This is a genomic window from Sinorhizobium sp. NG07B (assembly GCF_002532005.1).
In the GTDB taxonomy this organism is placed as follows: domain Bacteria; phylum Pseudomonadota; class Alphaproteobacteria; order Rhizobiales; family Rhizobiaceae; genus Sinorhizobium; species Sinorhizobium fredii_C.
The window spans coordinates 223278-280948 of record NZ_NWTD01000005.1; the positions used below are offsets into that span (position 1 = coordinate 223278).

Consider the following 57671-nt stretch of genomic DNA (forward strand, 5'->3'; position numbering starts at 1 on the left):
GCGCGGCCGATGGTCGATCGAGGCGGTGCAGATCCGCGATTTCGCCGAGAACAAGCACCGCACCGTCGACGACACGCCGGCCGGGGGCGGCGCCGGCATGGTGTTGAAGCCGGATGTTCTTGCCCGCGCCATCGACCACGTCGCGGCGGATGACGACCGGCCGCGCCTGCTGATGAGCCCGCGCGGCCGACCGTTGACGCAGGCGCGCGTTCGCGAGCTTGCCGCCGGTCCCGGCGCCGTCATCGTCTGCGGCCGCTTCGAGGGCGTCGACCAGCGGGTCATCGACACGCGCCATCTCGAAGAAGTGTCGATCGGCGACTATATCCTGTCCGGCGGCGAGCCGGCGGCGCTGGTGCTGCTCGATGCGGTCGTGCGCGTCCTGCCCGGGGTGATGGGCAATGAACTCTCCGGCGTGCACGAAAGCTTCGAGGGCGGGCTGCTCGAGCACCCGCAATATACCCGGCCGCAGGTCTTCGAAGGCCACGAGATTCCGGCGGTGCTGACATCAGGAAATCACGGCGCCGTCGCCAAATGGCGCGCGGCCGAGGCGCGGCGGCTGACGGCGGAACGCCGCCCCGATCTGCTGGCGCGTGCCTTCGAGAGTGATCCGCCTCAGCCCGTGAAGAAATAATAAGCGGCGAGCAGCAGGCCGACGGCGACGACGATGGCGCGGATGACCGCCTGCGGAACGCGCCGGGCGGCCCAGACGCCGGAATAGCCGCCGAGGGCGGCACCCGGCACCATGATCACCGCATGGAGCCAGGAAACAACGCCGCCTGCGGCGAACACCAGGATGGCGATCAGCGCAATGACGATCGAGATGAAATTCTTCAGCGCATTCAGCCGGTGATAGCTGCCGCCGGTCGCAAGCCCGAGCACCGCAAGCATCATGATGCCCATGCCGGCCCCGAAGAAGCCGCCATAGACGGATGTCGCCATCTGGCTCGCCACACCGAACGGCCCGATCCGGTGCTCGTCGCTGCGGGCCTTCGGCTTCAGGAGAGGGCCCGCCGCAAAGATCGCCGTCGCGGCGATCAGCAGCCAGGGCACCATCGCGCGGAACGACGGGTTGGAGAGCGACAGCAGGAGAAGCGCGCCCGCGAGCCCCCCGACCGCCGATATCACCCCGAGGAGGACGGCATTCCTGCGGTCGGCGCGGATCTCCTTGGCATAGGCGAGCGCCGAGGTGACGTAGCCCGGAAACTGCACGATCGAGGAGGTGGCATTGGCGACGATCGGCGGCAGGCCGCTAAGCGTCATCGCGCCGAAGGTCAGAAACGTGCCGCCGCCGGCAATCGCATTGACGGCACCGGACAGGAAGCCCGCAACAAAAAGCAACAGCGCCTGGAATATCGTCATGGCCGTCCTCGTAAAGCCCGCGACCCGGGATAGCGGCTGGAACAATCGGCCGCAAGTCCGCTCACGGATCGCGGTCTGACCTCAGCCCTCCAGTTCCTCACGCAGCATTTCGAGCTGCAGCCATTCCTCCTCCATGCGCGCCAGCTTCTCCTTCAGCTTTTCGAGCTCGGCGGCGAGCTTGGCGAAGCCGTCCGGATCGCGGGAAAAGAGCGCCGGATCGTGCATCTTCTCTTCGCGCCGGGCGATCTCGGCCTCGGTGCCGGCGATCTCCTTCGGCAGGTTCTCCAGCGCGAATTTCTGCTTGTAGGAGAGCTTGCCCTTGGCCTTCTGCGGTTCGACCGCTTCGGCTGCCGTTTCGCTCGGCTTGGTCTTCTCGGCCTTTTCGGCCCGGCGCCGCTCCTCGATCGCGCCACGGCGCTGCGCCATCATGTCGGAATAGCCGCCGGCATATTCGATCCAGCGGCCGTCCGGCGCCTCCGGATTGGCCGGCGCGATGGTCGAGGTCACGGTGCGGTCGAGGAAATCGCGGTCGTGGCTGACGAGGATCACCGTTCCGGCGAAGCCGGCGACGATTTCCTGCAGCAGGTCGAGCGTCTCGATGTCGAGATCGTTGGTCGGCTCGTCGAGGATCAGCAGGTTGGTGGCCCGCGCCAGGATGCGGGCGAGGATCAGCCGCGCCCGCTCGCCGCCGGAAAGTTCGCTGATCGGCGTGCGCGCCTGTTCCGGCTGGAAGAGGAATTCCTTCATGTAGCCGGTGACGTGGCGCTGCTCGCCGTTGACGAGCAGCGTCTCGCCGCGTCCGTCGGTCAGGTAATGCGCCAGCGTCTCGTCGAGGTTCAGATCCTCGCGCTTCTGGTCGAGCGTCGCCATCTCCAGATTGGTGCCGAGCTTTACGGTGCCGGAATCCGGCTCGATCTGTCCGGTCAGGAGCTTCAGCAGCGTCGTCTTGCCGGCGCCGTTCGGGCCGACCAGGCCGATCCGGTCGCCGCGATGGACGCGGATCGAAAAGGGCGCGACGATCGTGCGCTCGCCATAGGCCTTGGTGATCTTGTCCGCCTCGATGACCAGCTTGCCGGATTCCCTGGCATCGGCGACGGTCGCCTGGATCGTCCCCTGCGGCCCCTTGTGGCCGCGGTGGCGCGCCCGCATGTCCTGCAGCTCGCCGAGGCGGCGCATGTTGCGCTTGCGCCGCGCCGTGACGCCGTAGCGCAGCCAGTGCTCCTCGCGCTCGATCGCCTTGCCGAGCTTGTGCTGTTCGAGCTCCTCCGCCTCCAGTACCTCGTCGCGCCAGGCTTCGAAATGGGCGAAGCCGCGGTTGAGCCGGCGCGACTGGCCGCGATCGAGCCAGACGGTGGCGGTCGAGACTTTTTCGAGAAAGCGCCGGTCGTGCGAGATCAAGACGAGTGCCGAGCGGCTGCGGCTGAGCTCGTCTTCGAGCCACTCGATCGTCGGCAGGTCGAGATGGTTGGTCGGCTCGTCGAGAAGCAGGATATCGGGCTCCGGCGCGAGCACACGGGCAAGCGCGGCGCGCCGCGCCTCGCCGCCGGAGAGGCGCTTCGGGTCTTCCTCGCCGGTCAGCCCCAGATGCTGCAACAGGTAAGTGACGCGGTAGTGATCGTCGCCGGGTCCCAGCCCCGCCTCCGCATAGGCCTGCACCGTATCGAAGCCGTCGAAATCCGGCGCCTGGTGCAGATAGCGGATTGTCACCGACGGGTGCCGGAAAACCTCTCCGGACTGCGCCTCGGCGAGGCCCGCGGCGATTTTCATCAGCGTCGACTTGCCGGATCCGTTTCGGCCGACGAGGCAGATGCGGTCGCCGGGCTCGACCTGCAGATTGGCGCCGGCGAGAAGCGGCGTGCCGCCGAAGGTCAGGAAGATGTCGTCAAGCTTGAGGATGGGGGGCGCCAAGGCGTCAGGCTCCGGAAAGATCGTAGGGGCGGGCGAGGACCACGGCCCGGCCGGATTTCAGGAAGAAGCGGACCGGACCTTCCGCGACGTTGGAAATGGTCCGGGACGATCCGAAGGAAAGCGCGAAGCCGTCGAGCGGATAGCGGACGTTTTCGATCGACAGTCCGGAAAGCTCGGTGAATCCGAGGACCGAAAACAGGCTGCCCTTCGGCAGGTCGATCTCACGGGTGCCCGGCATCAGCGGATAGGCCTCCTCCTCGCCCGAGGTCATGAACGCATCGTGGCCCTCTTCCGCAAGCGCCGCGAGTTGCAAGAGATGCAGGAAGGCATGGTCGCTGCGTGTGCCGCCGAGCGCGCCGGCGAAGATCAGCGTGGTCGCACCGCGCGCAAGCGCGGCCTCGACCGCGATCTCGCCATCGGTGGCGTTCTTGGCGGCGGGATAGTTTTCCCGCGGGACTTGGGCGAATGCCGCCAGCAGCGTTTCGTCGGTCGAATCGAAATCGCCGACCCAGAGATCCGGGACGATGCCGAGGGTCTTCGCGTGGCGCATGCCGCCGTCCGCCGCGATGAACCGGCTGCCGGAAAGCTGCGCCGTCAGCCGCTCCGTCAAGCTGAGCGCGCCGCCGAGAAGAATGGTGAAGGTCGATCGGGTCATGGCAGAAGCCCATAGCGCAAAGCGGCAGCGAAGGAAAAGGGTAGAACGCCTCTTCAGGCCGTTTGGCCAAACAGGACTGCTTGGATCAACTTCCGCTTTCCTCTGGCAACAGCATGTCGGCATAGAGGCCGGGCGTCGAATCGGGAATCTCCACCGCGCCGACGGCGCGCGCGTAAAATTCGGCCGGGCCGACGCCGCCGATGATCGCATAGGCATAGCCGGCGGCGCGCATGGCGGAGAGGCTCTCGAAGAGCAAAGCCTCGCCGATGCCGCGGCCGCGCAATGTTTTGTCGACGCCCGTCGGACCGAAGAAGCCGAGCGCCGTCACGTCATGGCAGGCAAAGCCGGCAAGCTCGCCCTTGCAGAGCGCGAGATGGATCCGCGTCGGCGTCGAGGAGAAGGCCGCTTCCGCCTCGCCCGCCCAAAGGGTGCCGAAGCGCTCCTCGATCCAGGAGACGACGATCCTGCGCTCGGGCGCCAGGGCGCGCCGAATGGCAACGTCGGGGCCGAGCCGGGACGCGCGATCCTCGGGCAAAGCATAGAGGCGAACGAGCATATCCGGCATGAAATGGCCTCGCTTGGCGAACAAAACGCCGCCGCCGTTGTTTGAATTTCAAAGCCTTGCAGGCTTCAGGCCTCTTAATAGCGCAGGCAGCGCCAAGGGCCAATGCTCCGGCCGAAACTCCGCTTGCCTTGGCTGCCGCCCGAAGCTAAATCTTGGTTGCTCTAACGGGGTGCCTGGAACCGCTCGCGGATTCAATGGCTGAGAGGCTTCGAGCCAACCCGCGGAACCTGATCCGGCTCGTACCGGCGGAGGGATTAGAAGCGATCGGACCGATACGCGCTTTTCCCGTGCAACATCAACAACAGGGAGAAGTGCCCAGATGTCCAGTTCACTCCATCGCAAGATCCTTGGCCGGCTGGCTATCGCCACCGTGGCCATCGCAGCATTTTCCGCGAGCGCCGCAGCTGCCGAAAAGACGCTGACGATCTACACCTATGAGAGCTTCATCACCGAATGGGGTCCTGGCGCCAAGGTCGCCGAAACCTTCGGCAAGACCTGCGACTGCAAGGTGAATTATGTCGGCGTTGCCGACGGCGTCGAGCTCCTGACGCGGTTGAAGCTGGAAGGCGAGGGTTCGAAGGCCGACATCGTTCTCGGCCTCGATACCAACCTCGTCGCCGAGGCCAAGGCCACCGGCTATTTCGCCCCGCACGGCCTCGACACAAAAGGCCTCAAGGTTCCCGGCGATTTTTCCGACGATACCTTCGTGCCCTATGACTTCGGCCACTTCGCCGTGGTCTACGACACCGCGACCCTGAAGAGCCCGCCGAAGAGCCTCAAGGAGCTGGTCGAGGGCGATCCTGCGCAAAAGATCGTCATCGAAGACCCGCGCACCTCGACGCCCGGCCTCGGCCTGCTGCTCTGGGTGAAATCGGTCTATGGCGACAAGGCCGGCGAGGCCTGGGCCAAGCTCAAGGATCGCGTGCTGACGGTGACCCCCGGCTGGTCGGAAGCCTATGGCCTGTTCACCAAGGGCGAGGCACCGATGGTGCTTTCCTACACCACCTCCCCCGCCTATCACATGGTGGCGGAAAACACGGATCGCTATCAGGCAGCAGCCTTCGCCGAGGGTCACTACATCCAGATCGAAGTGGCCGGCGCGACGAAGAACGCCAAGGAACCGGAACTCGCCCGCCAGTTCCTGGCCTTCATGACCGGTCCGGAATTCCAGTCGATCATTCCGACCACCAACTGGATGATGCCGGTCGGCACCACCAAGGAGCCGCTGCCGGAAGCCTTTGGCAAACTCGTCAATCCCGAAAAGACCTTGCTGCTGCCCTCGGAGGAGGTCGCGGCCAACCGCAAGGCCTGGATCGACGAATGGCTGGCGGCGATGAGCGAGAACTGAGGCCGGCTTGTTCGACAGCACCGAGAGCAGGATGACGATCGCCGCCGCGGCTTTCTGCCTCGGCGGCATCCTGCTTTTTGTCGGCATGGCGGGAATGGCCCTCATCACGCAGACGGGCGAGAGCAACGCCGACGGCCTGTTCAACGCCTATATCTGGCGCGTCACGCGCTTCACGCTGCTGCAGGCGGGCCTCTCGACGGCCCTGTCGATCCTCTTCGCCATTCCCGTGGCACGCGCATTGGCACGGCAGGCGTCCTTCCCCTGCCGGATCTGGATGCTGCGGCTGATGGCCCTGCCGCTCGGCCTGCCGGCGCTCGTCGCGGCGCTCGGCCTGATCGAGGTCTGGGGCCGGCAGGGCATTCTGAACCACGTTCTCTCGGCAATGGGCCAGCAGCCGATCAGCGTCTATGGCCTGTTCGGCATCCTGCTTGCCCATGTCTTCTTCAACATGCCGCTTGCCGCCCGGCTGATGCTTGCCGGACTCGAGCGCATTCCCGGCGAATATTGGCGCAGCTCCGCCAATCTCGGCATGGGGTCGTTAGCGATCTTCCGCTTCATCGAATGGCCGGCGATCCGGGGATTGCTGCCGGGCATTGCCGGCCTCGTCTTCATGCTCTGCGCCACCAGCTTCACGCTGGTGCTGACGCTCGGCGGCGGCCCGGCCCAGAGCACGATCGAGGTGGCGATCTACCAGGCGCTGCGCTTCGATTTCGACCCGCCCCGGGCGATCGCCCTTTCCGGCCTTCAGGTCGCGCTGACGGGCGCGCTGCTGATCGCCCTAAGATTTCTCGCTCCGCCCCCCGAAGAAGGCCAGACGAGCGGGCGGGCAGCACGGCGGTTCGACGGCCTGAGTGGCCTTTCGCGCCTTGCCGACGGCATCTGGCTGGCGCTCGCCCTCGTCTTCGTCGGCTTGCCCTTCATCGCCATCGCAGCGTCGGGATTGCAGGCCGATCTCGCCCGCCTCGTCAGCGAGCCGGCATTCCGTCGGGCGCTAATCACCAGCGCCGCCATCGCCCTTCCCTCCGCCGCCATTTCGGTCGCGATGGCCGGTCTGATGATCCGGGCGCAACGGCTGCTCCTCGGAAGGCGCCGCCGCGGTATGCCCGCCCGTCTGTTTGCCGGCACGATCGGTGCCACCACTTCCTTCATCCTGCTCGCGCCGCCCGTCGTGCTCGGCGCCGGCTGGTTCCTCCTCCTGCGCCCCTTCGGCGATGTTGCGCGTTTCGCTCCCTTCGTCGTGATCGCGATCAATGCGCTGATGGCGCTTCCCTTCGTCCACCGGGTCCTGGCCCCGGCCATGGCGACCCATGCCGCGCGAACGGAGCGCCTTGCCGCCAGCCTCGGCATCCGCGGCTTCCATCGCCTGCGATGGATCGATTGGCCGGCGCTACGCAAGCCGCTCCTGATGGCGCTCTCCTTCGGGCTCGCGCTGTCGCTCGGCGATCTCGGCGCCGTTGCCCTCTTCGGTTCGCAGGATCTCGCGACCCTACCTTGGCTGCTCTATAGCCGGATGGGCAGCTACCGTACCGCCGACGCCGCCGGCATTGCCTTGATGCTGGGGCTCATCTGCCTCGCTCTGACCGTGCTCGGCACGGCGGGAGAGAAGGCGGCGGAAGGACGAGCCGCATGAGTTCGCTTGCCTTGTCCCTCAATGACGTGAGGGTCCGCTTTGAAACGGCAGCCCTGGCCTTCGACTGCGCGGTTCCGGCCGGGCAGTTCGCCGCCGTCGTCGGCCCCTCCGGCTCCGGAAAATCGACGCTTTTCAGTGTCATCGCCGGCTTCGAAACACCGGAATCTGGCAATGTACGGATCCTCGGCGACGACATGGCCGACCGCATTCCGGCAGAACGGCCCGTGTCCGTCATCTTCCAGGATAACAATCTCTTCGCCCATCTCGACGTCGCGACCAATGTCGGCCTTGGAATCAGCCCCTCGCTGAGGCTCGGCCCGCCCGATCACGACAGGATCGAGGATGCGCTGGCGCGGGTCGGGCTCGCCGGCTTCGGCAGAAGGCTGCCGCCGACGCTTTCCGGCGGCGAGCGGCAGCGGGTGGCGCTCGCCCGCGCGCTGGTGCGGCATCGGCCGCTGCTGCTGCTCGACGAACCCTTCGCCGCGCTCGACCCGGGAATGCGCGCCGAGATGCGCGAACTTCTAAGCGACCTTCACCGCGAGGAAGCCAACACCATCCTGATGATCACGCATCATCCCGATGACGTGAAGAGCCTCGCCGACAGCGTGCTTTTCCTCGACGACGGGCGTATCGTCGCTCACGACCCCCTCAATCGGTTTCTTGCAAGGCGGGACCTGGCAGCGATCAACCGCTTTCTTGGCAATGACGAGATCCGGTGAAGGAATGAGCCATTGGTCGGGGCACTACGGCAGTATCTTTGGACAATGCGCGTTTCGCCACAATTTGACCGCCCCGCTATGCGACGCGCGGAACGTCCGGTCGGATGCGCAGGTTACTCGCGCATCCGTTGCTGTGATACCACGGGGCAACTATTTCTACTGGGATCAGCTAGGCAGGCGCCGGTTAAATCGATACAGCAGAGTTATGGCTGAGAAACCCGGCGCCGGCGGCGTTATGCGGCTGAAAAAGTAGGATTTTTCGTCGAGGGCGAGAGGCGCCATCGGCGGATGGAACGGGCTGAGGAATGGCAAGGCAGACAGTCACAAGAGACTGGTTTCCGACGCGGCATGCCGGCATGGTTTTGCGCGCCTTGGTTGCGCTGTCTTCATTCAGCCTTCTTTCCGCCTGCCAGTCGATCATCGAGCAGACTTACGAGCCCGCCGTCTCACCCTCCTCCAATCCGCAGATTGTCGAGGAGGTGCAGAAGAACGATCCGCGCGCCCAGCTCGGCGCGCGCGAGCATCCGCGCATCGTCGCGAGCTACGGCGGCGAGTACAAGGACGCCAAGACCGAACGGCTCGTCGCCCGCATCACCGGCGCGCTGACGGCGGTTTCGGAAAACCCGCAGCAGTCCTACCGCATCACCATCCTCAATTCCCCGGCAATCAACGCCTTTGCGCTGCCGGGCGGCTATCTCTACGTCACGCGCGGCTTGCTGGCGCTTGCCGACGACGCCTCGGAAGTCGCCGCCGTGCTTTCGCACGAAATGGCGCACGTCACCGCCAATCACGGCATCCAGCGCCAGCAGCGCGAAGAGGCGGAGGTGATCGCCAGCCGCGTCGTCTCCGAAGTGCTGTCCTCCAATCTTGCCGGCAAGCAGGCGCTCGCCCGCGGCAAGCTGCGGCTTGCGGCTTTCTCGCGCAACCAGGAACTGCAGGCCGACGTGATCGGTGTTAGGATGCTCGGCGAAGCCGGCTACGATCCCTACGCCGCCGCGCGCTTCCTCGATTCGATGGCTGCCTATAGCCGCTTCACCGCGGTCGATCCCGAAGCGGACCAGAGCCTCGACTTCCTGTCGAGCCACCCGAACGCGCCGCAGCGCGTCGAACTGGCGCGCCGGCATGCGCGCGCCTTCGGCCCAGAAGGAACGAGCGGCGACCGCGGCCGGGATTACTATCTCGCCGGCATTGACGGGCTGCTCTATGGCGACAGCCCGGAGGAAGGCTATGTCCGCGGCCAGACCTTCCTGCACGGCCAGCTCGGCATACGCTTCGACGTGCCCCAGGGTTTCCAGATCGACAACAAGGCCGAAGCCGTGCTGGCGACGGGTCCGGGCGAGGTCGCCATCCGCTTCGACGGCATTTCCGACAACGCCCGCCGCAACTTGACCGACTACATTGCCAGCGGCTGGGTGACCGGCCTGCAGCCCGACACCATTCGTCCCGTTTCCGTCAGCGGCCTTGAGGCTGCGACGGCGCGTGCCTCCGCCGATCGCTGGGATTTCGACGTCACCGTCATCCGGCTCGGCGACCGCATCTATCGCTTCCTGACCGCGGTTCCGAAGGGATCGACCGCGCTTGAAGCGACCGCGAGCCAGTTGCGCAGCTCCTTCCGCCGCATGTCTACGGCCGAAGTCCAATCCCTGAAGCCGCTGCGCATCAGGGTGGTGACGGTGCGGCCGGGCGACACGAGCGCCACATTGGCGGCGCGGATGATGGGAACGGACAGGAAGCTCGACCTTTTCCGGCTCATCAACGCCATGCAGGTCACATCCACCGTAAAGCCGGGCGACAAGGTGAAGATCATCGCCGAATAGGTGATGGCCGCCGCTCTCTCCTCATTCTTCGGCAACGCACCCTCAAAGTGTAACAACTTTGAATTGCCGCCTTCTTCCTTAATTCGGCTACGATTCAAGGAATCATGCAGTAAGTAAGCCACTGACGGTCTTGGACGGGGATGAATCAGCATGAAAAACAGGCACTTTCAGACGCTTGCAGTCGTTGCGGCCGTTTCTCTTTTCAGCGGCGCATGCACCCAGGCAATTGCCGGCGATGACCGGGAAAACATCGGGCGCGTCGTTGACGAGGCGGTCGGCCCGGTGATGAAGGAATACGACATTCCCGGAATGGCTGTCGCAGTGACGGTCGAGGGGAGACGATACGTCTTCAACTACGGCGTCGCTTCGAAGGAAACCGGACGGAAGGTCGGCGATCGGACGCTTTTCGAGATCGGCTCGATCAGCAAGACCTTTACGGCAACGCTCGCCGCCTACGGCGAGGCGCGTGGAGACCTGTCTCTCTCCGGCAGCGCCAGCAAATACCTGCCGACACTCGCCGGAAGCCGCTTCGAGGAAATCAGTCTTCTCGATCTCGCCACCTATTCGGCGGGCGGCCTGCCTTTGCAGTTTCCGGCGTCGGTCACCGATGAGAACGAGATGGTCGCCTATTTCAAAGCCTGGCGGCCGGACTACGCCCCCGGCACCCACAGGCTCTATTCGAATCCCAGCATCGGCCTGTTCGGCTACCTTGCCGCCAGAGGCATGGGAAAGCCTTTCGACGATCTCATGGAAAAGACGCTCTTCCCGTCACTCGGTCTTACCGAGACCCATATCAGCGTGCCGGAAGATCGCATGGACGACTATGCGCATGGATATTCGAAAGCCGGCAAGCCGGTCCGGGTGAATCCCGGCGTGCTCGATTCGGAAGCCTATGGCGTCAAGACCACGGCCGGCGATCTGATCCGCTTTGTCGAGGCCAATATGGGCGGCGCAGCAGTCGACGAGACGCTCCGGGGGGCGATCGCCGCGACGCACACCGGTTACTTCAGTGTCGGTGACATGACGCAAGGGCTTGGGTGGGAGATGTATCCCTACCCGGTCGAGCTTGAGGCGCTGCTGGCAGGAAACTCGCCCGAGGTGAGCTTGAAACCCAACAAGGTCACAAGGCACGATCCGCCGCGGGCGCCACGGGAGGACGTGCTGATCAACAAGACGGGTTCGACGGGCGGATTCGGCGCCTATGCCGCCTTTGTGCCCACGCAGCGGATTGGCGTCGTCATTCTTGCCAACAGGGGCTATCCCATTCCGGCACGGGTGAAGGCCGCCTATCGAATTCTGAGGGCACTTGAGGACGCAGGAACGAGCGCCCAATAACGGCTTCAGCGCGCGATCAGTGCATGGCGGCAGTCAGTGCCGGGGCCTTTGCCGCCAACGCCGTCCGCAGCTTCTCCAGCGCCCGGGTTTCGATCTGCCGCACACGCTCCTTCGATATGCCCAGCGCCAGACCGAGCTCCTCGAGGGTTGCGCCGTCCTCGGAAAGACGGCGTGCCCGGATGATCTTCATCTCGCGCTCGGTCAGCTGCGTCAGCGCGAGCTGCAGCCAGCGGCGCGCCCGCTCGCCGTCGATCATGTCGCTCACCTGCTCGTCGGGGAGCGGCGCATCGCTCGGCAGGAAATCGAGCCGCGCACCGCCATCGGCGTCGCCGTGGCCGACCGGCGCCTGCAGGGAGGCGTCGTTTCCGGAGAGACGGGCGTCCATGGTCTGCACGTCGGCGAGGCTGACGCCGAGGGCGGCAGCGATTTCCTCGTGCATAGCCTGCGATGTAAGCTGGCGGTCGCCCTGGGCGAGGCGGGCCCTGAGCCGGCGCAAGTTGAAGAACAGCGCCTTTTGCGCCGAGCTGGTGCCGCCCCTGACGATCGACCAGTTGCGCAGCACGAAGTCCTGCATGGATGCGCGAATCCACCAGGTGGCGTAGGTCGAGAAACGCACCTCGCGGCTCGGCTCGAACCGCGCCGCCGCCTCCAAAAGGCCGATATGCCCCTCCTGGACGAGATCGCCCATCGGCAGGCCGAAGCTACGGAACTTGGCGGCCATGGCGATCACCAGCCGCATATGCGACATGGCGATCTTGTTTCGGGCTTCCTGGTCGTGGTCGTTCCGCCAGGCCTCCGCCAGCGCATGCTCCTCGTCCCGCTCGAGATAAGGGGCATCCATTGCAATCTTGATCAAACGCCTGTCTGCTGTAAGGGTCTTCATCGATTGCTCCCTGGCTGGCGCCGAACGCCAACACTGTTGATCCTAGAAGAGCCGAACGCCTGTCGCGGCGGTCGGTTGAAGGGCGGCCGGCCCTGCTTGACGAATTGAAGCAGTGCCCTACATCGAGGAATACGACCTGAAACGGTGAGCACTCACAGAACCACGATCGCGCGGGAACGCAGGCGCGCGCCTATCCCGTGAACGAGAAACGTGCGCTGGGTCGAAAAGTTCCCTGTCGCGGTAACGATTTTAGATTGCAGGTCGCGAGCCATGCACCTGCAGCGCCGCGCGTCTAATCGCGCAAAGGTCGCTGAGCACTTTGAACTGCTGCATGTCTTGGTCCTTAAATGGAGGTCGATATAAGGAGACATGCAGTAGCATTGTGCGGTGCGCGAAAGGCACTGAGGCAAGAAAAAAGGCCCGGCGCTGATGCCGGGCCTAGATCCAATTGCTGAATGCTGGCGAAGCGTTTCGCTGCCGGTCAGGCGGCTTCGTCCTGCTCGTCTTCCTCGATGGCCTTGCCGCGCTTCGGCCCCTTGTTCAGATTGGCTTCGACGAGGCGCACGGCTTCCGTTTCCGACATCTTGTTCACGGCAGCGATTTCGCGCGCCATGCGGTCGAGAGCGGCTTCGTAGAGCTGGCGCTCGGAATAGGACTGTTCCGGCTGGTTTTCCGCACGATAGAGATCGCGCACCACTTCCGCGATGGAAATGAGATCGCCGGAATTGATCTTGGCATCGTATTCCTGCGCGCGACGCGACCACATGGTCCGCTTCACGCGTGCCTTGCCCTGCACAACCTTCAATGCGCGGTCGACGAAATCGGTTTCGGACAGTTTGCGCATCCCGATGCTGACGGCCTTAGCCACCGGCACCTTGAGACGCATCTTGTCCTTTTCGAAATCGATGACAAAAAGCTCGAGCTTCATGCCGGCGACTTCCTGCTCCTCAATCGCCACGATCTGACCAACGCCATGAGCCGGATAAACGATCGATTCACCGGTCTTGAAGCCTTGGCGCGTTGAAGATTTTTTCTGCTGGGTCGTCATTCGTTTCAAACACTCCCTAGTGCGCACCGGCCTCGATCGGCCGGGCCGGGTCGTGAGGCCCGGATAGACGGGGATACCGCCGGGTGGGGTCAATCCTGGTCCGTCCAACGAAATGCAAACGGCTTCTTGCGTCGCAGTCACGAGCAACGGAACGTTGCCTATTTTGAAAGTGCCGCGCCGTGGAAATCGATTTGCTTTCGTGCTGGTTTTCGGGCGCGCAAAAGCACCCTCTGTGGATCAGTGTCTGGAACCTACCATAAAAAAGAGCGGAAATCAATAATTTGCTGCATGGCAACGATCAAGCCGCCATGCTCGCACCTGCGAGGCACCGATGGGATTTCCCCAGATTTCCGGCCTCGCGCGTTTAGCGCTCCGTCAGCCGCGGCGAACCGAGCGGCCGGGCCTCAGTCGCCCTGGCCGGGCTTCTCGGAGAAATACTGCTCGTACTTCCCTTCGACGCCGTCCATCTCCTTCGCTTCCGGCAGAGGGTCGCGCTTAACCGTGATGTTCGGCCACTGCGTCGCAAAATCGGCGTTCAATTTCAACCACATGTCGAGGCCTGGCTCGGTATCCGGCTTGATCGCATTTGCGGGACATTCCGGTTCGCACACGCCGCAATCGATGCACTCGTCCGGATGGATGACGAGAAAGTTCTCGCCCTCGTAGAAGCAGTCCACCGGGCAGACTTCCACGCAGTCCGTGTACTTGCAGCGAATGCAATTGTCGGTCACGACATACGTCATGAGGTACTCCAGCCAATGCTCTCATCAGATGGCAGTCGGCAATGCTCGATCGTCCGCGCATGCTAGGAATGTCCGGCGCGCATAGCTGCCCGAAGCAAACCGCAAGTGCCACCTCCTGCAGGGTTCCTTAAATCGGCACCGGTTCAAGGATAAGACCATGCAGCATTTCAAATTTCATACAGCGACCCTTGCGCGCCCGAACGGCGCGGGGTGCTGCAACATGGCTTGTGACGTAAAGGCTTTAAGCGGCCTTTGCAAGAATAATCCACTCGCCTTTTGCCGCGAAAAGGGCAGAGTTTTCCAGCATCGCCGGGCTATCGGATCGAAGCATCCAAAGTTGCTGGACGGCCCCTCAGAGGACAGCCGCGACGGCATCTCCCGTACCACGACCGCCGCCCAAACCACGATGGAGGACGCTAGTCGTCGTCGCCGAAATCGGGCCTCAGCCGGTCCGTCTCGCGCCGCTCCTGTTTCGTCGGCCGTCCTGCGCCGCGATCGCGGGTTGCCTGGTCGAAGGCTGTGCGACGCTCGGCGGGTGCGGGCGGCGTCAGGTCCTCGTAAAGCAGCCGCGCCTCCTCATAGGGACCTCGCCGGTTACCCGGCAGCAGGACCCGCACGACGAGGTCGCGCCGTTCGAGCGAAAGCTCCAGCCTGTCGCCGGCCTTGATCTGCGCCGACGGCTGCGTCGTCCGGACGCCGTTGACGGCCACATGGCCGGCCTCGATCGCCTTCTGGGCGAGCGAGCGCGATTTGATCAGCCGGGCGAAGAACAGCCACTTGTCGAGCCGCTGGCGCGCGGCAGGCGATGAGGCTGGCTGTTTCTCCATGGTCCGCCTACTTTTTCAGTTGCTCCTTGAGCGCGGCGAGCTTCGCGAAGGGCGAATCCGGATCGATCGGCTTCTCCTTGCGCGGCGGGCGGCTGTCGAACTTGCCAGACCGGTCCGACCGGTCGTGTCGCTCGTGACGGTCCTGGCGCTCCTTGCGATGGCCGCCCGGCTTGCCGTCCTGAGCCTTGCCGCGCGCCGGTGCACCGCCCTTGCGGCCGCCTTCCCTTGCCTCGCCCTGACCGTGACGCTCACCGTGGCGCTGGCCGCCGCGGCGCTGGTCTCCCTGATGGCGGCCGCTGCGCTGGTTGTCCTGACGCGTGCCCGGCCGCCACAGAAGCACCGGCTTCGGCTCGGCCGGCTCTTCCGGCTGCTCCGCCACGGGAGACTCGTCGCTGGTCGCCTCCGTCGAGGCGGCTTCTGCCTCGGCCGGAGCGGCTTCTGCCGAATCCACTTCCGCCGGTGCCGCATCCTCCTCGGCAGGTTCCGCCGCGGCGTCCGCATCGGCTTCGACATGCTCCCCGGCCGCCTCGTCGGTCGGCGCGGCCTCCGCCGGCGTGCCGTCCTGCTTTGCCAGAAAGGCCGCCGCTTCCTCGGCGGTCACGCTGTCGGCGCGATAGCCGAGACCCTTGAGGATCTCTTCCATGTCGTCGGGGGTCGCGCCGAGGATCGAGAGCATCGAGGTCGTCGTCGTGAAACGGCGGCCGTCATAGGCGCCGTCCGGCCGCGGCGTTGCGCCCGGCTTCCATTGCAGGAGCGGGCGGATGAGGTCGGCGAGACGCTCCAGGATATCGATCCGAACGGCGCGCTTGCCGAGATAGCGGAAGCCGGCAAGCTTGTAGAAGGTCCGCTCGAAGGACGCGTCGGTGACGACCGAGGTCCGGCCGGCGGCAAGCATGGGGATCAGTTCGCCGTAGCCCGGCTTGTCGAGGCCGTCGTTCTTCAGCGCCCAGAGAAGCGTGATCAGCTCCGCAGGCGCCGGCTTCAGGAGCGCCGGAAGGAAGATGTGGTAGGCGCCGAAGCGGACGCCGTATTTGCGGATCGACGCCCGGCTCTCCTGGTCGAGAGACTTCACCTCTTCGGCGACGTCGCGGCGGAAGAGGACGCCGAGATTCTCGACGAGCTGGAAGGCGAGACCCTTCGCCAGGCCTTCGAGATCCTCGGCGCGCGAGATGTCGTCGAGCGGCTTCAGGACCGTGCTGATGTGATGGTTCACGAAGCGCTCGATCCGCGCCACGACGTGGTCGCGGGCATTCGCCTGCAGCTGCTCGTCGGCGAGCAGGATGACGCGGGGCCGCATGACGTGGTCGCTTGCCGCAAGCCGCGCCACGGGATCGCCGAGCCAGCGCACGAGTCCGTCCGACGAGAGCGCCAGATCGTTGTTGCCGGCCGCATGCAGGCGGGCGGCGCGCGCCTCGAATTCCAGCGCCAGCGCCTTTTGGGCAGCACCCTGGACAGCCTTGGCATCCGTTCCTTCGCTGCCGGCCACGAGCGTGAACCGAAAACCGGTTAGCTGACCCACGTGGTGCCCTTCGACGAAGACATCACCATTCACACTGATTTCTGCTTCCAGCATCGCATTCTCTCTCAGGCGCTTCATGAGCACAGATGTCCTGCGGTCAACGAAGCGTTTCGTCAACCTTTCATGTAACGCGTCGGACAATCGATCTTCGATTTCCCGCGTCTTTTCTTGCCAGTGTGTCGGATCGGCAAGCCACCCGGGCCGGTTGGACACATAGGTCCAGGTCCTGATCTGCGCGATTCGCGCCGAAAGTGTGTCAATCTCGCCATCCGTATGGTCGGCGCGGCGGACCTGCTCGGCCATGAAGTCCTCATTGACAGCGCCATGGCGGACGAGATCGGCATAGATGCTCGCGATCAGGTCGGCGTGCTGCGCCGGCGTGATGCGGCGGTAATCGGGAAGCGCACAGGCTTCCCACAGCTTCTCAACCCGTTCCGCGGTCGTGGCGACGTCGACGACTTCCGGATAGCGCGCCAGGTGCTCGAGCGCCTGCTGGTCGACGGCCGGAAGGGCCCGCGTCAGACCGGATACGGCCGGTGCCGCCTCGAGGCTGTGCTTCAGCGCCTTCAGCGAGGAATAGTCGACGGCCTTGGAGCGCCATTGCAGCACCCGGACCGGATCGAATTCGTGCGATTCGATCCGGTGCACGAGCTCGTCCTCGAAGGGGTCGACGCGGCCCGTCACTCCGAAGGTGCCGTCGCGGATGTGTCGGCCGGCGCGGCCGGCAACCTGGGCGAGCTCGGCCGGATTGAGGTTGCGGTATTGGTAGCCGTCGAACTTGCGATCCTGGGCGAAGGCGACGTGGTCGACATCGAGATTGAGCCCCATGCCGATAGCGTCGGTCGCCACCAGATAGTCGACGTCGCCCTCCTGATAGAGCGCCACCTGGGCATTGCGGGTCCGCGGCGAGAGCGCGCCGAGCACCACCGCGGCGCCGCCGCGCTGCCGCCGGATGAGCTCGGCGATGGCATAGACCTCGTCGGCCGAAAAGGCGACGATCGCCGAGCGATGCGGCAGCCGGGTGATCTTCTTCGAGCCGGCATAGAGAAGCTGCGACATGCGTGGCCGTTCGACCACCGTGATGCCGGGCAGAAGATGCTCGAGGATCGGCCGCATGGTCGCGGCACCGAGGAGGAGCGTCTCTCCCCGTCCGCGCAGATGCAGGAGCCTGTCGGTGAAGATGTGACCGCGCTCGAGGTCGCCGGCGAGCTGCACCTCGTCGATCGCGACGAAGGAAGCCGTCGTTTCGCGCGGCATCGCCTCCACCGTGCAGACCGAATAGCGGGCGCGATGCGGCGCAATCTTTTCCTCGCCGGTGATCAGCGCGACATTGTGGTGCCCGACCTTCTCGACGAGGCGCGTATAGACCTCGCGAGCAAGCAATCGCAAAGGCAACCCGATGACGCCGCTGTCATGCGCGACCATGCGCTCGATGGCATAATGCGTCTTGCCGGTATTGGTGGGTCCGAGGACCGCGGCAACCCCGCGGCCGCTCAGGATCATGGATTGAAAGGACAAGGTCATCGATCCCGGGCAGTCTCTAGAGCGGGATTCGCTCACATGCGTTCGCGCTCCCGATCTATCTTTTTGTCTTTGCCGCATTTGTGCAACGTCAGGTGAGTCCACCTGACTGCAAAATGCTCCACAGCGCCGCACGTCTTCCACACGCACAAAGGTCGCTGCAGCACTTCTGATTGCTGCATGTTTTTATCCTTAAATCGGCTCCGATTTAAGGTACATGCAGTAGGAGCCGGAGCGCCAGCACCCCGGCGGGCAACAGATGCCCATGCACGAGCGCGAGCGCAAGGGGGCGCGAGCAATAAAACAATCCAGGCTGTTGCCGGCCATATCTTGGGGCTCAGTTTCCATGCGAATATCGCCACTTGGAACAGCGGTGGAACGAATCGGAGACGAATCGCTGACTCGCGCCGATTCTCTGTATGTTCACGGCTACATATAGACCACGTCGAGCCGAATCGCACCATATGCTGAATCTGTTGACGAGGCGCGCGCTTCACGCTTCTCAAGCGCCCGCTTTCCGGAGTCCGATGACGCAACCGGTTCAAAGGATTCCGAATCCAAGACTCTGGAACAGCTGAAAAATTTTGACCAAAATTGCATTTTTGCCGCCTCGATTCCCGGAATAGGAATCGCCATTTCGGACAGCCGGATGAATCGGTGCGACTCTCCCTTCCGGGCGGCAACGGCGCGACGTCTGCTTAGTGCGCTACCAGATATAGTGTGTCGGGGATCACCGGCCTCGAGTCCGGTCTCGCCCGACGCCGCGGCGCAGCTCGGGCAACGGACGGAAAAGGAAAGCGGCGCTCCGAAGAGCGCCGCATGATGCCGAGAGTCCGCGGGTGTCAGGCGAAATACTGCCCGCCATTCGCCGAGATCGTCGAGCCGGTGATGAAGCCCGACTCGTCGGATGCCAGGAACACGACGCAGCGGCCGATCTCGTCAGGCTCGCCGAGGCGGCCGACCGGGATCTGCGGGATGATCCTTTCGTTCAGCACCTTCTCCGGTACCGCGCGCACCATCTCCGTGCCGATATAGCCGGGGCATATCGCATTGACGGTCACGCCCTTAGCCGCGCCCTCCTGCGCAAGCGCCTTGGTAAAGCCGAGATCGCCGGCCTTGGCTGCGGAATAGTTCGCCTGGCCCATCTGCCCCTTCTGGCCGTTGATCGACGAGATGTTGATGACGCGGCCGAAGCCGCGGTCGCGCATGCCCGACCAAACGGGATGGGTCATGTTGAAGAGGCCGGTGAGGTTGGTGTTGATGACTTCGCCCCACTGTTCCGGCGTCATCTTGTGAAACATCGCGTCGCGGGTGATGCCGGCATTGTTGACGAGAACGTCGACCGGCCCGAGATCCGCCTCCACCTTGGCGATGCCGTCAACGCAGGCCTGATAGCTGGAGACGTCCCATTTATAGACCGGAATGCCGGTTTCCTGCTTGAAGGCCTGGGCCTTTTCGTCATTGCCGGCATAGTTGGCGGCCACCTTGTAGCCCGCCGCCTTCAGTGCCACCGAAATCGCAGCGCCGATACCGCGGGACCCACCCGTAACCAATGCTACCCTGCTCATCTTTGCCTCCCACTTGGGTTAACTGTCAAAAATTGTCCTTCGGCGGCCCGGAGCTCCAGGCCGCACGCTCGATCAAACAGGGCGGATGCCCATGCATGCCGCGAACTGCTACAGGCGCTCGACGCACATGGCGACGCCCATGCCGCCACCGATGCAGAGGGTCGCAAGGCCCTTGGAAACGCCGCGCCGCTTCATCTCGAAGAGCAGCGTGTTCAGAACCCGGGCGCCGGACGCGCCGATCGGATGGCCGATGGCGATCGCGCCGCCGTTGACGTTGACGATCGACGGATCCCAGCCGAGATCCTTGTTGACCGCGCAGGCCTGGGCCGCGAAGGCTTCGTTGGCCTCGACGAGTTCGACGTCGCCGATCGCCCAGCCGGCCTTCTCGAGCGCCTTGCGGGAGGCCGGGATCGGGCCGGTGCCCATGATCTGCGGATCGACGCCGGCGGTTGCCCAGGAGACGATGCGGGCGAGCGGCTGAATGCCGCGCCTCGAGGCTTCCGCCTCGGTCATCAGCAGCGTCGCGGCCGCGCCGTCATTGAGCCCGGAGGCATTGCCGGCGGTTACCGTGCCTTCCTTGTCGAAGGCGGGTCTGAGCTTGGCGACCGAATCCAGCGTGGCGCCATGGCGGATATATTCGTCCTGGTCGACGGTCACGTCGCCCTTACGGGTCTTGACGACGAAGGGAACGATTTCGTCGGCGAACCGGCCGGCCTTCTGTGCGGCTTCCGCCTTGTTCTGCGAACGAAGCGCGAATTCGTCCTGCTCCTCGCGGGTAAGCTGCCACTTGCGCGCGACGTTCTCGGCGGTGATGCCCATGTGGTAGCCGTAGAAGGCGTCGGTCAGGCCGTCCTTGATCATCGTGTCGATCATCTTGTAGTCGCCCATCTTGACGCCGCCGCGCAAATGCGCGCAATGCGGCGCCATCGACATCGACTCCATGCCGCCGGCAACGATGATGTTCGCATCGCCGGTGGCGATCTGCTGCATGCCGAGGGCGACGGCGCGCAAGCCCGAGCCGCAGAGCTGGTTCATGCCCCAGGCGGTCTTCTCCTGCGGCAGACCGGCCTTGATCGCCGCCTGACGCGCCGGGTTCTGCCCCTCGCCGGCCGGCAGCACCTGGCCGAGGATCACCTCGTCGACCTCGCCCGCCTCGACTCCGGCCCGTTCGAGGACCGCCTTGATGACCGTTGCACCCAGTTCATGAGCGGGAGTGTTGCCGAAGGCGCCGTTGAAGGACCCGACTGCGGTGCGAGCGGCGCTGGCGATCACGATGGAGGGATTGCTCATGGGACGTTTCCTCTTGTTTCCTTTGCCTGGACGAGCAGACTGGCAAAGCCAGGAGCGCAAGTCAAACGCCTTGATGCTCTGCAACAAAAGCTTCACGGCCGGCGCCGTTCATCACCTTTTGCACCTGCGTCGCCGCAACGCACAAAGAGATTGTCAGCGGCGCTCTTTTGCGGATACTCTTAAAAAACACAATAAAGACGGGATGATGGGTAGAGGAGACCCTGATGGCGAAGAACGAAGGCCAGATCGTTATCAAGAAATACGCCAACCGGCGGCTCTATAATACCGGCACGAGCACCTATGTAACCCTCGACGATCTGGCGGTGATGGTGAAGAGGGGCGAGGACTTCATCGTGCAGGACGCCAAGTCCGGCGAAGACATCACCCATTCCGTGCTGACGCAGATCATTTTCGAGCAGGAATCGAAGACCGGCAACACGCTTCTGCCGATTTCCTTCCTGCGCCAGCTTATTTCCTTCTACGGCGATCAGATGCAGATGGTCGTACCGAGCTACCTCGAACATTCGATGCAGGCCTTCACGGAACAGCAGGCCCAAATGCGCGAGCAGATCAACAAGGCTTTCGGCGACACGCCGCTCGGCAAGAACCTGCAGGTACCGCTGCAGCTCGTCGAGGAGCAGGTCAAGCGCAACACCGAAATGTTCCATCAGGCGATGCAGATGTTCTCGCCCTTCATGGCCGCTCCTCCGGCCAAGGAAAGCAAGAAGGCCGAGGCGAAGGACATCGACGAGCTCAAGGAACAACTGCGCGCATTGCAGACGAAGCTAGACAACTTGGGCTGACGTCCAATTTCCTCGCGAACGAAGATTCCCTCCCCAACCCTCCCCCTGGGGTCGGGAGGGGTTCTGAAGGATGATCCCGACCGCAGCAACGAAAAAAGGGCCGGCAGAGCCGACCCTTCGAACTTCATCCGCCAGCGGAAACGCTTATGCGTTTTCCTTCGGCGTCAGCACCTGACGGCCGCGATACATGCCGGTCTTCAGGTCGATGTGGTGCGGACGGCGTAGTTCGCCGGAGTTCTTGTCTTCGACGTAGGTTGGAGCCTTGAGGGCGTCAGCGGAACGGCGCATGCCACGCTTGGACGGGCTCGTTTTTCTTTTCGGTACAGCCATTTCATTCTCCACTTATCGGGCAAAACACTGTTCAGCAGCCGAAAATGGCCGGGTCAAACAGATGTCGATCTCGGAAATTTCGCGCGCTTATACATGGCCGACCACGGTTTGACCAGTCCCCGCGCGCAAATTTTCGAATCGGAGCGGGACGAGGAAAAGTGTGAAGCGGTTGTCGGCCCCGCGTCCTGCCCCGGCTTCAAGCCTCGTCCTCGGGCACAATCCATGGCTCTGCCTTGGCCGCCTCCTCCCACTTGCGGAAGGCCGGGTGCGACTTGACGGCTTCCATATAGGCGAGCGTTCCCGAATCGGTCGTGAGTTCGTACACTTCCAAACGGTTGACGACGGGGGCAAACATCGCGTCGGCGGCGGTGAAGCGGCTGAAAAGGAAGGGGCCGCCTGAGCGGGCGATCGCCTCGCGCCAGATCGCTTCAATCCGTGCGACGTCCTCCATGACGCCATCGGGAAGCGCGATCGCCTTCACCGACCGGCGGATGTTCATCGGGCAGGCGCCGCGCAACGCACGGAAGCCGGAGAGCATCTCCATCGAATAGCTGCGCGCCCGTGCCCGGTCCTCGCGGTCCTCCGGCCAGAGGCCGGCTTCCGGGAAGAGCTCGGCCGCGTACTCGATGATCGCCAGCGATTCCCAGACGCGCGTATCGCCGTGGTGAAGCACCGGCACGCGCCCCGTCGGCGAGATCTCGTGAAATTTCGGGTTTCCCGCCGGAAAGTCGAAAGGAATGACGACGTCTTCGAAGGGGATGCCGCAGCCTTCGAGCGCCAGCCATGGCCGAAGCGACCAGGACGAATAATTCTTGTTGCCGACATAAAGAACGAGCTTGGCCATGGATCCCTCACTGTATTTGGTTTCGGCGAGAGGATTGCCACATCACCGGCGGCAGGACCAATGAATTGCCTTCATCTCAATCATAAAGACATGTGATGTAGTCGCCGGACCGGCCGGCGCGGCGCTCGATCACCGAGGCGAGACGCCTCAATCCCCGCCCCGGCTTGCCGGCATTGCGGTCGATCGGATTGGGGAGCGCTACGGCGAGCAGAGCGGCCTGGCGGCGCGAAAGCTTGGCGGCGGAAACGCCGAAATGATGCCGTGCGGCGGCTTCGACGCCGTAGATGCCGTCGCCCCACTCGGCGACATTCAGGTAGATTTCCATCATCCGCCGCTTGCTCCAGACGAGATCGGCGACGACGGCGAGCGGCAGTTCCAAGCCCTTGCGAATGAAGGAGCGGCCGTTCCAGAGATAGAGGTTTTTGACCGTCTGCATCGGGATGGTGCTGGCGCCGCGGGTCTGCTCGCCATCCAGCGCATCCTCGACGACGCCGCGCATCTGCGTCCAGTCGACCCCGTTGTGAGCGCAGAACTGGCCGTCCTCGGACATCATCACCGACTGGACGAGAACCGGCGCGATATCGTCGAACTCCACCCACTGCCGGTCATAGCCGCGCAGCAGCACGAGGTCGCGCAACATCAATGTGGAAACAGGATGGATGAAATCGGCGAGGTAGACGAAGATAAGCAGGTAGGGAAGCAGGAGAATGGAGAGTGCCGCGAGAACGAGACGCCGGCGCCGCGTTCGCCAGGTGCGGCGCAAGGTGGACCAGCGGCCGGCGGACAACTCGCCCTCCTCGCGTTCTTCCGGAACGATGTCCACCGCCTGACTGTCTACCCCTCTGTCCATTCCCCCACTCTTATTTCATGAAACGCGAAAGTTGAACGGCCTTTCTCCGAGAAAGACAAGGGCGGCTGTGCACTCATCCCGAACAAAACGCGCGAACTGCGACTACAAAGTCCGTTGAAAGCCGCTCTTCCCCGTGCCAAAGAGCCTCTCATGCAAGACGAGACAACATTTTTTGCGCAGCGCCTCAAGGCCGCGGCGCTGGCGGTGGAGAGCCAGCTTTCCGGACTCCTCGGACCTGCCGCCCAGACGGACGAAATTGCCCGCCCGCCACGGCTGCTCGAGGCCATGCGCCACGGCGTGCTCAACGGCGGCAAGCGGCTGCGCCCGTTCCTCGTCACCGAAAGCACCGCCCTTCTCGGCGGCAGCGCCGAGGCAGCGATCAAAATCGGTGCGGCGCTCGAATGCGTGCATTGCTATTCGCTCGTCCATGACGATCTGCCGCCGATGGACGACGACGATATGAGGCGCGGTCAGCCGACCGTGCACATTGCCTTCGACGAAGCAACGGCGATCCTTGCCGGCGACAGTCTCCTGACCTTTGCCTTCGACATCATCGCGGCACCGGAAACGCCGCTTGCCGACCGCCAGAAGACGGCGCTTGTGCTTGCGTTGGCGCGCGCCGCCGGCCATGGCGGTATGGCGGGCGGCCAGGCGCTCGACCTCGCCGCCGAGAAGGATGCCCCCGACGAGGCGGGGATCGTCACGCTGCAGGCGATGAAGACCGGCGCCCTCCTCCGTTTCGCCTGCGAGGCGGGGGCGATCATTGCCGACGCCGCGGCCGAGGATCGCAGAAGCCTGCGCGCCTTCGGTGAGAAGATCGGCCTTGCCTTCCAGCTTGCCGACGACCTTCTCGACCTCACCGCCGACGCCGAGGCCATGGGCAAGGCCACCGGCAAGGACGCCGCCCGCGGCAAGGGCACGCTCGTCGCCCTACACGGCCAGTCCTGGGCCGAACGAGAGCTTGAAAGACTGGTGGTCGAGGCGGAAGAACTGCTGGCGCCCTACGGCAGCCGTTCGGCCGTTCTCGTCGAAACCGCCCGTTTCATCGCGAACCGGAGGAACTGAACTAGAATGAGCAAATTCTGGTCGCCGATCGTTTCGACGCTGAAGCCCTATGTTCCGGGCGAGCAGCCGCGCATCGCAAACCTCGTCAAGCTCAACACCAATGAGAGCCCCTACGGGCCCTCGGAGCAGGCGCTCGAGGCGATCCGGACGGCGGCAAGCGCCGATCTCCGGCTCTATCCGGATCCGGTCGCACTGGGCCTGAGGGAGGCGATCGCCGCACGCTATGGCGTCTCGGCCGGCGAGGTCTTCGTCGGCAACGGGTCCGACGAGGTGCTGGCGCACGCCTTCGCCGCACTGCTGAAGCACGACGAGCCGCTGCTCTATCCGGACATTTCCTACAGCTTCTATCCGACCTATGCGGGGCTCTTCGGCATCGAAGCGATTGAAGTGCCGCTCAATGCGGCCTTCCGCATCGACATTGCCGACTATCGCCGCGCCTCAGGCGCGATCATCCTTCCCAATCCCAACGCGCCGACCGGCATCGGCCTACCGCTTGCCGAGATCGAAAGACTGGTGGCGGAGCACCCCGACCAGCCGGTGGTGATCGACGAGGCCTATATCGACTTCGGCGGCGAATCGGCGATCGCCCTCGTGCCGAAATACGACAACCTGCTGGTCGTGCAGACCTTTTCCAAGTCGCGGGCCCTGGCCGGCCTGCGTGTCGGTTTCGCCATCGGCCAGCGCGCGCTGATCGAGGCGCTCGAGCGCGTAAAGGACAGCTTCAATTCCTACCCGCTTGGCCGCGCCGCCCAGGCCGGTGCGACGGCTGCGATCAAGGACGACGCATGGTTCGAGGCAACCCGCGGCAAGATCATCGCGGCGCGCGCGAGGTTGACCAATGAGTTGGAAAGGCGCGGCTTCGAGGTCCTGCCGTCGCAGGCGAATTTCGTCTTCGCCCGTCATCCGGACCATGAAGGACAGACGCTGGCCGCGAAGCTGCGCGAACGCGCCGTCATCGTCCGCCATTTCGCCAAGCCGCGAATCGCGGACTTCCTGCGGATCACCATCGGCACCGACGAGGAATGCGCAAGACTGGTCGCGGCGCTCGACGAGGTTCTCTGAGGCCGCGGCCTGTCTCGAGCGAGTGCGGCCGCCCCTCTCCTCGGATTTAACCCGGGTTAAACCCGAGGACCAGCCCTCCCCCGCAAACGGCGCGAGGGGGTTGAAGCGTCACCGCAAGTCCCCTTCGCCCCGCTTGCGGGGAGAAGGTGGCCGGCAGGCCGGATGAGGGGCAGATAACGGCGCTACTCCGCCGCCGCCTGGCCGTGGCCGAAGCGTTTCTCGATATAGTCGGCAACGAGAAGCTGGAAGTCCTCGGCGATCTTCGGGCCGCGCAAGGTCATCGCCTTCTGGCCGTCGATGAAGACCGGTGCGGCCGGCATCTCGCCGGTGCCGGGCAGCGAAATGCCGATATCGGCATGCTTGCTCTCGCCGGGGCCATTGACGATGCAGCCCATGACGGCGACCTTCAGCGCCTCGACGCCCGGATACTTCTCGCGCCAGACTGGCATGCTGGCGCGGATGTCCTCCTGGATCTTCTGGGCAAGTTCCTGGAAGACGGTGGAGGTGGTGCGGCCGCAGCCGGGACAGGCGGCGACGACGGGAATGAACTGGCGGAAGCCCATCACCTGCAGGAGCTCCTGCGCCACCTGTACCTCGCGGGTGCGGTCGCCGCCGGGCTCGGGGGTGAGCGAGATGCGGATCGTGTCGCCGATCCCCTGCTGCATCAGGATGCCGAGCGAGGCCGAGGAGGCGACGATGCCCTTGGTGCCCATGCCGGCCTCGGTAAGCCCGAGATGCAGCGCATGGTCGGAGCGGGCGGCAAGCATCGCATAGACGGCGATCAGGTCCTGAACGCCGGAAACCTTGGCGGAAAGGATGATGCGGTTGCGCGGCAGGCCGAGCTCTTCCGCCAATTCCGCCGAGAGCAGCGCCGACTGCACGATCGTTTCGCGCGTCACCTCTTGCGCCGTCAGCGGCGAGCCCGCGGCCTGGTTCTCGTCCATCAGCCGCGTCAGCAGTTCCTGGTCGAGAGAGCCCCAGTTCACCCCGATGCGCACCGGCTTGTCGTAGCGGATCGCCATCTCGATGATCTCGGCGAACTGCTTGTCCTTCTTGTCCTTGAAGCCGACATTGCCCGGATTGATGCGGTATTTGGCAAGCGCCTCGGCGCAGGCCGGATGGTCGGCCAGGAGCTTGTGGCCGATATAGTGGAAGTCGCCGACGAGCGGCACGTCCATGCCGAGCCGCAGCAGCCTCTCGCGGATCTTCGGCACGGCGGCCGCACTGTCGTCGCGGTCGACGGTGATGCGCACCAGTTCCGAGCCCGCTTTGTGAAGAGCCGCCACCTGCGCGACCGTCGCGTCAATATCGGCCGTATCCGTATTCGTCATCGACTGGACGACGACCGGCGCGGCACCGCCGACGATGACGCCGCCGACATCGACGGCGACCGAGGCACGGCGCGGCTTTGGCTCGAAATCGAAGGCAGAAGACATGAAGGCCTCTTTTTGGATCCCGCGGGCGGAGCGTGATACGGAAACCGCTCCGGCTTTCGTCATTCAGGTGGCGAAGGAAAGCGTACTTGTCAACGGCAACATCATGCGCTGACGGCGAATTGATGGCGGCGACCGACGGCGCGGGAAGCGCCCCTCATCCCGCTGCCGCGACCTTCTCCCCGCAGGCGGGGAGAAGGGGTCTGCCGCAAGCCTCGCTCCCCTTTCGCCGCAGAGCACGGCCGACAGCATACGCCGAGCGGACGAGGGAGTTCGGAACAAGCCGCGAGTCACCTTCGCCTCGCCTGCGGGGAGAACGTGGCCGGCAGGCCGGTTGAGGGGCAGTCGCCTGTGCCAGCCGCGTTCCGTGCAACGGCGATCTAATGCTCCCCGCCTTGATCCGCATGAACGGCGTGGTGCGACAGGAGAAGCACGACGACGAAGAGAACGGGGAGCGATGCGAAGATCACCGCGAAACCGCTGTGCTCGGCAATGAAGCCGATCAGCGACGGCGCGAACAGCATGCCGGAATAGCCCATGGTGGTCGCGACGGCGAGGCCGATGCCCGGCTGCAGGCCGGGCATGTTGCCGCCGGCCGAAAAGGCGATCGGCACCATGTTGGAAATGCCGATGCCGGCGATGGCAAAACCGAGAACCGCTAAGGCCGCATTCGGCGCAAGCCCCGCCAGAACCATTCCCACCAGCGCAGTGACGGTGCAGACGCGCAGCGTCGTCGTCGCCCCGAAGCGATCGCGCACATGGTCGCCTGCAAAACGCATCGCCGCCATCGTCGCCGAGAAGGCGGCAAAGCCGAAGCCCGATAGCTCGACCGAGGCGCCGAGTTCATTGCGGAGATAGAGGGCGCCCCAGTCGAGCACAGCCCCTTCCGGCACCATGGAGAACAGCGCCATCAGGCCGACAAGCCACGGCAGCGGCGTCCTCGGCAGTCTGAGCTTCTCCTTGGCGGCCGCGGGATGCGGCTGATCTGCAAGGATCATCGGCCAGGCAGCAGCAAGGATCGCGGCGCAGAGGCAAGTCACCACGATCGCATGCGGCAGGACGCCGACGCGGGCCATCAGGAAGCCGCCGATGCCGGCGCCGATCAGACCGCCGAGGCTCCAATAGGCGTGGCAGGAGGACATGATGGCGCGGCGCATCGATTTCTCGACCTCGACGGCATTGGCATTCATCGCCACGTCCATGGCGCCGACGAAGCCGCCGAGCAGGAACATGCCGAGCGCCGCCGCCCAGACGTTCGGCACCAGCGTCAGCACGAGCAGCAGGGGCGAGAGGATGATCGCCGTGGCCTTGGCCACCTTCTGCGAGCCGATGCGAGCAATGTAGCCACCGGCGATCGGCATCAGCACCAGCGAGCCGATGCCGAACACGAGGATAAGGAGGCCGAGCACACTCTCGCCGATCCCGAGCCGATCCTTGAATTCGGGGATCTTCGGGGCCCAGCTGCCGGTGACGAAGCCGTTCATCAGGAACAGGAGGGAGACGGCGAGCCGGTTCTTCGACATGTAGCCCTGTCGGACTGCGACCTTCGGGGCGGTGTCTGTGCGCTGATCCATTGTTAACTTTCCGCTGCCGGACAAGCCGGCTCAAACTGATTCTGATACGTTTGCCGTTCGGGCTGTGCCGCGATGCTCATCCGGCGCGCTCGCCCGCAAGAACGACACGTGCCCCTCGCGCGGTGAATGCGGCGATCTCGGCTTCCGGTGCATCCGCCTCGAGGATGAGAGTCGAACCGGCGTCGATACCGACCACGGCATGCGGCGCGGCCGTGCCGAGCTTGTCCGTCGTGATGGCGGCAAGCACCGAGCGGCTGCGCGAGGCGATCAGCCGCTTGAATTCCGCATCCTCGAAATGGAAGGCCGTCAGCCCCGCCTCGGCGTCGGCACCGCATGTCCCGAGAAGGCAGAGATCGGGCCGCAGCAACGCGGCGTCACGTTGTGCCCTCGCCCCGACCGCCGCGCCGACCGCACGGTCGAGGGGTCCGCCGATCAGGATAAGGTCGAGCCCCGGCTTTTCCATCAAGGCGGAGGCGATCAGCGGCGTGTTGGTGACGATCGTCGCCGTGAGGTCCGGGGCGATCACCCGGGCGATCGCCAGATTGGTCGAGCCCGCATCGACAAACACGGTCATGCCGCGCTCTATGAAGCCGACCGATGCCCGCGCCAGCACCGCCTTGCGTTCCGAAGCGAGCGCCGCTCGCTCGCTTAACGAGCCTGCGTCCGGAGCGATCGGCAGGGCGCCGCCATAGACGCGCTCGCAAAGACCAGCCGCGGCCATTTCGCGCAAGTCGCGCCGAATCGTGTCGTCGGAAACGTTGAGTTCGCGCGCGAGATCCGCCGCCAGAACGCGGCCATTGGTTCTCAGGCGCTCCCGGATCAGGGATTTTCTTTCGCGGAGCAGCAGTTCGATCGCCATTTTCCTAATCGTGCAAAAACGTGCATGAATCGCTTTGAACGTGAGTACCAGTCTTGCCGTGCAGTTTCAACCTTGGATCATTGGGAACAGGCACGCCGCCTGAAGGTTCTAATGGGGTCCGTTCCGGCGGCGGACGGTTCGCTTGAGAAAATATTCTACCGAACCGGCTGGGGATTGGTCTTTTATGCGCTCTGGCGGCCTGGATTTTGTGCGAGTCTCGCCCGCAATCCGGATGACGGGCCGGAGAACAACAAAGATGGAAACAAGACAATGAAGCTCCTTCCGACACTTTTCGCTGCCGCCCTGCTGCAACTTGCCGCCTTTGCGCCGGCCGAGGCAGGGTCGAATCTCGACGACATCAAATCGGCCGGCGTGCTGAAGATCGGCACCGAGGGCACCTATGCCCCCTTCACCTATCATGATGCGAACGGCACGCTCGTTGGCTTTGACGTCGAGATCGGCCAGGCGGTCGCCGAGCGCCTCGGCGTCAAGGCCGAGTTCCTCGAAGGCAAGTGGGACGGCCTGATCGCCGGCCTCGACGCCAACCGCTACGACACCGTCATCAATCAGGTCGGCATTACCGAGGAACGCAAGAAGAAATACGACTTTTCCGAGCCCTATATCGCTTCCAAGGCGGTGCTGATCGTCAAGGCCGACAACGAGGAGATCAAGGACTTCCCCGACTTGAAGGGCAAGAAGTCGGCCCAATCGCTGACCAGCAACTTCGGCAAGCTTGCGCAAGCCTCGGGCGCCGAGCTCGTCGGCACCGACGGCTTCGACCAGTCGATCCAGCTCGTCTTGACCGGCCGCGCCGACGCGACCATCAACGACAGCCTGTCCTTCCTCGACTTCAAGAAGCAAAAGCCGGACGCCCCCGTGAAGGTCGCTGCCGAGCAGGCCGATGCCGACTATTCGGGCATCATCATCCGCAAGGGCGAACCGGAGCTGCTCGAAGCCATCAACAAGGCGCTCAACGAAATCAAGGCCGACGGCACCTACGAGAAAATCTCGCAGAAATATTTCGGCGCTAACGTGTCCAAGTAGCGCCGGCGAGCGGAAAGGCGCTTCCCACTTTTCCTGATCTCGCCCTATGAGTTACGATCCGTTCCGGCCCCGGAGCGGATCCGCGCGTCTTGAAAGGCTTCCCCTTGCCCAACTGGCTGAACCTCATGGCGGAATCGCTGCCGACCCTGCTTTGGGCCGGCTTGATCTTCACGGTGCCGCTGACCCTGCTCTCCTTCGTTCTCGGGCTGCTGCTGGGCCTCGTCACCGCCATCGTCAGGCTGTTCGCACCGGCGCCCCTCGTCGCCGTGGCGCGCTTCTATGTCTGGGTAATCCGCGGCACGCCGCTGCTCGTTCAGCTTTTCGTCATCTTCTACGGCCTGCCGAGCCTCGGCATATTGCTCGACGCCTTTCCGGCGGCGCTGATCGGCTTCACGCTGAACATCGGCGCCTACACGTCCGAGATCATTCGTGCGGTGATCTCCTCCGTGCCGCGCGGGCAATGGGAAGCCGCCTATTCGATCGGGATGAGCTGGAGCCAGGCGATGCGCCGGACAATCCTGCCGCAGGCGGGCCGCGTTGCCGTGCCGCCGCTGTCGAACACCTTCATATCGCTGGTCAAGGACACCTCGCTCGCCGCGGCGATCACCGTACCGGAGCTCTTCCAGACGGCGCAGCGCATCGTCGCCACGACCTATGAACCCCTGATCCTCTATATCGAGGCAGCGCTGATCTATCTTGTGATGAGTTCCGTGCTTTCCGCTCTCCAGGTGAGGCTGGAGAAACGCTTCGCCCGCTATGGCGGTTTCCTGGAGGCGCGCGCATGATCGAGCTCACGCACATCGTAAAGCGCTTCGGCACCAACGCGGTCCTGAACGACATCAGCGTCAGCCTGGCGGAAGGAACCGTCACAGCCTTGGTAGGCCCCTCCGGCGGCGGCAAGAGCACGCTTCTGCGCTGCGTCAACCTGTTGGAAATCCCGACCAGCGGCGCAATCCGCCTCGGCGACGAGCGGCTTGACTTCGCCCCCGGCCGCAAGGTCGGCTGGCAGGCGATCCAGCGGCTGCGCCGGCAGACCGGCATGGTGTTCCAGAACTTCCAGCTCTTCCCGCACCAGACCGCCCTCGGCAACGTCATGGAAGGCCTCGTCACCGTTCTCAAATGGCCGGCCGACCGGGCCCGCACCCGGGCGCTCGAACTCCTCGAAAAGGTCGGCATGGCCCACAAGGCCGATGCCTGGCCGGCGACGCTCTCCGGCGGCCAGCAGCAGCGCGTGGCAATCGCCCGGGCGCTCGCCCCCTCGCCGCGCGTTCTCCTCTGCGACGAGCCGACCTCTGCGCTCGACCCGGAATTGGCGGAAGAAGTGGTGGAGGTGCTCAGCCGCCTCGCGCGCGAAGGCACGACGATGATCATGGCCACCCACGACCTCCGCCTCGCCTCCCGCGTCGCCGATCACGTCGTCTTCCTCGACGCCGGCGTCGTCGTCGAAAGCGGCCCGCCGCGCAAGATTTTTTCGACGCCAGAGCGGGAGCGCACGAAAAGGTTCATCGCCTCGCTCAGTGCGCCGATGAGCTATGATATCTGAGAGAATGTTCGCCGTGACGACGGCTTTCCCATGGCACGGCTGCGCGCACGCTTAGCAGGGAGGGCATCTCCCCTCTCCATCGTCATCCTCGGGCTTGACCCGAGGATCCACACGCAAGCATCCGGTCCATCGCGTTCCGAACCCAGTCGCAAGGGTCCTGCGTGTGGACCGCTCCGTGAAGGTTGCAGCTCGTGCATGGATCCTCGGGTCAAGCCCGAGGATGACGACGGGGGAAGCTGGGCTCCGCTGCAGACCGTTGCCACCTTCGCCTTACAGCAAATACAAACGGCCGGATCACTCCGGCCGTTTGTATTGAAGGGTTGCCCCTATCAGCCAAACACCACCAGCAGATCCTTGGCATCGATCTGATCGCCGGCCCGGACCAGCACCTCGGCAACGACGCCATCCTTCTCGGCGTGCAGCGCCGTCTCCATCTTCATCGCCTCGATGGAGAGCAGCACGTCGCCGGCCTTGACCGGCTGGCCGGGGTGAACCGCGACGGTCGAGATGACGCCCGGCATCGGCGCGCCGAGATGGGCGGCGTTGCCGGCTTCGGCCTTGCGGCGGATGGCGGCGGAAGCGCCACGGTTGCGGTCCGGCACCTTGATCGAGCGCGGCTGGCCGTTCAGTTCGAAGAACATCTTTACCATGCCCTTCTCGTCAATCTCGCCCTGCGCCTGGTTGAGGATGACCAGCGTCTTGCCCTTCTCGATATCGGCGAAGAGCTCCTCGCCCGGCGCCATGCCGTAGAAATAGGCGGGCGTCGGCAGCACGCTGACCGGACCATAGGTCTCGCAGGCCTGCGTATAGTCGGTGAAGACCTTCGGATACATCAGGTAGGAAGCGAACTCGAAGTCATCGACGCTGCGGCCGAGCTTCTCCTCGATCGTCTTGCGTTCCGCGTCGAGATCGGCCGGCGGCAGCAGCGAACCCGGCACCGCCGTATAGGGCGCCTCGCCCTTCAGCGCCTTCTTCTGCAGCGCCTCCGGCCAGCCGCCCGGCGGCTGACCGAGGTCGCCCTTCAGCATCGACACGACCGAATCCGGGAAGGCGATGTCCTTCGCCGGGTTCTCGACGTCGGCAACCGTCAGGTCCTGGGAGACCATCATCAGCGCCATGTCACCGACCACCTTCGAGGACGGCGTCACCTTGACGATGTCGCCGAACATCTGGTTGGCGTCGGCATAGGCCTGCGCCACCTCGTGCCAGCGGGTCTCGAGGCCGAGCGAGCGGGCCTGTTCCTTCAAATTGGTGAACTGGCCGCCGGGCATTTCGTGCAGGTAGACTTCAGAGGCCGGCCCCTTGAGGTCGCTCTCGAAGGCCGCATATTGGTGGCGCACCGCTTCCCAGTAGAACGAGATGCGGCGGATCCACTCCGGGTTCAGCCCGGGGTCGCGCTCGGAGCCCGACAGCGCCTCGACGATCGAGCCGAGGCAGGGCTGCGAGGTGTTGCCGGAAAGCGCATCCATCGCCGCGTCGACGATATCGGCGCCGGACTCGACCGCCGCCAGCACCGTCGCGGCGGCGATGCCGGACGTGTCGTGCGTGTGGAAGTGGATCGGCAGGTCGGTCGCGTCCTTCAGTGCCTTGAACAGCACCCGGGCGGCGGCCGGCTTCAGGAGACCGGCCATGTCCTTGACGGCGATGATATGGGCGCCGGCCTTCTCCAGCTCCGCCGCGAGATCGGTATAGTATTTGAGGTCGTATTTTGGCCGGGCGGAATTCAAAATGTCGCCGGTGTAGCAGATCGCCGCCTCGCAGATCTTGTTCTCCTCGGCGACCGCATCCATCGAGACGCGCATGTTGTCGACCCAGTTCAGGCAGTCAAAGACGCGGAACACGTCGATGCCGCCCTTGGCCGCCTGGCGAACGAAGTATTTGACGACATTGTCCGGATAGTTCTTGTAGCCGACGCCGTTGGCGCCGCGCAGCAGCATCTGCAGGAGCAGGTTCGGCGCGCCCTCGCGCACCATCGCCAGCCGCTCCCACGGGTCCTCGGTCAGAAAGCGCATCGACACGTCGAAGGTGGCGCCGCCCCAGCATTCGAGCGAAAACAGGTTCGGCAGCGCCCTTGCATAAGTGCCGGCGATCCGGGCGATGTCATAGGTGCGCATGCGCGTCGCCAAGAGCGACTGATGGCCGTCGCGCATGGTCGTGTCCGTCAGCAGCACCTGCGGCTGCGCCTTCACCCATTCGGCGAATTTCTTCGGCCCGAGCGCGTCGAGCTTCTGCTTGGTGCCGGGCTTCGCATCGCCATTGATGAACGGCACGACCGGGGCGGCGATATCGTCGTTCGGCTTCGGCCGGCCCTTCGCCTCCGGATGGCCGTTGACGGTGACGTCGGCGAGGTAGGTCAAAAGCTTGGTGGCGCGATCCTGGCGCTTCACCTGCTGGAACAGCTCCGGCGTCGTGTCGATGAAGCGCGTCGTGTAGCTGTTGTCCTTGAACTTCGGGTGGCCGATGATGGCTTCCAGGAAGGTCAGGTTGGTGGCGACGCCGCGGATGCGGAATTCGCGGAGCGCCCGGTTCATCCGCTGGATCGCCTCGTCCGGCTTCGGCGCCCAGGCGGTGACCTTTTCCAAAAGCGGATCGTAGTAGCGGGTGATCACCGCGCCGGAATAGGCGGTACCGCCGTCCAGGCGGATGCCGAAGCCGGTGGCGCCGCGATACGCGGTGATGCGGCCATAGTCCGGGATGAAGTTCTGCTCCGGATCTTCCGTGGTGATGCGGCACTGCAGCGCATGGCCGTTGAGGCGGATGTCTTGCTGCTTCGGCACGCCCGATTCCGGCGTGCCGATGGCAAAGCCGTCGAGGATGTGGATCTGCGCCTTGACGATATCGATGCCGGTGACGACCTCGGTCACCGTGTGCTCGACCTGGATGCGCGGATTGACCTCGATGAAGTAGAATTTGCCGGTGTCGGCATCCATCAGATACTCGACCGTGCCGGCGCCGATATAGTTCGTCGCCTCGGCGATCTTCAGCGAGTAATCAGCGAGTTCCTGGCGCTGGGCCTCGCTCAAGTAGGGGGCCGGGGCGCGCTCGACGACCTTCTGGTTGCGCCGTTGGATCGAGCAGTCGCGCTCGAACAGATGCACAACATTGCCGTGCGTATCGCCGAGAATCTGGCTTTCGACGTGGCGGGCCCGCTCGACCAGCTTTTCCAGATAGACCTCGTCCTTGCCGAACGCGGCCTTGGCCTCGCGCTTGGCCTCGGTCACCTCGCGGATCAGGTCCTTGGGGTCGCGGATCGCCCGCATGCCGCGGCCGCCGCCGCCCCATGAGGCCTTCAGCATCACCGGATAGCCGATCTCCTCGGCCAGCCGCTTGATCTCGTCGGGATCGTCGGGCAACGGCTCGGTCGCCGGCACGACTGGCACGCCGATCGAGATCGCCAGGTTGCGGGCCGCCACCTTGTTGCCGAGCTGGCGCATCGTCTCCGGCTTCGGTCCGATGAAGGTGATGCCGTTTGCGGCACAGGCCTCGGCGAATTCCGGGCTTTCCGACAAGAGCCCATAGCCCGGATGGATGGCGTCGGCGCCCGACAGCTTGGCGACGCGGATCACCTCGTCGATCGACAGATAACTCTCGATCGGCCCGAGGTCGCGGGCAAGATGCGGGCCGCGTCCGACCTGATAGCTCTCGTCCGCCTTGAAACGGTGCAGTGCCAGCTTGTCCTCCTCAGCCCATATCGCGACCGTTTTAAGCCCCAGCTCATTGGCCGCGCGGAAGACGCGGATGGCGATTTCGGAACGGTTGGCAACAAGGATCTTCGAAATGGACAAGTCGGACTCCTCATAGACTTGGAAACGCGGAATGCTGCACCCGCGAAAAGAACTATTAGCGAGTCAAGGAATGAAGTGCAATTTCAGATGCGACACGAAGCCTAACCCATTGGGTCATGGCGGAGCTTCGGATCGTACGGACAGTTCCAGAAGGAGTCTGGGGCGGCGATTTTTACTTGAGAAGCTAGGAGATCAGCCCCAGCCGGAAGGCGATGGCAACCGCGTGATGGCGGTTCTTCGCCTTCAGCTTTTCCTGGATGCCGTTCATGTACCAGTCGACCGTGTGGCTCGAAATGTCGAGCACCTTGCCGATGTCGTTGGAGGTCATGCCGTCGGCGAGATAGTTCAGCGCCTCCATTTCGCGCCGCGTCATCTGCACCTCGACGCGCGAGACGAGCTCCGCCATGATCTCCGGATCGGTCAGCTCGAGCAGTTTCCAGAACAGCCGCTTGGCGATCGCGTCGAAAAGGCTCAGTTCCACCGGGCTCAGATCGACCACCCGGCCGCCGACGGTCAGGTTGCCCATCAACCCGCGCCGGCCGTGCACGGGAAAGATGTAGCCGTCGAAAAGCCCGTGATTGCGGGCCTCGACCATCATGCTTTCCATGCGTTTGCGGTGCGGGTCGGAGCGGAAGGCGACGAGCGTGTCGCGCCAGCGGAAGCCGCGCTGGGCGTGGCCGAGATAGCGGATCGTCGGGTCGATGACGACATATTTCTTGCGGATGTAGATCTGCGGCCAACCCTCCGGCCATCGGCCGGCGAGCAGCAACCGCAGCGGGTTCTCGTGCGGCTTGGGCTGGCGCACGACGCCGTAAAAATCGAAGCCGCAGCGGTCGAGCAGCCGTTCGAACTCGGGCAGGATTTCCTCGCGCGTCTTCATCTCCTCCAGAAGCGCCAGAAACTGTACGAGCAACGTTATATTCATGGAACACCCTGTGGTCGGAACGGACAGCGAGCGCTTGCGAATTCTTCTATGAACACGCCGTTCAGAAGCCATTCATGTTGCAACCGCGATAATTCTTCTTATCACGCCCGGTCCTGTACGAAACCTGCAAAAAATCGGAGTCGTGGCAAGAGATTGCGAACGATGGATCGTCCACCAATTCCTCCCTTGGACCGGATGATCAAGCCGTCTGATTTGCCCGCTCCGCGTTTTCCGCAGGTTTTTCTCAAGGGCCGTCTCGCGCGGCTTTGTCGGTCTACCAGGGCAATCCTGCGCTGATCGGCAAGGGCGCAACGCAGTGCCGCAGGACTGTTGCGGCAGAAAATCCGATGCCCAGAAGGGGTGAGACAGTGTCTTTATTCCAGGTGTATGCAAGAGCGCTTCAGTATCTTGCTGTCCACAAATTTCGTGTCGGGGCGATCGTCATCGCCAATATCGTCCTGGCTGTCATCACGATCGCCGAACCCATCCTCTTCGGCCGTATCATCGACGCGATCTCCACGCAGAAAGACGTCGCGCCGATGCTGCTTATGTGGGCCGGCTTCGGCGTCTTCAACACGATCGCCTTCGTGCTCGTCTCCCGCGGGGCCGACCGCCTTGCGCATGGCCGCCGGGCGACGCTGCTGACGGAAGCCTTCGGCCGAATCGTCTCCATGCCGCTCTCCTGGCATAGCCAGCGCGGCACCTCCAATGCGCTGCACACGCTGCTGCGTGCCTGCGAGACCCTCTTCGGCCTGTGGCTCGAATTCATGCGCCAGCACCTTGCGACCGCGGTGGCGCTCGTACTGCTGGTGCCGACCGCCTTCGCCATGGACTTCCGCCTGTCGATGGTCCTCGTCGTGCTCGGCGCCGCCTATGTGCTGATCAGCAAGGCCGTGATGAAGCGCACGAAGGATGGCCAGGCTTCGGTCGAGAACCATTATCATACGGTCTTCTCTCACGTCTCCGACTCGATCAGCAACGTTTCCGTGGTTCACAGCTACAACCGTATCGAAGCGGAAACGCGGGAACTCAAGAAGTTCACCGAGCGGCTCCTCTCCGCGCAGTTCCCGGTGCTTGACTGGTGGGCACTGGCGAGCGCACTCCACCGCGTCGCCTCGACCATCTCGATGATGGCGATCCTCGTGATCGGCACCGTCCTGGTGCAGCGCGGCGAACTGGGCGTCGGCGAGGTCATCGCCTTCATCGGCTTCGCCAACCTGCTGATCGGCCGTCTCGACCAGATGAAGGCCTTCGTGACGCAGATCTTCGAGGCGCGCGCCAAGCTCGAGGACTTCTACAAGCTCGAAGATTCGGTCCGCGAACGCGATGAACCGGCCGGCGCCCAGGAACTCACCCGCGTCGTCGGCGAAGTCGAGTTCCGCGACATCTCCTTCGACTTCGCCAACTCCGCTCAGGGCGTGCGCAACGTCTCGTTCACGGCCAAGGCCGGCCAGACGGTCGCGATCGTCGGCCCGACCGGTGCTGGCAAGACAACGCTCGTCAACCTGCTGCAGCGGGTCCATGAGCCGAAGCACGGCCAGATCCTGATCGACGGCGTCGATATCTCGACGGTGACGCGCAAGTCGCTGCGCCGTTCGATCGCCACCGTCTTCCAGGACGCCGGCCTGATGAACCGCTCGATCGGCGACAACATCCGCCTCGGCCGCGAGGATGCTTCGCTGGAAGAAGTGATGGCCGCCGCCGAGGCTGCCGCCGCGAGCGACTTCATCGAAGGCCGCCTCAACGGCTACGACACGATGGTCGGCGAGCGCGGCAACCGGCTCTCCGGCGGCGAACGCCAGCGGATCGCCATTGCCCGCGCCATCCTCAAGAACGCGCCGATCCTGGTGCTCGACGAGGCGACCAGCGCGCTCGACGTGGAAACCGAGGCGCGCGTCAAGGAGGCGATCGATGCGCTGCGCAAGGACCGCACCACCTTCATCATCGCCCACCGCCTGTCGACGGTGCGCGAGGCCGACCTGGTAATCTTCATGGATCAAGGCCGGATCGTCGAAATGGGCGGCTTCAGCGAACTCAGCCAGAGCAACGGCCGCTTCGCGGCGCTGCTCAGGGCAAGCGGTATCCTGACGGACGAGGATGTCCGCAAGAGCCTCACGGCGGCGTGACGCCCATCTTGCCTGCGAACAAACGAATGCCCCGGACCCGTTTCGGGGCATTTCCTTTTGGGGCAATGCGATGGCCGCGGAAGGCGCATGTGCTTCTCGTCCGCGCGAGGTTAATAGACGCTCCTGTCTAGGCTTCTCGGGTCGTCCACCATCTTTTCCCGGTAAATGTCTCCCTGCCTTGCCTTGGCATGCCAGGGGCGCGCTCTTTGAAGCGCGATTTCATAAGCTGGATCTGCCCGATCGAGCATTGCTACCGCGAGGCTCGGCTCAAGTGCGTCCGAGCCTCGACTGATCCACCTCCCATCGGTGCCGATCATCCCACCGGCCCCCTCATGGGCAGCCTGTGCTGGCGTCACGGCCGCTATCCAGACGCAGTTCAGCCCCGCATACGCCTGCAGCGCGATTTGGAAATGTGGGGAACTGCCATAGGAGGAAAATAGAACCGCATCGACACCAAGACGCTCGTACTCGGCGAATATCTCCGGAAATTGCGACTCGATGCACACCGCGCAGCCGAACGATAACCATCGACCTCGAACGTGACCGGCTGCAGTCCTAGCGTATACCAGCCGTCAAGCTCGCAGAGATCTCTTATCGTATCTCGTCAGCAGCTTCCCATCGTCCGCGAACACGTAGAGGCCGTTGTGCGGCGGGTAGGTTCCGCAGAGCCGATGCGCAGCACCGACGACAGCAAAGATGCGGAATTGCCTGCAGACTTCGGCCATACCCCGAAGCGCGGTTTCCTGTCGATCCCAATCGAAGTCCCGCCAATGATCAGGACTTCCTATTTGCGCCTTCCCGTAGCCCGACAGCGCGCCTTCGCAGAAGCTGATCAGCCGCGCGCCTTGAAGCGCCGCGCTCCTGATCATCTCGCCTATTGCAGTTGCGTTTTGCGAAATCGCCGCCGATGCCGGCGTCTATGCTGTGGGCACTTTCAAGGAATGAGCCCTCCACATCCGCTAATCGATGAGGCCTCGGACGCATCTTACGCCACATCGAATTCATGCAAATCGACCCAATCCGTGCGCTCTTATGCCACCCTCAGCGGCTTCGTACTCCCTACCTCCTTCAGCCAGTCGAGGTAATAGGCATAGACGAAGTGCAGGCCGATACCGGCGACGACGAAGAGGGAGCCGATGATCGGGTTCTTGCCGGTGACGAAGAGCAGCACCTGCCCCGCCATGGCGAGGATCGTTCCGAAGATGAAAACCGCCAGGGAATTGCGCCCGATCATCACCAGCGGATGATTGGTGTCGAGCCGCGTCAGGCGGCTGACGAGTGGAGTGATCGCCAAAAGGTAGGAAAGCGCCAGCACGTGCAGCAGCCGCGTCAGCGACAGGAAGGTCTTGTCGAAGCCGGTGAGCACTGCCGGCAGGCCGAAGGAAAGGTCGATGTTCCACCAGGAAAACAGCACCCAGGCGGCCGATATCATCAGATAGGCTGCGGAAGGCGCGATCAGCCACCAGCTGCGCGGCAGGCTGCCGCCGCGGCGCACATGGGTCATCGCGATGATCCCGATCACGAACAGGAACTGCCAGGACCACGGATTGAGGAACCAATAGCCCTCGTCGAGGAAATTGTACGGCACCAGCTTGAAGCAGCCGGCGGCCAGCCAAAGCGTTGCCGAGAATCCGAACAGCAATCGCGGGCTGACGGCATTCAGCCACAGCATGCCGGGCAGCATCAGGAACAGCACCGCATACATCGACAGGATGTTGTTGTAGCCGAGCTGGTGGCCGAGCAGCACCATGGCGACGATGCCCTGCTCGGCCTGATCGACGATCGGGCGGATGTTGATCTCGCCGATCAGATCCTGGCGGCCGAAATAGAGGGCGCCGCCGGCGAAGATTGCCAGCGTCACCACGCTCGTCATGATATGCGCGACATAGAGCGTCAGCGCCCGCCGCCACACCTTCAGGGTCAGCGCCAACCGCGCGCCCGCCACGAACCGGCCGCAATAGGCGACGCCGACCGAAAGGCCGGAAATCAGCACGAAGGCCTCTGCCGAGTCGGAAAAGCCGATGTTCTTGTGGGTGAGGTATTCGAGATACTGGCCCGGAACGTGGTTGATGAAGATCGTCAACAGGCAGAGCGCTCTAAACACGTCGAGGCGTGTGTCGCGCCCTGTCGTGACCGGGGCGGTTCCGATCCGGTCTATGCCGCCCCAAGAAGTCTTTTGCAGCATGCGGTCCTTATCCGGGATTTGGCGCCCCGCCCCACCCCTTGTTGAAAACCGGACGCCGCCGCCCTCAAAGGGCGCTTGGCAGCGTCGATGAAATCGCGGCCCGAAAGTCAGGGCGCGCTCCAAAATTGGCGCAAAGAGAAACCGGCCTCGCACGTTCGGTACAAAGCCGGTTCCTCTCCGATTCAATTCCGGCGCTTACAGCAAAATGCCTTCATGCGCGTTTTTTGTGACACTATTATTGACGCTGACGATCACCCCACCGGTTTTTTTGTCGCGGCTGACGGAAATCCGGTGCGTGGCGCCGTTCAGCCGGACGTCGGCGGAATAGCCGTCCCACTGTTCGGGCAGGACCGGCTGGATCGCCAGCCTGTCGCCTCGCTGGCGAATGCCGAGGATGCCCTCGAGGCCGGCGCGGTAGAGCCAGCCCGCCGAACCCGTATACCAGGTCCAGCCGCCGCGGCCGGCAATCGGGCCCTCGCCATAGATATCGGCGGCGACCACATAGGGTTCGACGCGGTAATGCTCGGCGTCTTCGCGACTGCGCGCATGCGATATCGGGTTCAGCATCTGGAAGGCCCGCCAGGCTTCCTCCGGCCGCCCCTGGGTGGCGAAGGCCAGCACGACCCAGGTGGCCGCATGGGTATACTGGCCGCCATTCTCGCGCACGCCCGGCGGATAGGACTTGATGTAGCCCGGATCCTGCTTGGTCTTTTCGAGCGGCGGCGTGAACAGCCGGACGATGCGCTTTTCCGGATCGACGAGTTCCGCCAACACAGCGTCCATGGCGCGCCTGGAACGCTCCGCGTCACCCTCGCCCGAGAGCGTGCTCCACGATTGCGCGATCGAATCGATCCTGCATTCGTTGTTTTCCGCCGAGCCAAGCGGCGTGCCGTCGTCATAATAGCCGCGGCGATAGTAGTCGCCGTCCCAGCCGGCCTCGTCGAGCGCCCGCTTGACGATATCGAGATGCGTCTCCCAGCGCGCGATGCGGGCTTCGTCCTTGCGTTCGCGCGCATGAGGCAGGAAGGCCCGCAAGGCGCCCGCCAGGAACCAGCCGAGCCAGACGCTCGTGCCCTCGCCGGCCTCGCCGACGCGGTTCATGCCGTCGTTCCAGTCGCCGCCGAGGATCAGCGGCAGGCCGTTGGCCCCGGTCCGCTTGATGGCGAGATCGAGAGCGCGGGTGCAATGCTCGTAAATGTCGGCGACCTCATCGGCGATTTCCGGCGTGTAGAAGCTGTCGTGCTGTCCCTCCTCGAGCGCCGGCCCGACAATGAAGGGCAGCTTCTCGTCGAGAATGTCCTTCGTGCCGGTGACCGTGCAATAGTGCGCCACCGCATAGGCGAGCCAGACGACGTCGTCGGAAATCATCGTGCGGACGCCGGCGCCGGAGCCCGGCAGCCACCAATGCTGCACGTCGCCTTCGACAAACTGCCGGGAAGCGGCGTTCAGCACTTGCGCCCGTGCCAGTTCGGGCCGGTGCGTGAGGAAGGCGAGCGTATCCTGCAATTGATCGCGGAAGCCGAAGGCGCCGCTCGCCTGGTAAAAGGCCGAGCGTGCCATGATCCGGCAGCCGAGGCTCTGGTAGGGGAGCCAATGATTGACCATGTGGTTGAAGGCCCGGTCGGGTGTCTTCACCTTCACGACGCCGGTGAACTCGCTCCAGAAGGCCTTCGACGCCTCCAGCGTTCCGTCGAAGGAACCGACACGCAATTCTTGGAGAATTCCGTCCACCTGGTCTTTGCTGTCGGCGTCGCCGAGGAAGAAGGTGATCTGCCGCTCGGCGCCCGGCTCGATGGTGAGATCCGTCGCAAGCGCGGCGCAGGGATCGCCGTCCACTTCCATCGCCCCGGAAAGCTCGGCCCCCGACAGCACGGCCTGCGCGGCAAGGATTGCGCCGCTCCGGCCGAGGAACTCGCGGCGGCTCGCCGTGTAGCTCGCCGGCGCGCCGTCGATGGCGAAGAAGGCCGTCCGTCCGGCATAATCGATGCTATAGGGATTAGTCGCGAGAAGCGCCTTCGAAGCAGCCTGCCATTCGCTGAGCACGAAAGGCGCGGTGCGGCTGCGATTGTTGCCGAGCACCCACTCGGCATAGCCGTAGATGCGCAGCTTGCGGGTCGCCGAACCGCGGTTCACGATCGACAGCCGGACCAGCTTGGCCGGCAGCGACCGGTGCACGGTATGGGCCGCTTCGATCTCGAGCTCGTCCTGCTTGCTCCTGAAGAGCGAATAGCCAAGGCCATGGCGCGCCTCGAAGATCGCCGACTTGCGCCGCGAGAGCGAAGCATAGGGCGTCAGCACCGAACCGCTGGACATATCGCGGATGAAGATCGCCTCGCCCGGACGGTTGACGACGGCGTCGTTGGTCCAGGGGGTCAGCTGGTAGTCGCGCGAGTTGCGGCTCCAGGAGAAGCTTGCCCCCTCGGCCGAGACGTGGAAGCCGAAGCCCTCGTTGGACATGACGTTGATCCACGGGTGAGGCGTCGCTTCGCCGCCGCGCAGCCGCACGACATATTCGCGGCCGTCGTCGGCAAAGCCGCCGAAGCCGTTCCAGAACTCGAGATCCTCGCCGGAGACGGTCGCCTCCCGTCCGCCGGCTCCATCCTGGTTCACCGGCAGCAGCATCTGCGGCCGCTCCTTCGCCTCTTCCGCAGGCTTTGCGTAGAGGGCGGCGGCCCGGGCGATCTGGTCGGTGATCGTGCCGTTTCGGGCGTGGAAGACGGCACGCGAAGCCGAGATCAGCGTCGACCATGTCTCCGGCTCCATCAGGTCGCGGCGCACCGCGAAGATGTGCTGGCGCGGGCCGTCCGACAGGCCGCGCAGCCTCAGGTTCTCGCACATCGAATCGAGCGTGTGCTGCAGGTCCTGCGCATAGGACGAGGCGCGCTCGTTGATCACCACCAGATCGGCGGTAATGCCGCGGGCCCGCAAATATTCCTGCGCGCGGAGCGCCTCGCGGGCGATGTTGAGATCGCCGTCGTCGTTGATCCTCAGGCAGAAGATCGGGAAGTCGCCGGAGATCGCCAGCGGCCATAGCGCCGCCTGGGAGGCGAGGCCGCTCTTGACGCTCGCCGAGTCGGCGCGAAGATGCATGTCCGGATAGACGAGATAGCGGCCGAGCATCTGGAAGCTCGCCGCCTCCTTCGAGCTGATCCCGACATGGCGCATCTGCACCTGGCTGCGGGTCCAGGCATGGATGAGTTCGTGATTGAAGGTTTCCGGGTGGCGATAGCGGTCTATCGCCCGGTCGACCGCCTCGCGGTCCGGGGCGGCGATCGTCCAGAAGATGACGCTGACCTTCTTGCCGGCCGGAACCCTGACGACGCGCCGGAGCGCCATGATCGGATCGAGCGTATAGCCGTCCGTGCCCGACAGGCTCACGCCCGGGTCGAAGGCAGCGGCCTCCGACAAAGTGCGGCCCTGGCCGAGGAAGCGGCGACGGTCGGTTTCCGCCTGGGTGTGGCGCTCGCTGCCGGCATTGTCGGTGATGAGATGCGCGACCTCGATATCGGGATCGCCGGGGCCGCGCTTGTTGCGCGACACCCGGATGACGTCGCCCTGCCGGCTGATCTCGGTGCGGATGAACATTTTCGAGAAGGCCGGATGCGCGCTGTCGGCGTCTTCATAGGCAAGCACCGGCTCGGCATAGGAGGTGACCTCGATGAAGCGGTCTTCCGTGCCCGTATTGAGCAGAATCACCCGGCGGCCTTCGGCATCGTGTTCGGTGGCGACGATGCATTCGACTTCGCTCGTCAGATCGCCGACTGTCTTTACGAATTCGGCCTTGTCGTCGCCGAAGCGGGTCAGCGTCTTCTCGCCCTCGATGCGGCGCGGCTCGGCGGTCGCCGACCACCACTCGCTGGACACGGTGTCCCGCAGGAAGATGAACGTTCCCGTCCTGTCTTCTACCGGATCCGGTTTCCAGCGGGTGACCGCCTGGCCGTTCCAGCGCGCATAGCCGGCGCCATTCGCCGTCAGCATGATCGAATAGTGGCCGTTCGACAGGAAAACCGTCTCCCGATCCTGCGACAGCGGGTCTTCGATGACCCGGACCTCCGGGCGAAGCAGGTCGGCTTGGCCCTTGCCGAGCGATTCGGGCTCGCGCTTGGCCGCCATCACCGGAATGTCGCGCGGCGCCTTCTCCTGCAGCAGCAGTTCCGCCGCCTCGATGACCGGGTCGGCGTGGAACCATTCGCGCAACTGTCCATTGAAGACGACGTTCGCGACCGCGGCGATCGACATGCCATGGTGGTGGGCATAATAGTTGCGCACGACGGCGCATTTCTGCCCTTCGGGCACCCGCGTTGGCGTGAAATCCACCGCATCATGGTAGCCATAGGCACCCAGCGCCCCGACCTCGCGCAGGCGCGCGAGATTGGCGAGCGCCGACTTCGGATCGTACATGCAGGCGAGAATCGACGCATAGGGCGCGATCACCGCGTTCTGGCCGAGACCGCGCTTGAGGCCAAGCGTCGGCACGCCGAAATTGGTGTACTGGTAGGTCAGTTCGTGGTCGCGCGCGTTGAACGCAGCCTCGGAGATTCCCCACGGGGTGCCGAGACGCCGGCCATGGTTGATCTGCTCCTGCACCACCAGATTGTTCGTCTGGTTCAGGATGCCGCCCTGGCGCTCCTGCATGACGAGCGGCGGCATCAGATATTCGAACATCGAGCCGGACCAGGAGACGAGCGCGCCGCGCGCACCGATCGGCACGATCGGCCGTCCGAGCTTGTACCAATGCTCGGTCGGCAGATCCCCCTTGGCGATCGCAAACAGGCTGGTCAGCCGCGCTTCCGAAGCCAGGAGGTCGTAGCAGGCCTCGTCGAGCTCGTTGGCGTTCACCCGGTAGCCGATCGACAGCAGCCGCCGCTCCGGCCGGAACAGGAAGCTGAAATCCATCGAGAAGGCGATGTCGCGGGCCCGGTCCTTCAGCACCAGCAGGCGCTGGCGCAGCGAATCGATCGCACCCAGATCGAAGACGCCGTCGGCGATGTGCGCCTCGCAGGTCGCCACCAGCGAGCCCGCCCACTTCGCCACTTCGCCGCTCTGGGCGCTGCGGACCTCGTGGTCGAGATTGAGGGTCAGCTTGTGCATGTCGCGGGCAAGCACCGCCAGGTTGATGACCCGGATCGACGCGAATTCGTGCTCCCGCTTGACCGCGGCAAGCGCGTTCTGAAAGCCGGCGATACGCTCTTCGATCAGCTTCCTGAGGGGCCGGACAGTCTTGCGGTCGTCCGGCAATTCGGCCAGAACCTCGGCAAGGATCGCCGCTACGTCGCCGATGCCGTCGAGATTGCCCTGGACATGGGCGGAGGGCGCCTCGGCCCATTCCCGGCACATGGACGAGACCGAGATCAGGTGACCGGCGAGATTGCCGCTGTCGACCGACGAGATATAGCGCGGCTCCATCGTTTCGAGGCCCCGCGTGCGGTACCAGTTGAACAGATGGCCGCGGTATTTGGGCATGCGATCGATCGTCGCAATGGTCTGCTCGAGCCGGGTGATCGTCTCCTCGAAGCCGATCCAGCCGAAGGAGCGCGCCGACATTACCGAGAGAAGATAGACGCCGATATTCGTGGGCGAGGTGCGTTCCGCCAGCACCGGTTGCGGCGTTTCCTGGAAATTGTCCGGCGGCAGGAAGTTCTGCTCGGCGGTGACGAAGGTCTCGAAATAGCGCCAGGTGCGCCTGGCGATCTTGCGCATCTCGTCGATCGCCTCGTCGGAGACGACGAGCTGGTCTTCGGTTTCCGCCGACTGGCTGACGAACCATGCGACCGCCGGCGACGCCGCCCAGACGAGGGCAAAGGGAATGCCGATGAAGGGCAGCCCGGTGTCGGAGATGGCGGCGAGCGCTAGCGAGACGAGGGAGAGAGCCGGCGCCGTCCACATGGCGCGGAAATAGTCGCCGATCGAGCCATGGCCGGCGCTCTGGACCTGCGCGGCCGTGCGCCACTCGAGCATCAGCTTGCGGCTGACGAAGGTGCGGTAGAGCGAGCGGACGATCGCGTCCGCCATCATCGCCGCATTGTGGGCGATGAAGACGATGCGCAGGGCGACCTGGGCATTGGCGGCACGGATGTCGGAAAGCACCGTGTGGATATGCGCGCGGGCGACGATATCGTTGCGGCGCGGCATGATGCCGTTGATGAGCGACAACGTCGGGGCGACGAACAGGCTGAAGATCAGCACGATCTGCCAGATCAGCGCATCCGCCGGCTCCATGTAGTACCAACCCATGACGGAGGCCGCGAGCCAGGCGACGGGGATCAGCGAACGGCGCAGGTTGTCGTACATCTTCCAGCGGCCGAGCATGGAGAGGCCGTTCGCCACGCTGAAGATGTAAGGCAGGAGCTGCCAGTCGCCGCGCGCCCAGCGGTGCTGGCGCGACATTTCCACCTCGTAGCGGGTCGGAAAGTCCTCCACGAGCTCGATGTCGGTGACCAGCGCGCAGCGCGCATAGGAGCCCTCGAGCAGGTCGTGGCTGAGCACCGCATTTTCTTCGATGCGCCCCTTGAGCGCAGCTTCGAAGGCATCAACGTGGTAGAGGCCCTTGCCGGTGAAGCTGCCTTCATCGGTGATGTCCTGGTAGACGTCGGAGACGGTGAAGATATAGGGATCGATGCCGCGGTTGATCGAGTAGATGCGCTGGAAGGCCGAGGCCTCGCTGCCCGTCGTCAGCGACGGCGTCACGCGCGGCTGCAGCAGGCTGTAGCCGGCGACGACCTTCTGGCCATGGGGATCCACGACCGGCCGGTTGATCGGGTGGTAAAGCTTGCCGACCAGCTTCGTCACCGCGTCGCGCATCAGGCGCGTGTCGGAATCAAGCGTCATGACATATTGCACGCCCTCCGGCACGGTGTTGGCGCCCTGGAGGAACGAGGTGTCGCGATCGCCGCGCAGCAGCAGGTTGAGCTCGTGCAGCTTGCCGCGCTTGCGCTCCCAGCCCATCCAGGCGCCTTCGGCCTCGTTGTAGAGCCGGCGGCGGTGCAGCAGGAAGAAGCGGGTCCTGCCGTCATAGGCGTAGCGGGCCGAGAGCGCCGCCACCTCGCGCTTCGCATATTCGAGCACATCCGAATCGGCGGGCGTCTCCTCGAATTTGCTGTCTGCCCAGTCGCTCAAGAGCGCGAAATAGATCTCGCCGCGCGGGTTGGCGAGATAGTGGACCTCGAGATTGCGCACCAGTTCGTCGACGTGGTCGCGCTTGGCGATCAGGCACGGCACCACGACCAGCGTGCGGGCATCCTCGGGTATGCCGTCGAGAAATTCGTAGCCGACGAGCCGCGACGGCCTGACAAAGAGCGTGACGAGCGTGTTGAACAGGCCCATCGCGCCCTCGGAGGCCGGGAGCGCGAAAAGCAGCAGCATGATCAGCTTGGCGCCGCTCGGAATGTCCATCGGGCTGACGAAGGCATAGACGGCGATCATCGCCAGGATGGTCAGGAGGATGTTCGGCCCGGCGATCGCAAACCAGTCCAGCTTGCGCACCAGGCGGATCATCCGCTGCAGCACCGACGGCGAATAGCCGATCCGCCTCTCCAGATCCTTGCGGCGTTTGCCGACTAGGAAAGCGCCGACATTCGGCTCATGCAGCGGAGCCTCGACGGCGGCGGCGGCCTTCGCCTCCTCGACCATCTCGATCGCGGTTTCGGTGACCTCGTGCTCGCTGTAGCCGGACCGGCGGGCGAGCTTTTCGATCGTGTCGCGATACTTGTTGCGCGAGCCGAAATCGAGCGCCGAATAGTCGGAGCCTTCGCGCAGCGTCGCGTCGATCTTGCTGACGCTCTCGAACCAGACGGCCCAGTCGGTGTCGTCGATTTCGCGCAGGCCGCGAATGATGTTGCTCATCGTCGCATTGCCGGACGACAGGCGGTTCTGCTCGGCAACCAGCGCCTCCTCGACGTCGGTGCCGCGGCGCTCCAGCCGCTCCTCGATCCAGGCGATGACCGCGCCGGAGGTCTGCGACCCGTCGCGCATGCGGTAGAGAAGCTGGGCGATGAAGGTATTGTCGGCGGCGAGCGCTTCCGAGTCCGCCAGCAGCGCCCGGCATCGATCCGGATCGCCGAGGCGGATGATCTGGTCGGCCACCTCGTTCGCCTTCCGCCGCATGCCGCGTGAGCGTTCGACGCGGATCGCGATGCGTCTGAGGTTTTCGATGAGCACGAAGCGAAGGATCGACGGCAGTGCCCACAACTCGCCGATCTTTAAGGTCTCATGCTCCTGGAAGCCTTCCACCATCGCGGTGACGGTCTCCCGCGAAACTGTGCTGTGCGTGTGGGCCACAAAGAGCCAGGCAAGCGCCATGGTGCGCGGTATGGTCGTTCCGGAGACCGACAGCGTCGGCAATTGGCGGTAGAATTTTCGCGGAAAGTCGCGCCGGACCTCCTGGATCGCTTCCTCGACGACGTGGTGGTTGTCGAGCAGCCACTCGGCCGCCGGAGTGATCGAGGCCCCGGCTTCGACATCGGCCGCCGTCGCCCGGTAGACGCGGAAGATTTCCTTTTCGTTCTCCCGATGCCTGGTGCGGAACTCGAAGGGAAAGAACCCCGGCAGGGAGGAAACGCCGTTCAACGCAAGCTCGGCCCCGCATGCCCTGAGGTCGTCGATCGAGAAATAGGTCGAACGGATCGAATCGTTGTAATCGATTTGCTTCGCTTCCGGTTCGCGCGGTGTGTTGGACGACGTCGTTTGTTGCAGCATGGGTATGGATTCTTGTTCCAACCGGGGTTGATGGGCCCGGTTCTCGTTGATCTGCCGAAGTGGCTGCGGCCCGGAAGATCCAGGCGGCGCCGGCGCGTTTCTAGACACGGTCATGTGTCCCCCATCCGCCCTCATCATCCCGGGGCCGGGTACCCGCGGAAGCAGGCGCCGGCCGGGACCTGGGGCTTAGATATCGCAAAGCCGACGGCGCGCTGGATGTCACGGCCGCGTGATGCATGAAAGTGGCATTTTTTAGCCGCAGTGCCTTCGGCTTGCAAGGATTGCGAGCACCGTCTTGGACGATTTGCGCGGGACGGCCGCGGCAACGATGCGGCGCGGCGGCGCGCTCCCGCTGGCTCGATGAATGCTTCCCTCAAGTCCGGCCCCTTCCTGGTATATGGCAGCGTCGCAATCCCAAGGGGGACCCACGGAAAGGCTGCTTTCCACCCTCCCCGCTGCGTCAGCCGACCTGCTCGCTGATCCATTCCCGGAAGGCGCGGCTGATCGGGTTTTCCAGTTTGCCTTCCGGCACGACGAGATAATAGCTGTTTTCCGTCTGCATCGGTCGATCGAGTACAATCCGCAGCGTGCCTGCGGCGAGTTCCTGCTCGATCAGATAACGGGGCAAAAGGGCAAAACCGAGACCTGCGGTAGCCGCTTCGATGACCATCGCGAATTGGTCGAAGCGGTTGCCCCGATAGGCACCGTGACTGTCGATGCCGTTCGCATCGAACCATTGCGCCCAGAGCTTCGGCCGTGTCGCGAGATGAAGCAGCGGGCCGCCGCCGATGTCTTCCAGCGCCTCGACCGAATTCGCGGCGAGAAGCGTCGGACTTGCCACCGGCACGATGACCTCGCTGCAGAGATAGCTGCAGGTGGCTCGCGCCCAGACCGGCTGGCCGTAGTGAATCGCCAGATCGAAATTCTGCTCGTCGAAATCGAACGGTGCGGAGCGCGAGGCGATGTTCAACACCGTACCGGGATAGCGCCTCAGGAAATCGGGCAGGCGCGGCACCAGCCAGCGGCTGCCGAAGGTCGGCAACGAGGCGACCGAAAGGCTCGAATCGGCCCGCGCCGAGGCCATGGCGCGCACCATCAACTCCTCGGTCTGGTGTAACAGGCGGCGAACTTCCGGCAGGAATTTCTGGCCCGCATCCGAGAGGATGACCCGCTGGCGGACCCGCTCGAAGAGCAGCACGCCCAGCTGCGTTTCAAGATCCTTGATCTGCCGGCTGACGGCGCTTTGGGTGAGATTGAGCTCGGCCGCGGCCTGGGTGAAGCTGCCGTGGCGCGCTGCGCATTCGAAGGCCTGCAGCGTCGTCACGTCGGGAACCAGTCGTCGGCTTAACTTCATTCCAGCCTCGCATCAACATAGTCGGAAGCAACGCGATCAAAGCCCGTCACCTTCCGATATGATCAGAATTAAGAATGATCTTGTCGTCACCCTTAGCGCGAGGCGAGCCCCAGTGAAAGAAAATAGTTTCGTGTCCGCCGACGATATCCGCTCGGCCTTTTCCGCCGCGATGTCGGCGATGTATCGCAACGAGGTTCCCGCCTACGGGACGCTGATGGAACTGGTGGCGAAGGTCAATGCCGACACGCTTTCGGCGGATGCGGCGCTCAAGGAGCGTCTCGAGGCGACCGATACGCTCGACCGTATCTCCGAGGAGCGGCACGGGGCGATCCGCCTCGGCACACCGGCGGAGCTCTCGATGATGCGCCGGGTCTTCGCCGTGATGGGCATGTATCCGGTCGGTTACTACGACCTTTCCACCGCCGGCGTTCCGGTGCACTCCACCGCCTTCCGCCCGGTCGGCGAGGCGTCGCTGAAGCGCAATCCGTTCCGCGTCTTCACCTCGCTGCTGCGGCTGGATCTGATCGCCGACGAGACGCTGCGCTCCGAGGCCGACGCGATCCTCAAGGAGCGCCGGATCTTCACGCCTGCCGCGGTCGAACTCACCGAAAAGGCCGAGCACGACGGCGGGCTCGACAAGAAGGATGCCGAGCGCTTCGTCGCCGAGGTACTGGAGACCTTCCGCTGGCACGACAAGGCCAATGTCAGCGCCGACATGTACAAGCGCCTGCATGACGCCCACCGACTGATCGCCGACGTCGTCTCGTTCAAGGGGCCGCATATCAACCACCTGACGCCGCGCACCCTCGACATCGACCGTGTGCAGGCGCTGATGCCGGAATACGGGATCGCGCCGAAGGCCGTCGTCGAAGGGCCGCCGACCCGCCATTGCCCCATCCTGCTCCGCCAGACGTCCTTCAAGGCGCTCGAGGAAGCCGTTTCCTTCCTCGACGCCGGTGGCGGCTGGAAGGCTGGTTCCCACACGGCCCGCTTCGGCGAGATCGAACAGCGCGGCATAGCGCTGACCCCCAAGGGCCGCGGCCTCTACGACCGGCTGCTCGATGAATCGCGCCGCATCGTGCGCCCCGCCGCCGATGGCTCCAATGCCCGGGATTATGAAGCGGCGCTCGCCGACGCATTCAGGGGCTTTCCGGACAGCTGGGCGGAAATCCGTGAAGCGGGTCTCGGCTATTTCAGCTATTCTCTGACCGAAAAAGGCCGGCAGACGAAGCTTCCCGGTCGCCGCGATCTCGACAGGCTGATCGCCGAAGGCCTCGTTCAGTTCGATCCGATCGTCTACGAGGACTTCCTTCCGGTCAGCGCCGCCGGTATCTTCCAGTCGAACCTCGGCGACGCCGCGCAGCAGGAATTCGTCGCAAGCCCCAACCAGAAGCGCTTCGAGACGGATCTCGGCGCCGCCGTTCTCGATGAGTTCGCCCACTATGCCGGCATTGAAAAGGCATCGATCGAGGCCTGCCTTAAGGCCTTGACCGCCGCCGTGGCCGCCGAATGACGACAGGTCAAGGATGATTGAACAGGACCATATGGACGCGCTCGTGCAGCTCCTTGGCGACAAGGGCGTCGTTGAGCGCCAGCAGGATATGGAAGCTTATGAGGTAGGCGCGCGCTACGACCGCGGTCGCGCCGCCGCCGTCTTGCGTCCAGCGACGACGGCCGAAGCTTCCGCCGCGGTTTCCTATTGCGTGCGCAACGGCATCGCGCTCATCCCCCAAGCCGGCAATACCGGCCTCGTCTCCGGCTCGACGCCCGATGGTTCCGGCACTGAAATGGTGCTCAGCCTCGATCGGCTCACCCGCCGTTTCGAGCTCGACCTCGACAATCGCTCGGTTCGCGTCGATGCCGGCTTCCGTCTTTCCGATCTCAACAGGAAGCTCGAGGAGCACGACCTGTTCTTCCCGATCGACCTCGGCGCCGATCCGCGTCTCGGCGGCATGATTGGCACCAACACCGGCGGCTCGCGTTTCCTGAAATATGGCGACGTCCGCCGCAACACGCTGGGCCTGAAGGTGGTTCTTGCCGACGAGGCAGGCACGGTGCTCGACCTCGACTCGGAGCTGCGCAAGAACAATACCGGCGTCGACTGGAAGCAGCTCTTCATCGGCACCTCCGGCGCCTTCGGCATTGTCACTGAGTGCGTGCTCAACCTCGAGCGACTTCCGAAGCAGGTGGCGACCGCCTTCCTCGTGCCGGCAAGCGGGGCGCAAGTGCTGCCGCTCTTGAAGGCCGTGGAAGAGCGCCTCGGCGCCTATCTTTCCGCCTTCGAGGGCATGTCGAAAAACGCCATCGCCGCCGCTTTCGCCCATGTGCCGTCGCTCAGGAATCCGTTCCAGGGCGGCAATATTCCCGACTACGTCATCCTCGCCGAAATCTTCCGAACATGGGCGCCGCGCGAGGGCGAGCAACCGCTCGATGCGGTTCTCGAATCTGCGCTGGCGGAAATCTGGGAGCTGGAGGAAGCGCCGCTCGCCGACGCCTTCATCGGGCGGCCGCACGAGACCTGGGCACTGCGCCATGCGCTTTCTGAGGGCGTAAAGCACCTCGGCAAGCTGATCGCCTTCGATCTGTCGTTCCGCCGGGGTGACATCATGGCCTTCTGCGACCATATGAAGGCGGAAATGCCGGAGAAATTTCCCGGCGTGACGGTTTGCGATTTCGGCCATATCGGCGACGGCGGCGTTCACTTCAATCTGGTCGCTGCGAAAGATAGCCCGCTATTGACCGATGCGACCTTCGAACAGCGCCTGCGCGAATGGGTCTTCACGGTCGCGGTCGAGCAATATCGAGGCAGCTTCAGCGCAGAGCATGCAATCGGTCGCCGCAACCAGGCAGTTTACGATCTCTACACGCCGGAAAAACTGAAAGAGATGGCCGCCGGCCTGAAGACGATCACCTCGCCGGGCAAGCTCGGCAGCGTGCGCTTCGGTTAGGTCGCCGCGCAGCCCGCGCCAACAAGGAAAACACGGGAGTTAGACAGATGAACATTGCAGCGAAGAAGATCGATGTCGCAAAGGAGGCAGCCGCCCTCCTCGACAAGATGGGTGTAGCCAAGGAGCTCTATACGGGCGGTGACATGCCCTCCTACAGCCCCGTCACCGGCGAGCAGATCGCCAGCCTCAGGACCGTTTCGGCCGCCGAAGCCGCCAGGAAGATCGAGAAAGCCGATGAGGCCTTCCGCGCCTGGCGGCTGGTGCCGGCGCCGAAGCGCGGCGAGCTCGTCCGTCTGCTCGGCGAGGAGTTGCGCGCCTTCAAGGCCGACCTCGGCCGCCTCGTCTCGCTCGAAGCCGGCAAGATCCCGTCGGAAGGTCTCGGCGAAGTCCAGGAAATGATCGACATCTGCGATTTCGCCGTCGGCCTTTCCCGTCAGCTCTACGGCCTGACGATCGCCACCGAGCGTCCGGGCCACCGCATGATGGAAACCTGGCACCCGCTCGGCGTCGTCGGCATCATCTCGGCCTTCAACTTCCCGGTCGCCGTCTGGTCGTGGAATGCGGCACTGGCGCTCGTCTGCGGCAATGCCGTCGTCTGGAAGCCGTCTGAAAAGACGCCGCTGACCGCCCTTGCATCGCAGGCTATCCTCGAACGCGCCCTCGCCCGCTTCGGCGATGCGCCTGACGGCCTCTCCGAGGTGCTGATCGGCGACCGCACGATCGGCGAAGTGCTCGTCGACCATCCGAAGGTTCCGCTCGTCTCGGCAACCGGCTCTACCCGCATGGGTCGTGAGGTCGGTCCGCGGCTTGCCAAGCGCTTCGCCCGCTCGATCCTCGAGCTCGGCGGTAACAATGCCGGCATCGTCTGCCCCTCCGCCGATCTCGATATGGCGCTGCGCGCCATCGCCTTCGGCGCCATGGGCACCGCCGGCCAACGCTGCACGACGCTCCGCCGTCTGTTCGTCCATGAAAGCGTCTACGACCAGCTCGTGCCGCGGCTGAAGAAGGCCTATCAGTCGGTCTCCGTCGGCAACCCGCTGGAATCGGCCGCGCTGGTCGGACCGCTCGTCGATAAGGCCGCCTTCGACAACATGCAGAAGGCGATTGCCGCGGCCAAGGCGGAGGGCGGCGCGGTAACCGGCGGCGAACGCGTCGAGCTCGGCTACGACAACGGCTACTACGTCAAACCGGCGCTCGTCGAAATGCCGAAGCAGGCAGGCCCCGTGCTCGAAGAGACGTTCGCGCCGATCCTCTATGTCATGAAGTACAGCGACTTCGACGCGGCGATCGCCGATCACAATGCGGTCGCGGCAGGCCTCTCGTCGTCGATCTTCACCCGCGATATGCAGGAATCCGAACGCTTCCTCGCGGCCGACGGCTCCGACTGCGGCATAGCCAACGTCAATATCGGCACGTCCGGTGCGGAGATCGGCGGCGCCTTTGGCGGAGAGAAGGAGACCGGCGGCGGCCGCGAATCCGGCTCCGACGCTTGGAAGGCCTATATGCGCCGCGCCACCAACACGGTGAACTATTCGAAGGCTCTGCCGCTGGCGCAGGGCGTGTCGTTCGACATCGAATAATCATCGCACAGGATCGGTCATGACCATCAATGCAACGGTCAAGGAGGCGGGTTTTCAGCCCGCCTCACGGATCGCCACGATCGGCGTCTCGGAAATCCTGAAGATCGGCGCGCGCGCCAGCGCCATGAAGCGCGACGGCAAGCCGGTGATCATCCTCGGCGCCGGCGAGCCGGATTTCGACACGCCCGACCACGTCAAGCAGGCCGCCTGGGAAGCGATCCGGCGTGGCGAGACGAAGTACACGGCGCTCGACGGCTCGGCGCAATTGAAGAAGGCGATCAGCGAAAAGCTCCAGCGCGAGAACGGCATCGCCTACGAGTTGGACGAGATCACCGTCGCCACCGGCGCCAAGCAGATCCTCTTCAACGCCATGATGGCGTCGATCAACCCCGGCGACGAGGTGATCATCCCGACGCCCTACTGGACCTCCTATTCGGACATCGTGCAGATCTGCGAGGGTAAGCCGGTACTGATCGCCTGCGATCAATCGTCCGGTTTCCGCCTGACAGCGGAAAAGCTCGAAGCGGCGATCACGCCGAAGACCCGCTGGGTACTGCTCAACTCGCCTTCGAACCCGTCCGGTGCCGCCTACAGCGCAGCCGACTACCGGCCGCTGCTCGACGTTCTGCTGCAGCATCCGCATGTCTGGCTGCTCGTCGACGACATGTACGAGCACATCGTCTATGACGGCTTCCGCTTCGTCACCCCCGCCCAACTCGAACCTCGGCTGAAAGACCGCACCCTGACCGTCAACGGGGTGTCAAAGGCCTATGCCATGACCGGCTGGCGGATCGGCTATGCCGGCGGCCCGCGCGCCCTCATCAAGGCGATGGCCGTCGTCCAGAGCCAGGCGACCTCCTGCCCGTCCTCCGTGAGCCAGGCAGCCTCCGTTGCGGCGCTGACCGGACCACAGGATTTCCTGAAGGAACGCACCGCGAGCTTTCAGCGCCGCCGCGATCTCGTCGTCAGCGGTCTGAACGCCATCGACGGCCTCGATTGCCGCGTGCCGGAAGGCGCCTTCTACACCTTCGCCGGCTGCGCCGGCATGCTCGGCCGGGTGACGCCCTCCGGTAAGCGGATCGACACCGATGCGGATTTCTGCGCCTATCTGCTCGACGACGCCCACGTCGCCGTGGTCCCCGGCTCGGCCTTCGGCCTCTCGCCCTTCTTCCGCATCTCCTACGCGACCTCGGAAGCGGAGCTGAAGGAGGCGCTCACCCGCATTGCCGCGGCCTGTGCGCGGCTTTCTTAAGTCTGGTGAGTACGGGTCGTAAGACCCCTCCCCGACCCCTCCCCACAGGTGGGAGGGGCTTAACCCGCCGCACTCACTTCGCCTCTCTTGCATCGTTGCAGCAGGGTCGAGCTTGGGAAAATGGCAGCCTGGGCGCCACGCGCACCAAAGCCCCTCCCACCTGTGGGAGGGTTGGGGAGGGGCATTCTCGCGCTGTCGTCGCCGCGGCCTCTTTGCCCTCAAAACGTCGGCGGCGTGCAGGCGCTGATCACCTCGCAGGGCACCGGCCCTACGCAGCGGAAGCGGTGCGGGCGCCGGCTTTCGAAATAATAGGCGTCGCCCGGCCCAAGGATGCGGCGCTCATCGTCGACGGTCACCTCAAGGCGGCCGGAAAGCACGATCCCGCCCTCCTCGCCCTCATGCACCAGCGGCACCTTGCCGGTGTCTGCCCCGGGCTGATAGCACTCCTTCAGGATCTGCAGGCTGCGGCCGAAGAGGTTGTCGCCGATCTGGCGATAGGAGATCGGCCCCTTGCCGATCTCCACCAGCTCCTCGGCCGCGTAGAAGGCCTTGCGCGGCTTTTCCGGCTCGAAGGAGAAGAATTCGGCAAGCCCGATCGGAATGCCGTCGAGAATCCGCTTCAGCGCACCGACCGACGGGTTCGAGGCGTTCGCTTCGATCAGCGAAATGGTCGAGTTGGT

Annotated in this window: 42 protein-coding genes and 1 riboswitch (2 of these 43 cut by a window edge); of the genes, 18 read left to right on the top strand and 24 right to left on the bottom strand. The window is 64.3% G+C overall.

Going from position 1 to position 57671, the window contains the following annotated elements:
- On the top strand, positions 1-631 hold the 3' portion of the coding sequence (gene trmD / locus CO664_RS18975) for a tRNA (guanosine(37)-N1)-methyltransferase TrmD (RefSeq protein ID WP_097539604.1). 86 nt of this gene lie to the left of the window's left edge; the window shows 631 of its 717 coding nt (coding positions 87-717); the start codon falls outside the window, past its left edge; the stop codon is at positions 629-631.
- Here the strand turns inward: trmD and CO664_RS18980 are convergent.
- The 4 genes from CO664_RS18980 to CO664_RS18995 all read right to left on the bottom strand — a co-directional run bounded on the left by CO664_RS18980 (position 613) and on the right by CO664_RS18995 (position 4487).
- Positions 613-1359 carry a sulfite exporter TauE/SafE family protein gene (locus CO664_RS18980; RefSeq protein ID WP_097526094.1) on the bottom strand — a complete coding sequence of 249 codons (747 nt, stop codon included), beginning with the start codon at positions 1357-1359 and terminating at the stop codon, positions 613-615. The genes trmD and CO664_RS18980 overlap by 19 nt on opposite strands.
- Before the next feature lie 81 nt (positions 1360-1440).
- Positions 1441-3267, bottom strand: a complete 1827-nt coding sequence (locus tag CO664_RS18985; RefSeq protein ID WP_097539606.1) for an ABC-F family ATP-binding cassette domain-containing protein — start codon at positions 3265-3267, stop codon at positions 1441-1443.
- Positions 3268-3271: 4 nt separating this feature from the next.
- The gene (locus CO664_RS18990) at positions 3272-3922 is read right to left on the bottom strand and encodes a thiamine diphosphokinase (protein WP_037418112.1); all 651 of its coding nucleotides are present in this window, start codon (positions 3920-3922) and stop codon (positions 3272-3274) included.
- An 85-nt stretch (positions 3923-4007) separates the two neighbouring features.
- Entirely contained in the window at positions 4008-4487 is a 480-nt protein-coding gene (locus tag CO664_RS18995; RefSeq protein ID WP_037418210.1) for a GNAT family N-acetyltransferase, read from the bottom strand.
- Positions 4488-4642: 155 nt separating this feature from the next.
- A riboswitch (TPP riboswitch) is annotated at positions 4643-4758 on the top strand.
- Positions 4759-4806: 48 nt separating this feature from the next.
- On the opposite strand from CO664_RS18995, the gene thiB reads away from it, so the two are divergent.
- The 5 genes from thiB to ampC all read left to right on the top strand — a co-directional run bounded on the left by thiB (position 4807) and on the right by ampC (position 11336).
- Positions 4807-5835: a thiamine ABC transporter substrate binding subunit gene (gene thiB, locus CO664_RS19000; protein ID WP_097539607.1), complete on the top strand. Its 1029-nt coding sequence runs from the start codon at positions 4807-4809 to the stop codon at positions 5833-5835.
- A 7-nt stretch (positions 5836-5842) separates the two neighbouring features.
- Positions 5843-7465 (top strand): thiamine/thiamine pyrophosphate ABC transporter permease ThiP, encoded by a 1623-nt coding sequence (thiP, locus tag CO664_RS19005; RefSeq protein WP_097539608.1) that lies wholly within the window; start codon positions 5843-5845, stop codon positions 7463-7465.
- Positions 7462-8184, top strand: coding sequence for an ATP-binding cassette domain-containing protein (locus tag CO664_RS19010; protein WP_097539610.1), 723 nt, complete (start codon positions 7462-7464; stop codon positions 8182-8184). The genes thiP and CO664_RS19010 overlap by 4 nt, the downstream gene beginning before the upstream one ends.
- Before the next feature lie 305 nt (positions 8185-8489).
- On the top strand, positions 8490-10001 hold the full coding sequence (locus tag CO664_RS19015; protein ID WP_037418120.1) for a M48 family metalloprotease: 1512 nt from the start codon (positions 8490-8492) through the stop codon (positions 9999-10001).
- A gap of 150 nt (positions 10002-10151) precedes the next feature.
- A complete protein-coding gene (gene ampC / locus CO664_RS19020; protein WP_097539611.1) occupies positions 10152-11336 on the top strand; it encodes a class C beta-lactamase in 1185 nt (394 codons plus the stop codon).
- Positions 11337-11352: 16 nt separating this feature from the next.
- Here ampC and CO664_RS19025 read toward each other — a convergent pair whose 3' ends face one another.
- The 7 genes from CO664_RS19025 to CO664_RS19055 all read right to left on the bottom strand — a co-directional run bounded on the left by CO664_RS19025 (position 11353) and on the right by CO664_RS19055 (position 20735).
- Positions 11353-12219: an RNA polymerase factor sigma-32 gene (locus tag CO664_RS19025; RefSeq protein WP_064252367.1), complete on the bottom strand. Its 867-nt coding sequence runs from the start codon at positions 12217-12219 to the stop codon at positions 11353-11355.
- Positions 12220-12700: 481 nt separating this feature from the next.
- A complete protein-coding gene (locus tag CO664_RS19030; RefSeq protein WP_018235988.1) occupies positions 12701-13267 on the bottom strand; it encodes a CarD family transcriptional regulator in 567 nt (188 codons plus the stop codon).
- 404 nt (positions 13268-13671) lie between these two features.
- Positions 13672-14010 (bottom strand): ferredoxin FdxA, encoded by a 339-nt coding sequence (gene fdxA / locus CO664_RS19035; RefSeq protein ID WP_037390327.1) that lies wholly within the window; start codon positions 14008-14010, stop codon positions 13672-13674.
- A gap of 416 nt (positions 14011-14426) precedes the next feature.
- A complete protein-coding gene (locus CO664_RS19040) occupies positions 14427-14837 on the bottom strand; it encodes an RNA-binding S4 domain-containing protein (RefSeq protein ID WP_097539613.1) in 411 nt (136 codons plus the stop codon).
- A 7-nt stretch (positions 14838-14844) separates the two neighbouring features.
- Positions 14845-17859: a helicase-related protein gene (locus tag CO664_RS19045; RefSeq protein ID WP_176536624.1), complete on the bottom strand. Its 3015-nt coding sequence runs from the start codon at positions 17857-17859 to the stop codon at positions 14845-14847.
- A gap of 860 nt (positions 17860-18719) precedes the next feature.
- Entirely contained in the window at positions 18720-19445 is a 726-nt protein-coding gene (locus CO664_RS19050) for a beta-ketoacyl-ACP reductase (protein WP_097539616.1), read from the bottom strand.
- A gap of 108 nt (positions 19446-19553) precedes the next feature.
- A complete protein-coding gene (locus tag CO664_RS19055) occupies positions 19554-20735 on the bottom strand; it encodes an acetyl-CoA C-acetyltransferase (protein WP_037418236.1) in 1182 nt (393 codons plus the stop codon).
- On the opposite strand from CO664_RS19055, the gene CO664_RS30245 reads away from it, so the two are divergent.
- Together CO664_RS30245 and phaR are read left to right on the top strand one after the other, a co-directional pair.
- Positions 20734-21018, top strand: a complete 285-nt coding sequence (locus CO664_RS30245) for a hypothetical protein (protein ID WP_141471734.1) — start codon at positions 20734-20736, stop codon at positions 21016-21018. The two genes, CO664_RS19055 and CO664_RS30245, sit on opposite strands and share 2 nt — an antisense overlap.
- Complete coding sequence (phaR, locus tag CO664_RS19060; RefSeq protein ID WP_037390320.1) at positions 20960-21538, top strand: polyhydroxyalkanoate synthesis repressor PhaR; 579 nt, start codon at positions 20960-20962, stop codon at positions 21536-21538. The genes CO664_RS30245 and phaR overlap by 59 nt, the downstream gene beginning before the upstream one ends.
- A gap of 144 nt (positions 21539-21682) precedes the next feature.
- Here the strand turns inward: phaR and rpmF are convergent, their stop codons facing one another.
- The 3 genes from rpmF to mtgA all read right to left on the bottom strand — a co-directional run bounded on the left by rpmF (position 21683) and on the right by mtgA (position 23562).
- A complete protein-coding gene (rpmF, locus tag CO664_RS19065) occupies positions 21683-21868 on the bottom strand; it encodes a 50S ribosomal protein L32 (protein ID WP_026186748.1) in 186 nt (61 codons plus the stop codon).
- Between the two features lie 196 nt (positions 21869-22064).
- Positions 22065-22712: a glutathione S-transferase family protein gene (locus CO664_RS19070; protein ID WP_097539617.1), complete on the bottom strand. Its 648-nt coding sequence runs from the start codon at positions 22710-22712 to the stop codon at positions 22065-22067.
- A gap of 76 nt (positions 22713-22788) precedes the next feature.
- Entirely contained in the window at positions 22789-23562 is a 774-nt protein-coding gene (mtgA, locus tag CO664_RS19075) for a monofunctional biosynthetic peptidoglycan transglycosylase (protein WP_037418243.1), read from the bottom strand.
- Between the two features lie 150 nt (positions 23563-23712).
- Between mtgA and CO664_RS19080 the strand changes: the two genes are divergently transcribed.
- Complete coding sequence (locus CO664_RS19080; protein WP_097539619.1) at positions 23713-24627, top strand: polyprenyl synthetase family protein; 915 nt, start codon at positions 23713-23715, stop codon at positions 24625-24627.
- A gap of 6 nt (positions 24628-24633) precedes the next feature.
- Positions 24634-25689: a histidinol-phosphate transaminase gene (gene hisC / locus CO664_RS19085; RefSeq protein ID WP_097539620.1), complete on the top strand. Its 1056-nt coding sequence runs from the start codon at positions 24634-24636 to the stop codon at positions 25687-25689.
- A 182-nt stretch (positions 25690-25871) separates the two neighbouring features.
- On the opposite strand, the gene ispG is transcribed toward hisC, so the two are convergent.
- The 3 genes from ispG to CO664_RS19100 form a co-directional block, all read right to left on the bottom strand.
- The gene (ispG, locus tag CO664_RS19090; protein WP_037418251.1) at positions 25872-27125 is read right to left on the bottom strand and encodes a flavodoxin-dependent (E)-4-hydroxy-3-methylbut-2-enyl-diphosphate synthase; all 1254 of its coding nucleotides are present in this window, start codon (positions 27123-27125) and stop codon (positions 25872-25874) included.
- Between the two features lie 377 nt (positions 27126-27502).
- Positions 27503-28696, bottom strand: coding sequence for an MFS transporter (locus tag CO664_RS19095; RefSeq protein WP_176536622.1), 1194 nt, complete (start codon positions 28694-28696; stop codon positions 27503-27505).
- A gap of 76 nt (positions 28697-28772) precedes the next feature.
- Positions 28773-29555 carry a DeoR/GlpR family DNA-binding transcription regulator gene (locus tag CO664_RS19100; RefSeq protein ID WP_097539622.1) on the bottom strand — a complete coding sequence of 261 codons (783 nt, stop codon included), beginning with the start codon at positions 29553-29555 and terminating at the stop codon, positions 28773-28775.
- A 270-nt stretch (positions 29556-29825) separates the two neighbouring features.
- Between CO664_RS19100 and CO664_RS19105 the strand changes: the two genes are divergently transcribed.
- The 3 genes from CO664_RS19105 (at position 29826) to CO664_RS19115 (ending at position 32142) form a co-directional block, all read left to right on the top strand.
- A complete protein-coding gene (locus CO664_RS19105; RefSeq protein WP_097539683.1) occupies positions 29826-30599 on the top strand; it encodes an amino acid ABC transporter substrate-binding protein in 774 nt (257 codons plus the stop codon).
- Positions 30600-30703: 104 nt separating this feature from the next.
- Positions 30704-31384 carry an ABC transporter permease subunit gene (locus CO664_RS19110; protein WP_097526078.1) on the top strand — a complete coding sequence of 227 codons (681 nt, stop codon included), beginning with the start codon at positions 30704-30706 and terminating at the stop codon, positions 31382-31384.
- Entirely contained in the window at positions 31381-32142 is a 762-nt protein-coding gene (locus CO664_RS19115; RefSeq protein ID WP_037418262.1) for an amino acid ABC transporter ATP-binding protein, read from the top strand. The genes CO664_RS19110 and CO664_RS19115 overlap by 4 nt, the downstream gene beginning before the upstream one ends.
- Positions 32143-32471: 329 nt before the next feature.
- Here CO664_RS19115 and pyc read toward each other — a convergent pair whose 3' ends face one another.
- Both pyc and CO664_RS19125 read right to left on the bottom strand, forming a co-directional pair.
- Positions 32472-35927: a pyruvate carboxylase gene (gene pyc, locus CO664_RS19120; RefSeq protein ID WP_097539623.1), complete on the bottom strand. Its 3456-nt coding sequence runs from the start codon at positions 35925-35927 to the stop codon at positions 32472-32474.
- Positions 35928-36111: 184 nt separating this feature from the next.
- Complete coding sequence (locus CO664_RS19125; RefSeq protein WP_037390409.1) at positions 36112-36852, bottom strand: autoinducer binding domain-containing protein; 741 nt, start codon at positions 36850-36852, stop codon at positions 36112-36114.
- Between the two features lie 368 nt (positions 36853-37220).
- On the opposite strand from CO664_RS19125, the gene CO664_RS19130 reads away from it, so the two are divergent.
- Entirely contained in the window at positions 37221-38978 is a 1758-nt protein-coding gene (locus tag CO664_RS19130; protein ID WP_097539624.1) for a glucan ABC transporter ATP-binding protein/ permease, read from the top strand.
- A gap of 572 nt (positions 38979-39550) precedes the next feature.
- Here the strand turns inward: CO664_RS19130 and CO664_RS31240 are convergent.
- From CO664_RS31240 to CO664_RS19150, 4 genes are all read right to left on the bottom strand, one after another.
- The gene (locus CO664_RS31240) at positions 39551-39877 is read right to left on the bottom strand and encodes a nitrilase-related carbon-nitrogen hydrolase (protein WP_272938897.1); all 327 of its coding nucleotides are present in this window, start codon (positions 39875-39877) and stop codon (positions 39551-39553) included.
- Between the two features lie 131 nt (positions 39878-40008).
- The gene (opgC, locus tag CO664_RS19140; RefSeq protein WP_097526076.1) at positions 40009-41163 is read right to left on the bottom strand and encodes an OpgC domain-containing protein; all 1155 of its coding nucleotides are present in this window, start codon (positions 41161-41163) and stop codon (positions 40009-40011) included.
- 195 nt (positions 41164-41358) lie between these two features.
- Positions 41359-49971 carry a cyclic beta-(1,2)-glucan synthase gene (ndvB, locus tag CO664_RS19145; RefSeq protein WP_097539625.1) on the bottom strand — a complete coding sequence of 2871 codons (8613 nt, stop codon included), beginning with the start codon at positions 49969-49971 and terminating at the stop codon, positions 41359-41361.
- 346 nt (positions 49972-50317) lie between these two features.
- Entirely contained in the window at positions 50318-51211 is an 894-nt protein-coding gene (locus tag CO664_RS19150; protein ID WP_037418277.1) for a LysR family transcriptional regulator, read from the bottom strand.
- A 112-nt stretch (positions 51212-51323) separates the two neighbouring features.
- Between CO664_RS19150 and CO664_RS19155 the strand changes: the two genes are divergently transcribed.
- The 4 genes from CO664_RS19155 to CO664_RS19170 are packed head-to-tail and all read left to right on the top strand — an operon-like array spanning position 51324 to position 56991.
- Positions 51324-52724 (top strand): VOC family protein, encoded by a 1401-nt coding sequence (locus tag CO664_RS19155; RefSeq protein WP_097539626.1) that lies wholly within the window; start codon positions 51324-51326, stop codon positions 52722-52724.
- A 13-nt stretch (positions 52725-52737) separates the two neighbouring features.
- Positions 52738-54159 (top strand): FAD-binding oxidoreductase, encoded by a 1422-nt coding sequence (locus CO664_RS19160; protein ID WP_097539627.1) that lies wholly within the window; start codon positions 52738-52740, stop codon positions 54157-54159.
- Between the two features lie 47 nt (positions 54160-54206).
- Positions 54207-55739, top strand: a complete 1533-nt coding sequence (locus CO664_RS19165) for an aldehyde dehydrogenase family protein (RefSeq protein WP_097539628.1) — start codon at positions 54207-54209, stop codon at positions 55737-55739.
- A gap of 19 nt (positions 55740-55758) precedes the next feature.
- Entirely contained in the window at positions 55759-56991 is a 1233-nt protein-coding gene (locus CO664_RS19170) for a pyridoxal phosphate-dependent aminotransferase (protein ID WP_037418285.1), read from the top strand.
- A 218-nt stretch (positions 56992-57209) separates the two neighbouring features.
- Here the strand turns inward: CO664_RS19170 and CO664_RS19175 are convergent, their stop codons facing one another.
- A protein-coding gene (locus CO664_RS19175; protein ID WP_097526064.1) for a cupin domain-containing protein crosses the window boundary here: on the bottom strand, positions 57210-57671 show its 3' portion. 87 nt of this gene lie beyond the right edge of the window; only the last 462 of its 549 coding nucleotides appear in the window; the start codon falls outside the window, past its right edge; the stop codon is at positions 57210-57212.

What these genes read in the sequence shown, in the direction of transcription:
- CO664_RS18980 (WP_097526094.1), bottom strand. Translation starts at nt 1,359, where the DNA reads ATGACGATATTCCAGGCGCTGTTGCTTTTTGTTGCGGGCTTCCTGTCC.
- CO664_RS18990 (WP_037418112.1), bottom strand. Translation starts at nt 3,922, where the DNA reads ATGACCCGATCGACCTTCACCATTCTTCTCGGCGGCGCGCTCAGCTTG.
- CO664_RS18995 (WP_037418210.1), bottom strand. Translation starts at nt 4,487, where the DNA reads ATGCCGGATATGCTCGTTCGCCTCTATGCTTTGCCCGAGGATCGCGCG.
- thiB (WP_097539607.1), top strand. Translation starts at nt 4,807, where the DNA reads ATGTCCAGTTCACTCCATCGCAAGATCCTTGGCCGGCTGGCTATCGCC.
- CO664_RS19010 (WP_097539610.1), top strand. Translation starts at nt 7,462, where the DNA reads ATGAGTTCGCTTGCCTTGTCCCTCAATGACGTGAGGGTCCGCTTTGAA.
- CO664_RS19015 (WP_037418120.1), top strand. Translation starts at nt 8,490, where the DNA reads ATGGCAAGGCAGACAGTCACAAGAGACTGGTTTCCGACGCGGCATGCC.
- ampC (WP_097539611.1), top strand. Translation starts at nt 10,152, where the DNA reads ATGAAAAACAGGCACTTTCAGACGCTTGCAGTCGTTGCGGCCGTTTCT.
- CO664_RS19025 (WP_064252367.1), bottom strand. Translation starts at nt 12,219, where the DNA reads ATGAAGACCCTTACAGCAGACAGGCGTTTGATCAAGATTGCAATGGAT.
- CO664_RS19030 (WP_018235988.1), bottom strand. Translation starts at nt 13,267, where the DNA reads ATGACGACCCAGCAGAAAAAATCTTCAACGCGCCAAGGCTTCAAGACC.
- fdxA (WP_037390327.1), bottom strand. Translation starts at nt 14,010, where the DNA reads ATGACGTATGTCGTGACCGACAATTGCATTCGCTGCAAGTACACGGAC.
- CO664_RS19040 (WP_097539613.1), bottom strand. Translation starts at nt 14,837, where the DNA reads ATGGAGAAACAGCCAGCCTCATCGCCTGCCGCGCGCCAGCGGCTCGAC.
- CO664_RS19045 (WP_176536624.1), bottom strand. Translation starts at nt 17,859, where the DNA reads ATGATCCTGAGCGGCCGCGGGGTTGCCGCGGTCCTCGGACCCACCAAT.
- CO664_RS19050 (WP_097539616.1), bottom strand. Translation starts at nt 19,445, where the DNA reads ATGAGCAGGGTAGCATTGGTTACGGGTGGGTCCCGCGGTATCGGCGCT.
- CO664_RS30245 (WP_141471734.1), top strand. Translation starts at nt 20,734, where the DNA reads ATGGGACGTTTCCTCTTGTTTCCTTTGCCTGGACGAGCAGACTGGCAA.
- CO664_RS19055 (WP_037418236.1), bottom strand. Translation starts at nt 20,735, where the DNA reads ATGAGCAATCCCTCCATCGTGATCGCCAGCGCCGCTCGCACCGCAGTC.
- phaR (WP_037390320.1), top strand. Translation starts at nt 20,960, where the DNA reads ATGGCGAAGAACGAAGGCCAGATCGTTATCAAGAAATACGCCAACCGG.
- rpmF (WP_026186748.1), bottom strand. Translation starts at nt 21,868, where the DNA reads ATGGCTGTACCGAAAAGAAAAACGAGCCCGTCCAAGCGTGGCATGCGC.
- CO664_RS19070 (WP_097539617.1), bottom strand. Translation starts at nt 22,712, where the DNA reads ATGGCCAAGCTCGTTCTTTATGTCGGCAACAAGAATTATTCGTCCTGG.
- mtgA (WP_037418243.1), bottom strand. Translation starts at nt 23,562, where the DNA reads ATGGACAGAGGGGTAGACAGTCAGGCGGTGGACATCGTTCCGGAAGAA.
- CO664_RS19080 (WP_097539619.1), top strand. Translation starts at nt 23,713, where the DNA reads ATGCAAGACGAGACAACATTTTTTGCGCAGCGCCTCAAGGCCGCGGCG.
- hisC (WP_097539620.1), top strand. Translation starts at nt 24,634, where the DNA reads ATGAGCAAATTCTGGTCGCCGATCGTTTCGACGCTGAAGCCCTATGTT.
- ispG (WP_037418251.1), bottom strand. Translation starts at nt 27,125, where the DNA reads ATGTCTTCTGCCTTCGATTTCGAGCCAAAGCCGCGCCGTGCCTCGGTC.
- CO664_RS19095 (WP_176536622.1), bottom strand. Translation starts at nt 28,696, where the DNA reads ATGGATCAGCGCACAGACACCGCCCCGAAGGTCGCAGTCCGACAGGGC.
- CO664_RS19100 (WP_097539622.1), bottom strand. Translation starts at nt 29,555, where the DNA reads ATGGCGATCGAACTGCTGCTCCGCGAAAGAAAATCCCTGATCCGGGAG.
- CO664_RS19105 (WP_097539683.1), top strand. Translation starts at nt 29,826, where the DNA reads ATGAAGCTCCTTCCGACACTTTTCGCTGCCGCCCTGCTGCAACTTGCC.
- CO664_RS19115 (WP_037418262.1), top strand. Translation starts at nt 31,381, where the DNA reads ATGATCGAGCTCACGCACATCGTAAAGCGCTTCGGCACCAACGCGGTC.
- CO664_RS19125 (WP_037390409.1), bottom strand. Translation starts at nt 36,852, where the DNA reads ATGAATATAACGTTGCTCGTACAGTTTCTGGCGCTTCTGGAGGAGATG.
- opgC (WP_097526076.1), bottom strand. Translation starts at nt 41,163, where the DNA reads ATGCTGCAAAAGACTTCTTGGGGCGGCATAGACCGGATCGGAACCGCC.
- ndvB (WP_097539625.1), bottom strand. Translation starts at nt 49,971, where the DNA reads ATGACCGTGTCTAGAAACGCGCCGGCGCCGCCTGGATCTTCCGGGCCG.
- CO664_RS19150 (WP_037418277.1), bottom strand. Translation starts at nt 51,211, where the DNA reads ATGAAGTTAAGCCGACGACTGGTTCCCGACGTGACGACGCTGCAGGCC.
- CO664_RS19160 (WP_097539627.1), top strand. Translation starts at nt 52,738, where the DNA reads ATGATTGAACAGGACCATATGGACGCGCTCGTGCAGCTCCTTGGCGAC.
- CO664_RS19165 (WP_097539628.1), top strand. Translation starts at nt 54,207, where the DNA reads ATGAACATTGCAGCGAAGAAGATCGATGTCGCAAAGGAGGCAGCCGCC.
- CO664_RS19170 (WP_037418285.1), top strand. Translation starts at nt 55,759, where the DNA reads ATGACCATCAATGCAACGGTCAAGGAGGCGGGTTTTCAGCCCGCCTCA.